Annotated in this window: 53 protein-coding genes and 2 pseudogenes (2 of these 55 running past the window's edge); 29 read left to right on the top strand and 26 right to left on the bottom strand. The window is 61.7% G+C overall.

Translation table 11 applies throughout. The annotated features are described in order from the left end of the window. Positions 1 to 800: the 3' portion of a TRAP transporter large permease gene (locus FF124_RS19360; RefSeq protein ID WP_138750121.1), read on the top strand. 487 nt of this gene lie to the left of the window's left edge; the window shows 800 of its 1,287 coding nt (coding positions 488-1,287); its start codon lies beyond the left edge, outside the window; it ends in the stop codon at positions 798 to 800. Between the two features lie 699 nt (positions 801 to 1,499). Here FF124_RS19360 and dgoD read toward each other — a convergent pair. The 4 genes from dgoD to FF124_RS19340 are packed head-to-tail and all read right to left on the bottom strand — an operon-like array spanning position 1,500 to position 5,554. Further along, positions 1,500 to 2,675, bottom strand: coding sequence for a galactonate dehydratase (gene dgoD, locus FF124_RS19355; protein WP_138750120.1), 1,176 nt, complete (start codon positions 2,673 to 2,675; stop codon positions 1,500 to 1,502). A gap of 18 nt (positions 2,676 to 2,693) precedes the next feature. Beyond that, on the bottom strand, positions 2,694 to 3,968 hold the full coding sequence (locus FF124_RS19350) for a TRAP transporter large permease (protein WP_138750119.1): 1,275 nt from the start codon (positions 3,966 to 3,968) through the stop codon (positions 2,694 to 2,696). After that, positions 3,965 to 4,474, bottom strand: coding sequence for a TRAP transporter small permease (locus tag FF124_RS19345; protein WP_210237510.1), 510 nt, complete (start codon positions 4,472 to 4,474; stop codon positions 3,965 to 3,967). Before FF124_RS19345 ends, FF124_RS19350 begins: the two co-directional genes overlap by 4 nt. A 57-nt stretch (positions 4,475 to 4,531) precedes the next feature. Further along, on the bottom strand, positions 4,532 to 5,554 hold the full coding sequence (locus FF124_RS19340; RefSeq protein WP_138750118.1) for a TRAP transporter substrate-binding protein: 1,023 nt from the start codon (positions 5,552 to 5,554) through the stop codon (positions 4,532 to 4,534). Positions 5,555 to 5,664: 110 nt separating this feature from the next. On the opposite strand from FF124_RS19340, the gene FF124_RS19335 reads away from it, so the two are divergent. Continuing rightward, the gene (locus FF124_RS19335; RefSeq protein WP_138750117.1) at positions 5,665 to 6,447 is read left to right on the top strand and encodes a FadR/GntR family transcriptional regulator; all 783 of its coding nucleotides are present in this window, start codon (positions 5,665 to 5,667) and stop codon (positions 6,445 to 6,447) included. A 208-nt stretch (positions 6,448 to 6,655) separates the two neighbouring features. Here FF124_RS19335 and FF124_RS19330 read toward each other — a convergent pair whose 3' ends face one another. The 6 genes from FF124_RS19330 to FF124_RS19305 form a co-directional block, all read right to left on the bottom strand. Further along, entirely contained in the window at positions 6,656 to 8,155 is a 1,500-nt protein-coding gene (locus tag FF124_RS19330) for a carboxypeptidase M32 (protein ID WP_138750116.1), read from the bottom strand. Continuing rightward, positions 8,152 to 9,183 carry an ABC transporter ATP-binding protein gene (locus FF124_RS19325; RefSeq protein WP_138750115.1) on the bottom strand — a complete coding sequence of 344 codons (1,032 nt, stop codon included), beginning with the start codon at positions 9,181 to 9,183 and terminating at the stop codon, positions 8,152 to 8,154. The genes FF124_RS19330 and FF124_RS19325 overlap by 4 nt, the downstream gene beginning before the upstream one ends. Further along, positions 9,180 to 10,145 carry an ABC transporter ATP-binding protein gene (locus tag FF124_RS19320; RefSeq protein ID WP_138750114.1) on the bottom strand — a complete coding sequence of 322 codons (966 nt, stop codon included), beginning with the start codon at positions 10,143 to 10,145 and terminating at the stop codon, positions 9,180 to 9,182. The genes FF124_RS19325 and FF124_RS19320 overlap by 4 nt, the downstream gene beginning before the upstream one ends. Beyond that, positions 10,142 to 11,047, bottom strand: a complete 906-nt coding sequence (locus FF124_RS19315) for an ABC transporter permease (protein WP_138750113.1) — start codon at positions 11,045 to 11,047, stop codon at positions 10,142 to 10,144. Before FF124_RS19315 ends, FF124_RS19320 begins: the two co-directional genes overlap by 4 nt. Then, positions 11,047 to 12,021, bottom strand: a complete 975-nt coding sequence (locus FF124_RS19310; RefSeq protein WP_138750112.1) for an ABC transporter permease — start codon at positions 12,019 to 12,021, stop codon at positions 11,047 to 11,049. Before FF124_RS19310 ends, FF124_RS19315 begins: the two co-directional genes overlap by 1 nt. Before the next feature lie 173 nt (positions 12,022 to 12,194). Then, the gene (locus FF124_RS19305; protein ID WP_138750111.1) at positions 12,195 to 13,766 is read right to left on the bottom strand and encodes an ABC transporter substrate-binding protein; all 1,572 of its coding nucleotides are present in this window, start codon (positions 13,764 to 13,766) and stop codon (positions 12,195 to 12,197) included. Positions 13,767 to 13,918: 152 nt separating this feature from the next. Here FF124_RS19305 and FF124_RS19300 point away from each other — a divergent pair, with 152 nt between their 5' ends. The 8 genes from FF124_RS19300 (at position 13,919) to FF124_RS19265 (ending at position 20,587) form a co-directional block, all read left to right on the top strand. Continuing rightward, on the top strand, positions 13,919 to 14,944 hold the full coding sequence (locus tag FF124_RS19300) for a GntR family transcriptional regulator (RefSeq protein ID WP_138750110.1): 1,026 nt from the start codon (positions 13,919 to 13,921) through the stop codon (positions 14,942 to 14,944). Beyond that, positions 14,916 to 15,617, top strand: a complete 702-nt coding sequence (locus tag FF124_RS19295) for a creatininase family protein (RefSeq protein WP_138750109.1) — start codon at positions 14,916 to 14,918, stop codon at positions 15,615 to 15,617. The genes FF124_RS19300 and FF124_RS19295 overlap by 29 nt, the downstream gene beginning before the upstream one ends. Further along, positions 15,614 to 16,633 carry a ketopantoate reductase family protein gene (locus FF124_RS19290; protein ID WP_246072570.1) on the top strand — a complete coding sequence of 340 codons (1,020 nt, stop codon included), beginning with the start codon at positions 15,614 to 15,616 and terminating at the stop codon, positions 16,631 to 16,633. Before FF124_RS19295 ends, FF124_RS19290 begins: the two co-directional genes overlap by 4 nt. Then, positions 16,624 to 17,376 (top strand): SDR family NAD(P)-dependent oxidoreductase, encoded by a 753-nt coding sequence (locus FF124_RS19285; RefSeq protein ID WP_138750107.1) that lies wholly within the window; start codon positions 16,624 to 16,626, stop codon positions 17,374 to 17,376. Before FF124_RS19290 ends, FF124_RS19285 begins: the two co-directional genes overlap by 10 nt. After that, entirely contained in the window at positions 17,373 to 18,266 is an 894-nt protein-coding gene (locus FF124_RS19280; RefSeq protein WP_138750106.1) for a polysaccharide deacetylase family protein, read from the top strand. Before FF124_RS19285 ends, FF124_RS19280 begins: the two co-directional genes overlap by 4 nt. A gap of 3 nt (positions 18,267 to 18,269) precedes the next feature. Beyond that, positions 18,270 to 19,193, top strand: coding sequence for an isoaspartyl peptidase/L-asparaginase family protein (locus tag FF124_RS19275; RefSeq protein ID WP_138750105.1), 924 nt, complete (start codon positions 18,270 to 18,272; stop codon positions 19,191 to 19,193). Between the two features lie 732 nt (positions 19,194 to 19,925). Continuing rightward, complete coding sequence (locus FF124_RS19270) at positions 19,926 to 20,186, top strand: antitoxin (protein ID WP_138750104.1); 261 nt, start codon at positions 19,926 to 19,928, stop codon at positions 20,184 to 20,186. Further along, the gene (locus tag FF124_RS19265; protein ID WP_138750103.1) at positions 20,183 to 20,587 is read left to right on the top strand and encodes a type II toxin-antitoxin system VapC family toxin; all 405 of its coding nucleotides are present in this window, start codon (positions 20,183 to 20,185) and stop codon (positions 20,585 to 20,587) included. Before FF124_RS19270 ends, FF124_RS19265 begins: the two co-directional genes overlap by 4 nt. 93 nt (positions 20,588 to 20,680) lie before the next feature. On the opposite strand, the gene FF124_RS19260 is transcribed toward FF124_RS19265, so the two are convergent. From FF124_RS19260 to FF124_RS19250, 3 genes are read right to left on the bottom strand one after another with little or no spacing between them, the layout of a single operon-like run. Next, positions 20,681 to 22,009: a cytochrome c gene (locus FF124_RS19260; RefSeq protein ID WP_138750102.1), complete on the bottom strand. Its 1,329-nt coding sequence runs from the start codon at positions 22,007 to 22,009 to the stop codon at positions 20,681 to 20,683. Between the two features lie 10 nt (positions 22,010 to 22,019). Further along, positions 22,020 to 23,792, bottom strand: a complete 1,773-nt coding sequence (locus tag FF124_RS19255; RefSeq protein ID WP_138750101.1) for a GMC family oxidoreductase — start codon at positions 23,790 to 23,792, stop codon at positions 22,020 to 22,022. Between the two features lie 3 nt (positions 23,793 to 23,795). After that, on the bottom strand, positions 23,796 to 24,503 hold the full coding sequence (locus FF124_RS19250) for a gluconate 2-dehydrogenase subunit 3 family protein (RefSeq protein WP_187327010.1): 708 nt from the start codon (positions 24,501 to 24,503) through the stop codon (positions 23,796 to 23,798). A gap of 316 nt (positions 24,504 to 24,819) precedes the next feature. Here FF124_RS19250 and FF124_RS19245 point away from each other — a divergent pair, with 316 nt between their 5' ends. The 8 genes from FF124_RS19245 to FF124_RS19210 all read left to right on the top strand — a co-directional run bounded on the left by FF124_RS19245 (position 24,820) and on the right by FF124_RS19210 (position 34,072). After that, the gene (locus FF124_RS19245; protein WP_138750099.1) at positions 24,820 to 25,836 is read left to right on the top strand and encodes an ABC transporter substrate-binding protein; all 1,017 of its coding nucleotides are present in this window, start codon (positions 24,820 to 24,822) and stop codon (positions 25,834 to 25,836) included. Next, positions 25,833 to 26,870: a FecCD family ABC transporter permease gene (locus FF124_RS19240; RefSeq protein ID WP_138750098.1), complete on the top strand. Its 1,038-nt coding sequence runs from the start codon at positions 25,833 to 25,835 to the stop codon at positions 26,868 to 26,870. Before FF124_RS19245 ends, FF124_RS19240 begins: the two co-directional genes overlap by 4 nt. Further along, positions 26,867 to 27,634 carry an ABC transporter ATP-binding protein gene (locus FF124_RS19235; protein ID WP_138750097.1) on the top strand — a complete coding sequence of 256 codons (768 nt, stop codon included), beginning with the start codon at positions 26,867 to 26,869 and terminating at the stop codon, positions 27,632 to 27,634. The genes FF124_RS19240 and FF124_RS19235 overlap by 4 nt, the downstream gene beginning before the upstream one ends. Positions 27,635 to 27,911: 277 nt before the next feature. Continuing rightward, the gene (locus tag FF124_RS19230) at positions 27,912 to 29,342 is read left to right on the top strand and encodes a GGDEF domain-containing protein (RefSeq protein ID WP_138750096.1); all 1,431 of its coding nucleotides are present in this window, start codon (positions 27,912 to 27,914) and stop codon (positions 29,340 to 29,342) included. Between the two features lie 177 nt (positions 29,343 to 29,519). Further along, complete coding sequence (gene nudI, locus FF124_RS19225) at positions 29,520 to 29,951, top strand: nucleoside triphosphatase NudI (protein ID WP_138750095.1); 432 nt, start codon at positions 29,520 to 29,522, stop codon at positions 29,949 to 29,951. 392 nt (positions 29,952 to 30,343) lie between these two features. After that, on the top strand, positions 30,344 to 31,930 hold the full coding sequence (locus FF124_RS19220; RefSeq protein ID WP_138750094.1) for an EAL domain-containing protein: 1,587 nt from the start codon (positions 30,344 to 30,346) through the stop codon (positions 31,928 to 31,930). A 199-nt stretch (positions 31,931 to 32,129) separates the two neighbouring features. Further along, the gene (locus tag FF124_RS19215; RefSeq protein ID WP_138750093.1) at positions 32,130 to 33,173 is read left to right on the top strand and encodes a P1 family peptidase; all 1,044 of its coding nucleotides are present in this window, start codon (positions 32,130 to 32,132) and stop codon (positions 33,171 to 33,173) included. Positions 33,174 to 33,205: 32 nt separating this feature from the next. Next, entirely contained in the window at positions 33,206 to 34,072 is an 867-nt protein-coding gene (locus FF124_RS19210; protein ID WP_138750092.1) for a D-amino-acid transaminase, read from the top strand. 21 nt (positions 34,073 to 34,093) lie between these two features. On the opposite strand, the gene FF124_RS19205 is transcribed toward FF124_RS19210, so the two are convergent. The 7 genes from FF124_RS19205 to FF124_RS19175 all read right to left on the bottom strand — a co-directional run bounded on the left by FF124_RS19205 (position 34,094) and on the right by FF124_RS19175 (position 41,757). Next, positions 34,094 to 34,987 (bottom strand): LysR family transcriptional regulator, encoded by an 894-nt coding sequence (locus tag FF124_RS19205; protein WP_138750091.1) that lies wholly within the window; start codon positions 34,985 to 34,987, stop codon positions 34,094 to 34,096. A gap of 95 nt (positions 34,988 to 35,082) precedes the next feature. Next, on the bottom strand, positions 35,083 to 36,597 hold the full coding sequence (locus FF124_RS19200) for a serine hydrolase domain-containing protein (protein WP_246072565.1): 1,515 nt from the start codon (positions 36,595 to 36,597) through the stop codon (positions 35,083 to 35,085). 61 nt (positions 36,598 to 36,658) lie between these two features. Beyond that, positions 36,659 to 37,417: an ABC transporter ATP-binding protein gene (locus tag FF124_RS19195; RefSeq protein WP_138750090.1), complete on the bottom strand. Its 759-nt coding sequence runs from the start codon at positions 37,415 to 37,417 to the stop codon at positions 36,659 to 36,661. Next, on the bottom strand, positions 37,414 to 38,247 hold the full coding sequence (locus FF124_RS19190; protein ID WP_138750089.1) for an ABC transporter ATP-binding protein: 834 nt from the start codon (positions 38,245 to 38,247) through the stop codon (positions 37,414 to 37,416). Before FF124_RS19190 ends, FF124_RS19195 begins: the two co-directional genes overlap by 4 nt. Before the next feature lie 3 nt (positions 38,248 to 38,250). Beyond that, positions 38,251 to 39,150, bottom strand: coding sequence for an ABC transporter permease (locus FF124_RS19185; protein ID WP_138750088.1), 900 nt, complete (start codon positions 39,148 to 39,150; stop codon positions 38,251 to 38,253). Position 39,151: 1 nt separating this feature from the next. Continuing rightward, positions 39,152 to 40,165 (bottom strand): ABC transporter permease, encoded by a 1,014-nt coding sequence (locus FF124_RS19180; protein ID WP_246072563.1) that lies wholly within the window; start codon positions 40,163 to 40,165, stop codon positions 39,152 to 39,154. After that, positions 40,162 to 41,757 (bottom strand): ABC transporter substrate-binding protein, encoded by a 1,596-nt coding sequence (locus tag FF124_RS19175; protein ID WP_138750087.1) that lies wholly within the window; start codon positions 41,755 to 41,757, stop codon positions 40,162 to 40,164. Before FF124_RS19175 ends, FF124_RS19180 begins: the two co-directional genes overlap by 4 nt. Before the next feature lie 246 nt (positions 41,758 to 42,003). Between FF124_RS19175 and FF124_RS19170 the strand changes: the two genes are divergently transcribed. Next, positions 42,004 to 43,044 (top strand): dipeptidase, encoded by a 1,041-nt coding sequence (locus FF124_RS19170; RefSeq protein ID WP_138750086.1) that lies wholly within the window; start codon positions 42,004 to 42,006, stop codon positions 43,042 to 43,044. A 482-nt stretch (positions 43,045 to 43,526) separates the two neighbouring features. Here the strand turns inward: FF124_RS19170 and FF124_RS19165 are convergent, their stop codons facing one another. Next, the gene (locus FF124_RS19165) at positions 43,527 to 43,952 is read right to left on the bottom strand and encodes a hypothetical protein (RefSeq protein WP_138750085.1); all 426 of its coding nucleotides are present in this window, start codon (positions 43,950 to 43,952) and stop codon (positions 43,527 to 43,529) included. 44 nt (positions 43,953 to 43,996) lie between these two features. Here FF124_RS19165 and FF124_RS19160 point away from each other — a divergent pair. The 4 genes and pseudogenes from FF124_RS19160 to FF124_RS19145 form a co-directional block, all read left to right on the top strand. Further along, positions 43,997 to 44,170: pseudogene (locus FF124_RS19160) on the top strand (Tn3 family transposase); the annotation flags it as partial. Positions 44,171 to 44,228: 58 nt separating this feature from the next. After that, entirely contained in the window at positions 44,229 to 44,645 is a 417-nt protein-coding gene (locus tag FF124_RS19155; RefSeq protein ID WP_246072562.1) for a recombinase family protein, read from the top strand. Positions 44,646 to 45,031: 386 nt separating this feature from the next. Beyond that, positions 45,032 to 45,280, top strand: coding sequence for a type II toxin-antitoxin system VapB family antitoxin (locus FF124_RS19150; protein ID WP_138750083.1), 249 nt, complete (start codon positions 45,032 to 45,034; stop codon positions 45,278 to 45,280). Next, positions 45,277 to 45,690, top strand: coding sequence for a type II toxin-antitoxin system VapC family toxin (locus FF124_RS19145; RefSeq protein WP_138750082.1), 414 nt, complete (start codon positions 45,277 to 45,279; stop codon positions 45,688 to 45,690). Before FF124_RS19150 ends, FF124_RS19145 begins: the two co-directional genes overlap by 4 nt. Positions 45,691 to 45,695: 5 nt before the next feature. Here FF124_RS19145 and FF124_RS20875 read toward each other — a convergent pair. Both FF124_RS20875 and FF124_RS19135 read right to left on the bottom strand, forming a co-directional pair. Continuing rightward, positions 45,696 to 45,842, bottom strand: a pseudogene (locus FF124_RS20875) (integrase); the annotation flags it as partial. Between the two features lie 14 nt (positions 45,843 to 45,856). Continuing rightward, on the bottom strand, positions 45,857 to 46,756 hold the full coding sequence (locus tag FF124_RS19135; RefSeq protein ID WP_138750081.1) for an HlyD family type I secretion periplasmic adaptor subunit: 900 nt from the start codon (positions 46,754 to 46,756) through the stop codon (positions 45,857 to 45,859). A gap of 297 nt (positions 46,757 to 47,053) precedes the next feature. Between FF124_RS19135 and FF124_RS19130 the strand changes: the two genes are divergently transcribed. Then, a complete protein-coding gene (locus tag FF124_RS19130; RefSeq protein WP_138750080.1) occupies positions 47,054 to 47,728 on the top strand; it encodes a hypothetical protein in 675 nt (224 codons plus the stop codon). Between the two features lie 180 nt (positions 47,729 to 47,908). Here the strand turns inward: FF124_RS19130 and FF124_RS19125 are convergent, their stop codons facing one another. Both FF124_RS19125 and FF124_RS19120 read right to left on the bottom strand, forming a co-directional pair. Further along, positions 47,909 to 48,265 (bottom strand): hypothetical protein, encoded by a 357-nt coding sequence (locus FF124_RS19125; protein ID WP_138750079.1) that lies wholly within the window; start codon positions 48,263 to 48,265, stop codon positions 47,909 to 47,911. Between the two features lie 258 nt (positions 48,266 to 48,523). Continuing rightward, on the bottom strand, positions 48,524 to 48,838 hold the full coding sequence (locus FF124_RS19120; RefSeq protein ID WP_138750078.1) for a hypothetical protein: 315 nt from the start codon (positions 48,836 to 48,838) through the stop codon (positions 48,524 to 48,526). Positions 48,839 to 49,554: 716 nt separating this feature from the next. Here FF124_RS19120 and FF124_RS19115 point away from each other — a divergent pair. The 5 genes from FF124_RS19115 to FF124_RS19095 are packed head-to-tail and all read left to right on the top strand — an operon-like array spanning position 49,555 to position 54,641. Further along, the gene (locus FF124_RS19115) at positions 49,555 to 51,426 is read left to right on the top strand and encodes an NAD(P)H-dependent oxidoreductase subunit E (RefSeq protein WP_138750077.1); all 1,872 of its coding nucleotides are present in this window, start codon (positions 49,555 to 49,557) and stop codon (positions 51,424 to 51,426) included. Continuing rightward, complete coding sequence (locus FF124_RS19110; RefSeq protein WP_138750076.1) at positions 51,423 to 52,142, top strand: 2Fe-2S iron-sulfur cluster-binding protein; 720 nt, start codon at positions 51,423 to 51,425, stop codon at positions 52,140 to 52,142. The genes FF124_RS19115 and FF124_RS19110 overlap by 4 nt, the downstream gene beginning before the upstream one ends. Next, entirely contained in the window at positions 52,135 to 52,704 is a 570-nt protein-coding gene (locus tag FF124_RS19105; protein ID WP_138750075.1) for an NADH-quinone oxidoreductase subunit B family protein, read from the top strand. The genes FF124_RS19110 and FF124_RS19105 overlap by 8 nt, the downstream gene beginning before the upstream one ends. A gap of 20 nt (positions 52,705 to 52,724) precedes the next feature. Next, a complete protein-coding gene (locus FF124_RS19100; RefSeq protein ID WP_138750074.1) occupies positions 52,725 to 54,167 on the top strand; it encodes a Ni/Fe hydrogenase subunit alpha in 1,443 nt (480 codons plus the stop codon). Positions 54,168 to 54,176: 9 nt separating this feature from the next. After that, a complete protein-coding gene (locus FF124_RS19095) occupies positions 54,177 to 54,641 on the top strand; it encodes a hydrogenase maturation protease (protein ID WP_138750073.1) in 465 nt (154 codons plus the stop codon). Between the two features lie 96 nt (positions 54,642 to 54,737). Here FF124_RS19095 and hypF read toward each other — a convergent pair whose 3' ends face one another. Further along, on the bottom strand, positions 54,738 to 56,464 hold the 3' portion of the coding sequence (gene hypF, locus FF124_RS19090) for a carbamoyltransferase HypF (RefSeq protein ID WP_138750072.1). 604 nt of this gene lie beyond the right edge of the window; 1,727 of the gene's 2,331 nt are visible here — the last part of the coding sequence; its start codon lies beyond the right edge, outside the window — the gene reads right to left on this strand; its stop codon occupies positions 54,738 to 54,740.

Below are 56,464 nucleotides of genomic sequence, written 5' to 3'. Positions count from 1 at the left end.
CGGGCAATGTCTCGATTGCGGCGCTTTTTCTCGCCGGCGTCGTGCCGGGCGTCCTGCTCGGGCTGTCGCTGATGATCGTGACCGCCGTTCTGGTTCGCAAGAAGGACTATCCGGTCTCCCGCCAGCGCTATGGCTTTGGTGATATTCTCAGGATCACGGGTCGCTTCATGATCGCGGCGATCCTGCCGCTGATCATGGTCGGCGGCGTTGTCGGCGGCATCGCGACCCCGACCGAGGCGGGCTGCATCGCGATCGTCTATGCGCTGTCGGTCGGCTTCTTCGTCACGCGCGAACTGAGCTTTGCGCAAGTGCACCGCGCGATGAAGCGAACCGTCAGCATCACGGCCGTGGTCATGATCATCATCGCCTTCGGAAATGTCTCGACGTGGTGGCTGACGATCGAGGGCGTGCCGCGCGGCATCAGCAATTTCCTCACGGACTTCACCAGCAGCCCGGTGGTGTTCATGGCGCTGATGCTGGTGATCTACCTCGTCATCGGCCTATTCATCGAACAGGCCGCGGCCATGGTCATGCTGGTGCCGATCTTTGCCCCGCTTGCCGCAAGCTACGGCATCGACCCCGTCCATTTCGGCCTCGTCACATGTCTGGCGCTCGCCCTTGGTCTGGTAACCCCGCCGGTAGGCCTTTGCCTCTATATCGCCGGCGGCATCGCCAACGTTCCGATCCATCGGGTCTTCGCCACGGCAATGCCCTATCTGGTCGCGATGGCCATGATCCTTCTGCTCGTCACCTTTGTACCCCAGATCTATCTCTGGCTGCCCAGGTTGATGGGGTTCTAGAGTGTCCGTCCTGATCAATGCCGTATATGAACATGGAGCGGCAGCGAGATCGCGATACTGCGTCAGCCGCCTGATCTCGGCTTCGAGTTTCACCGGATCGACGTCATCGGTGTTTTCGCTATCATCCTCGACAGCATCGGCCTCGGCGCCGGCGAGGCGCTTGTCTTCAAGACGGCGGTTCATCGTGTCGAGCGTCTGCGTGACGGCGAAGGACGACGAGCCCGGGATCTTGCACGGCATCAGCGTCACGAAATGTCGGCCGTTCTGTCCGAGCGCGATGGTATTGGGGTCCTGCAGATAGTCCGACACCTTGTCGTACAGGTCGGTCTCCATCTGGCCCGGCGTGAAATCGAACGTTCTGGGCAGGCGGTTGGTATAGTTGATCAGCCCCGACCGCTGGACCTGACGCCGCAATGTGCGTTTGCAGAGCGGCTCCAGCCGCTTTGCCAGAAGCGCCTGAGAGGCGCGCCCGTCACGCCCGCCGAATGAGCGAAGAATTTTGATTGATGCGCAGAGAATTGAAAGGTCAAGCCACCAGGCTCCATTCATGGCGACATTCATGGCGACGGGCCTCTGCGACCTCCAGCTCGTTTCTAACGATACGCTCAGTGCGAAGATCGCCGAGTTCACAGAGGCTGCCGTCTGCTGTTCGACCAAACCGCGCGGGACGCTGTGCAAACCATGTCTGCCCTGGTTGGATCACCAGTGCGCAACCGTTCCGTCCGGCAATGCTGCCTCCATGGCCGGGATGATTTCCTGTTCGAAGGGATATCGGGCCGCCGCCGCCTCGTCGATCTCGATGCCGAGGCCGGGCGCTTCGGGCGCGCGCCAGAAGCCGTCGACGAGATCGAGCGGATAGGCGCTGCAGATATCGCGGAACCATGGCACCAGACCGACCGCTTCCTCCTGAATGACGAAATTCGGGGTCGCCACATCGAATTGCAGGGCGACGGCGCCGGCGACCGGGCCCATGGGATTGTGCGGACAGACACCCATCCCGGCGGCCTCGGCAATTGCGGCAATCCGGCGACCGCCGGAAAAGCCGACGCAATGGGCAAGATCGGGCTGGATATAGGCGACGGCGCGGGTCTCGGCGACCTCGGCGAATTCGCGCGGGGTGAACAGCCTCTCGCCGGTGGCAAGCGGGCATTCGACGCGGCGGGCGAGATCGGCCATGGCCGGCGTGTTGCCGGGCTGGATCGGCTCCTCCACGAACAGCGGCCGGATGGGCGCGATCGCGTCGATATAGGCCTTGGCGGCGTCGATCGATTGCGGACGGCCGTGGAAATCGGTCATGATGTCGACGCCGTCCCCAACCCGCTCGCGCACGGCGGCGGCAAGCTTTTCCACATGACAGACGGTGGGCAGCGGCGCGTCGTAGCCGCTATAGGGCACGAAACCGAGCTTGACCGCCGCGTAGCCCATTTCCACGGTTTCCTGCACGGCGTCGCAGAAGGCGGAGATGTCCTCGGTTCCGACCTGCGCGCCGATCTTCGCGCGCCGCAGATGGGTGTAGACCCGCACCTTGTCGCGGACCCGGCCGCCGAGCAATTGCCAGACCGGCACGCCCAGCGCCTTGCCCTTGATGTCCCACAGCGCCTGCTCGATCCCGGAGACGGCCGACAGGCCGATGGCACCGAGCGGCCAGAAACTGAAATGGGTCATGCGGCGCACCAGATGCTCGATCCGGGCCGGGTCCTCGCCGATCAGGAAGGGTTTCAGGTCCTCCACAGTGGCGGTAACGGCGCGGGTCTTCCATTCGAGCGTCGCCTCGCCCCAGCCATGAAGCCCCGGCTGGTCCGTGACCACTTTGACGAAGATCCAGTTCCGGTGGATCGCATTGACGACGACGGTTTCGATGGCGGTGATTTTCACGGGAAGTGGCCTTCGGTATCAGGGATTGAGCTTTTCGGGGAGCCAGGTCGAGAATTCCGGCACCAGACATAGAAGCGCGACAGCGGCAAGTTCGGCAAGCAGGAACGGCATCAGCGCCCGCATCAGCGGATACATGCCGATGCGGCCGACCCGCATGACGACGAACAGGACGACGCCGACCGGCGGCGTCACCAGGCCGATCGCGAGCGTGATCATCACCACCATGCTGGCCTGCACCGGGGCGATGCCGAGTTCGCGCACCGCCGGCACCAGGAGCGGAACGAAGATCAGGATGGCCGCGCCGATATCGAGAAAGGTGCCGAGGATCAGCATCAGAAAGGCAACCGCGAACAGGAACAGCACGGGGCTGTCGGCAAACATTTCCGCAGCACTGCTGATCCAGGAAGCGATGCCGAGCAGGTTCAGCGCATAGGACAAAATGCTCGCGGCGGCGACCAGCAGATAGACGGAGGCCGAAATCCGCGCCGCCTTCATGATCGCGCGCCAGAGCCCGGTCATGTCGAGACCGCGGAACACGAACAGCGACAGGACCAGCGCATAGGCAACCGCGATGCCGCCGCCCTCGGTCGCGGTATAAGCGCCGACCACCATGCCGCCGACGATGATCAGCGGCAGGGTTGCGACGGCCACGCCTTCCATGATCATGCGCGCCGTGCCGTCGCCGGTATGCGCCGGCCGCGGCATCGGCACGCGTTTGCGCAGCGCATCGATGAAGACGATCCCGGCACAGGCGAGGCCGATCAGCAGACCGGGAATCACGCCGGCGAGAAACAGGTTGATGACCGACTGGCCGGACACGGCGGCAATCAGGATTGCAAGGCCGGAGGGCGGGATGATCGGGCCGATGATCGAGGAGGCGACCGTCACGGCCGCCGCATAGGGCCGTGTATAGCCCTCCTTCGGCATTTCGGAGATGAACACCCGGCCAAGCGCCGCGGCATCGGCGACCGCCGAGCCGGAAATACCGGAAAACAACACGGAGGCGCCGATATTGGCATAGGCCGTGCCGCCGCGCAGCCATCTGGTCGCTTGCTGGGCGATTGAGATCAGCCGCGTGGTGATGCCGCCCTGATTCATGATCTCGGCGGCGAGAATGTAGAAAGGGACGGCGAGGAAGACGAAACTGTCGACGCCGGTGAACATCCGGGTCGCCGCGATCGACAGCGGCACATCGGCGACGAGAATGCCGACAAGGCCGGCAAGGCCAATCGCGAAGGCGACGGGCACGCCGATGAACAGCAGGCCGAGGCCCGTGAGCGCAACCCAGATCATGCCGAGCCTCCGGTATCGGAAAGATCGTCATGTTCGGGCTCGAAACCGGCGACCCATGACAGGGCGATCTGCACCAACATCAACGCCGCGCCGACCGGCAGGGCAAGATAGGGATAGATCATCGGAATGCCGGAGGCAGGCGCCACCTGGCTCGCGTTTCTGAGCGCTTGTGGCCAGCTATAGACCAGAAGGATGACGCAGAATATCGCGGCGATGGAATAGAGCGCCGATTTGACGAGCGGTGCGAAGCGGGGCCCGGCGAGGTGCTCCAGCGCCTCTATGCCCATGTGTTCGGCGCGGAAGATGCAGGCGACCGAGCCGAGCATCATCAGCCAGATCATCAGATAGCGCATATATTCCTCGGTCCAGCTGAAACCGGTGTTGAAAAGATAGCGTCCGCCGACCTGGGTCAGGTTCAGCGCCGTCACGACGATCATGATCAGCGTCGCCAGGATTTCGGTGGTTCGGGCGAGCGCCCGGGCGATCATCAGGGCAATTGCGCGCATTGGAAAACTCCATTGCGCCACCCCTTTTCGGCAAGGGATGGCGCGTGTCCGGATGGATCAGTCGTAGAGTTTCACCTTGGCCTCTTCGACCGTTGCGAGCAGTTCGTCGACGAGCGCGTCACCCACCTTGGTGCGGATGAAGGCCTCGACCGGGGCCTGGGTGATTTCCTTGAAGGCCGCCTTTTCTTCCGGCGTGGAAACATGGATTTCCATGCCAAGCTCGTCCTTCAGCTTTTCCGAGAAGCGCCAGTCGCCCTCGGTCTTCTGCAGGTTTTCGGTCCAGGCCATCAGGTTCGCCGCGTCGATGACGATCTGCTGGTTGGACGGCGACAGGCCGGAGAACCATTTTTCATCGGCGATGATCACATGCAGGCCGAAGACGTGTTCGTCGAGCGTATAGTATTTCTGGACCTCGCCAAGGCCGCCGCCATAGACCACCGCCGGCGGGTTCTCCTGGCCGTCAACCACGCCCTGACGCAGCGACATCAGCACTTCGGCGCCCGAGATCGGCGTCGCCGTTGCGCCGAGCGCGTTTACCAGCTCCATGAACACCGGGCTTTCCATGGTGCGGATCTTCAGGCCGGACAGGTCTTCCGGATTGATGATCGGGCGCACATTGTTGGTGAAGGAGCGGAAGCCGTTCTGCGAGAAGGCAAGCGCGCGCATGCCGGTCTTGTCGAGAATGTCGTCGCGCATGGTGTCGGCGAAGTCGCTGTTCATCACCTGCCAGGCGATCGGCGCGCTTTCGAACAGATAGGGGATCGACCAGACCTGCATCGGCGGATAGAAGCCCGCCATGGCGCCATCGGCGGCAAAGGTCAGCTCAAGGCTGCCCTGCTGCACCTGTTCCAGCATCTCGCGTTCGCCGCCCAGCTGGTTGTTGGGAAACAGGCGGACCTCGATCTCGCCATTGGTCTTGAACTCGACATATTCCTTGAAGCGCACCAGCGCGTTATATTCCGGAAAATCGCCCTCGGCGATGCCGATGCCGAACTTGATGGTTTCGGCGGAAGCCGGAAGCGCGGCAAGCGCGCCCGTTGCCGCGACGCATGCCGTCGCAAGCCATTGTCTGATATTCATGATTTCCTCCCTCACACAGTCCCTTCGGGACTTGACGATGTCGGACACAGTCCGATTCAATGTCAGCGACGTGAGAGTGCCGTTTTCTAGATCATATGTAAAGACCCAGCATGACAAAAACCAATCGCCGGGGCGCGCTCGCCTTTCCGAACGACCTCAATTCTTCGCTGCCGACCGGGGCGGCCAAGGAGGCGGTAACGGTGCTCGGGAAGCGTATTACGAATGATGTCTACCGTCCCGGCGAGATCATGCCGACCGAACCGGAACTGGCGGATTCGCTGAATGTCAGCCGCGCGACGATCCGGGATGCGATCAAGGTGCTTTCCGGCAAGGGGCTGGTGCGCACGGCGCGGCGCTACGGCACGCGGGTGCGACCGCTCGAGGAGTGGAACCTCCTTGATTCAGACGTTGTGTCTTGGCACGAACCCTCTCATCCGCGTATCGGGCGGATGTTTGCCGAGACAACGGAGCTGCGCTGCATCATCGAGCCGGCCGCCGCCGCACTTGCCGCCGAGCGCGCGACCGAAGCGCAGGTCGCGCAGATCCTGGCAAGCGCTCATGCGATGCATCCCGGCGACGATGATCTGCAGGCGATGTTTTCCGCCGACTGCCTGTTCCATGCCACCGTGCTCGAGGCCACCGGCAACATGATGATGCGGCAGATGCAGAATATCATCCTGACCATGTTGCGCATCTCCTATGAGTTCGGCGTTCTCGTCGTCGATGGCGATCCGGTCTCGCGCGAGGGTCATATCCACGTCGCCGAGGCGATCCGCGACCGCAATGCCGCCGCAGCCGAAAAGGCAATGCAAACCATGCTGCAGTTCAACCGCCGCACCGCCATCGAATACTGGGCCCGCGCGACATCGGAGGTGGGGGAAGAGACGGCCTGAGACCGATGCTCGTTTTCCGAATGGTGCCGGGCGGAGACATGATGCGGCTTGGCAGATCGTTCTTGGCAGCGAAAACCCGCATCCGGGCGCGCCGGTTTGAGGGTTGCGCGCAAGCACACGCTGGAGGGAACAGCGGAGATCGCCTCTTCTTCATTCCTCCGTTCTCAGTGGACCGGACTCTAAACCACTCTGGATGAAATTACCCCGGTCAGGTCGAGGCGAACTTCCCGCGCAGGTAAGCAATATAGGGTTCGCAATCATCCGCATCGGTGCCTATCGCGGCCAACAATTCGTGGCGATGCTTCGAACGGCCATGGCGCCAGACCGTTTCTGCCAGCACCTCGCGCAGCGGTTTCAGATCGCCGGCATCGGCAGCGCGCCGCAGGTCCGGATGGATGGTGTCGAATCGAGCCATGAGTTGCGCGGCGGTGATGTTGCCGACCGTGTAGGTCGGGAACGATCCGATGTAACCGCTCGACCAGTGGATGTCCTGAAGGCAGCCCAGTCTGTCGTTCGGCACATCGATACCCAGATCGTCGCGCATCGCCGCGTTCCACGCTTGCGGCACGTCATCGACGGCGAGAGACCCATCCATCAGCGCCATCTCGATGCGCATCCGCAACATGATGTGCAGGTCATAGGTCAGTTCGTCCGCCTCGACACGGATCAGACCGGGCTCGACCCGATTGATCGCGGCCACGAAGTCCTCCTCGCTGACATCAGCGAGCTGTTCGGGGAAATGGTCCCTGAGCGTGCCGAAATGATTCGACCAGAAGGCAGGCGAGCGGCCGACATGATTTTCGAAAAGCCGCGACTGGCTTTCATGCATGCCGAAGCTGCAGCCGCCGACGGCATAAAGGCCAATCAGGTCGGTCGCGTGCGCCGAGCGGGTCAGCGCCGGATCGATGCCCTGTTCGTAAAGCGCGTGGCCGGTCTCGTGCATCGTGCCGAAGATCGACATCGGCAGATAGTTCGGGTTCCAGCGTGAGGTGATGCGCACATCCTGGCGGGTAAACGAGATCTCGAAAGGGTGGACGGCGGTATCCAGCCGGCTGCGCTCCATATCGAGTCCGAGCAGCGGGGCCAGCTCTGCGCAAAGTGCTTTTTGAGCCTCGATCGGATAATCGCGATAGAGAAAATCGCTGCGCGGCGCCGGCCGAGACAGTGCCCTTTCCAGTAACGGCTTGATGCCTGCACGGAGCTTGTCAAACAGCGCGGAAAGAGAAGCGGCCGTCTCGCCAGGCTCGTAAATCTGGACCATCGGGTCATAGGGATGGCCATCGTGGCCGAGCGCATCGGCCATCTGACGCGACAGCGTCACCACGTCTTCCAGATAGGGCTGGAACGTGGAAAAATCACCTTCGGCGCGGGCCCTCGCCCATGCCTGGCCGGCAATGACGGAGGTTTCCGCCTGCCGGCGAAGAAGCGTTTCGGATATCTTCAGGTGCCAGTCGCGCGCGCGAAGCACGGCCTCAGCGGCCGACCTAGCAATGTCATTTTCGGCTGCAGCGCGCGCCTCCTCGGCAGCGTCTGCCATGGCGGGATCGACCAGCATGTCGCGGGCGAGGCCCTGCAATGTCGCAATCTGATGGCCGCGCGAAGCCGCCCCGCCGGCGGGCATCATCACCCGGGCATCCCAGCGCAGCACGTTGACGGTGCACAAAATGTCGTTGAGGCGTGCAATGCGCTCGGAGAAGGACGTGGTCATGCGGCATGGCTCCCTTTCTCGATACCCGTTCCACCATCGTTGAGGTGGCAGGCAACCGTCGTTGCCGTTCCCGCAACGGGTTTCAGCGCCGGCAGCTCAACCCTGCAGCGCGGACCCGCCATCGGGCAGCGCGGGTGAAAGGCGCATCCTTTCGGCGGATCGAGCGGCGAGGGAATCTCGCCCTTGATCGGCTGGAACGCCGCGCGCCCGGTTCCAAGCGTCGGCACGGAGGCGAACAGCGCTTTTGTATAGGGATGCTGCGGCTTGTCGTAGAGTTCGCGCGCCGAGGCGAGTTCGACGATCCGGCCAAGATACATGATCGCCACCCGGTCGCAGACATGGCGCACGACGGAGAGGTCATGGCTGATGAACACCGCCGTGAGATCAAGCTTGCGACGCAACTCCATGAACAGGTTCAGGACCTGCGCCTGGATCGACACATCGAGCGAGGCGACCGCTTCATCCAGCACCAAAAGGTCGGGCTCCATTGCCAGCGCGCGGGCAATGGCGATGCGCTGACGCTGGCCGCCGGAGAACTGGTGCGGCAGCCGGTCGGCATAGGCGCCCTCAAGGCCCACCTGCTGCAGGAGATCGCGGACACGCCGGCGCACATCCGCGGCGCTGGCAAGCTTGTGAACGCGCGGCCCTTCGGCAATGGTCTCGCCGACCTTCATGCGCGGATTGAGGCTTGCGAAGGGATCCTGATGGATCATCTGCACGCGGGTGGTGAGCTTTTCGACATTGTTGCCCCGCTCCCGCGCCACCGGCTTGCCGTCGAGCAGCACGCGCCCGTCGCTCGGCGTGTAAATTCCGGAGATGATGCGACCGAGCGTGGACTTGCCGCAGCCCGACTCGCCCACCAGGCCCAGAACCTCGCCGGCCGCAACCGAAAGCGACACGTCGGACAGCGCATGCACCGTGAAGCCCGACTGCTTGCCCGAGAGCCAGTCTATCCCCCGCATAACGAGGCCAGGCTTGCGGGTGAAGCGCTTGTGAACGCCGTCGACGGTGAGAAGCGGCTCTGTCATGGGGCCTCCATCGGGTGGTGGCAGGAAACGGTATGATCGCCTTCGCCGACGGTCGGCGGCTCGCTGGTGCAGAGATCGCTCGCGCGCGGGCAACGCGGCCTGAACGGACAGCCGGAGGGCAGGTTGGAAAGCTGCGGCGTCGATCCCGGGATCTGCGGCAGCGGCGTGCCGGGTTCATGCAGGCTCGGAACCGAGCCGATCAGACCGACGGTATAGGGGTGGCGCGGCGCGGCGATCACATCCTCCGCCGGGCCGCGCTCGACGATCCGCCCGGCATACATGACGCAGATATCATCGGCGAGACTGGAGATGACGGCAAGGTCGTGGGTCACCCAGACGATCGCCGTTCCGGTCTCGTCGGCAAGGCGACGGACCTCGGCAAGGATCTGGCCCTGGATCGAGACGTCGAGTGCCGTCGTCGGCTCATCGGCGATGATGACCGAGGGGCGATGCAGCAGCGCGATCGCGATCGCCACGCGCTGGCGCATGCCGCCGGACAACTGATGCGGATAGGCCTTCAGCCGCTCGGCGGGGGACGGTATGCCGACGATCTCCAGCGTCTGCCGCGCCTTTTCCCAGGCAGCCCGCTTCGACATCTTCTCGTGCACCCGCACAGCCATCGCCATCTGGTCGCCGACGCGCAGAACAGGGTTCAGCGTCATCATCGGGTCCTGAAACACCATGGCCACCCGGGCGCCGCGCAGACGGCGCACGGCATCGGGCGAAAGTGCACGCAGGTCCTGGCCATCGACCAGCACCTCGCCAGCCGCCACCTTGCCCGGTTCGTCGATGAGGCCGAGGATGGAAAACCCGGTGACGCTCTTGCCGGAGCCGCTTTCGCCGACAAGGCCCATGATGCGGCCACGCTCGACGGAAAAGCTCACGCCGTTGACGGCGGTGACCATGCCGCTGCGGGTTTCGAAGCGGGTTGTCAGCCCGCGGACATCAAGCGCCTTGTTCATCGGTTCTGCCTCGGATCGAGCACGGTGCGGACCTGATCGCCGACCAGATTGATGGCGACCACGGTCACCATCAGGAAGATGCCGGGATAGATGGAAAGCCAGTAGCGGTCGGTATGGATATATTTGAAGCCATTGGCGATCAGCGAGCCGAGCGAGGGCTCGGTGAGCGGCAGGCCGACGCCGAGGAAGGACAGCGTCGCTTCGAGCGCGATGGCGCTTGCCACCTGCACCGTTGCCACCACGATCAGCGGCGGCAGCACGTTCGGCAGCAGATGGCGAAACAGCACCCGCACCGTGGGCAACGGCGTCGAGCGGGCAGCTTCGATATAATCCTTGCCGCGCTCCACGGTCGCCGCGCCATGGGTGGTGCGGGCGAAATAGGCATATTGCGCAACCACCAGCGCCAGAATGATCTGCCCGACGCCCTGGCCCAGCACGGCGACCAGAACCAGCGCCAGGAGGATCGCCGGCATCGAGAGCTGCAGATCGACGATGCGCATGATCAGCGCTTCGATCCGTCCGCCGAAATAGGCCGCGGCAAGGCCGAGACAGATGCCGATGACGAGCGCCAGAACGCCGGCCGAAAGCCCGATCACGAAACTGGTGCGCAGGCCATAGAAGATCGCCGAGAGCATGTCGCGGCCGGCATTGTCGGTGCCAAGAATATGGACATAGCCGCCCGAGCCGACGGTACCGGGCTTCAGGAAGGCATCAAGCCAGTCGAGCTTGGCCAGATCGTAAGGGTCCTGCGGCGAGACCAGCGGGGCGGCGAAAGACACGAACAGAAGACCGAAGATCAGGATCAGCGAGGCGACGGCGACCGGCGAGCGGGCGAAATCGGCGCAGAAATTGCGAAAGCGCGCCGGGCGGGCTTCCACGGGAGCGGAAACGGTATCGGCCATCACTTGCCTCCCTTCAGCCGCACGCGCGGATCGAGGCGGGCATAGACGATGTCGACGATCAGATTGATCAGCACGAAGAGGATCACCACCAGCACGAGATAGGTGACCATCACGGGACGGTCGAGCTGGAGAATGGAATCGATGATCAGCTTGCCGACGCCTGGCCAGTTGAACACGGATTCGGTGACGACGGCGAAGGCGAGCGTCGAGCCGACCTCAAGCCCGAACACGGTGACGATCGGGATCGAGATGTTGCGCATCACATGGCTGAAAACGATCTGCCTGTCCGGCAGCCCCTGGGCGCGGGCGAACTTGACATAATCTGCCTGCATTGCCTCCACCATGCCGGCACGGGTGAGGCGGATCAGGAGACCCATCATGAACAGCGACAGGTTGAAGGCGGGCATGATCACGTGGCGCCAGCCATCGGCGGTCGCAAGCGATGTGTGGATGCCGAAGATCTCGCCGACATCGCCGCGTCCTCCGGAGGGCAGCCATCCGAGATTGACGGCGAACGCCATGATCAAAAGCATGCCGATCCAAAAGGTCGGAACCGAAAAGCCGAGGACGGACAGCGCCATGATGGCGCGGGCGGCAAGGCTCTTCGGGCGATAGCCGGCGTAAAGTCCGGCGGGAATGCCGATCGCGGTTGCGAGAAACACGGCGACGGCCACCAGTTCCACGGTCGCCGGAAGGCGGGAAAAGACCAGGCTGGTCACGGAGATATTGTAGACCATCGACTTGCCGAGATCGCCATGGGCGACATTGCCGAGAAAGGTCAGGTATTGCTGCCAGAGTGGCTGGTCGAGACCATATTGCTCGATGAGCTGCTGCCGGATCGCCTGGGTGGCGCCCGGATCGATCAGCACATCGATCGGGTTTCCGATGGCGTAGACGCCGAGAAACACGATCAGCGACATCGCGAAAACCACGACGATGGCCTGCAGCAACCGTCTGATCAGGAATGCGAGCATGAAAGCCTCGTGAACTGATGGAGGCGGAAAGACGTGCAGCGTCTGCTGCCGCCGTCCTCACTATGCGGCAACGGGCAGGCCGGGAAAAGACGTCCCTGCCGTAAGCCCGCGACCGTCCATAAAAGGAGATGCCGCAACAGCGGTTGTCAGCGCTGTTGCGGCCTCGTCACGCCTTATTCGGCAGGCGTGATTTCATAGGCGCGGGTTTCCTGGTCGACGCGCGGCGTAATGTTGAGCTTGCCGGCATCGGCGGCCCAGACGGTCTGCAGGATGACGGTCGGGATCAAAGCCCGATCTTCCATGGCGATGTAGGAAGCCTCTTCATAGAGTTTCCTGCGTGCTTCGGGATCGAGCGTCTGGGTTCCTTCGTCAAACACCTTGTCGAATTCCGGATTGGAATAGCCGGTGCGGTTGAAGTTGCCGAAGCCCTTCTCCGCATCCTTGGTGTGTGTCAGCGCGCCGTAGGTATAGGCCGCCTCACCCGTGAGCGTGCCCCAGGCCGACATCGTCATCGTATATTCCTCGCGGGCTGCCGCCGGGAAGAACACCGTGCCGTTCAGCGCCTGGGCATTGACCTTCAGGCCAAGCCGGGCCCACATCTGCGCCAGCGCCTCGCAGACCACGGCATCGCCGGGAACGCGGTTGTTGGTGCAGGTGAAATCGATCTCGAATCCATCCGGATAGCCGGCTTCCGCCAGCAGCGCCTTGGCCTGCTCAAGATCGTATTCACGCGAGCCGAGTTCTTCGGAGTAGCCGAAAAAGCCTTCGGGCATGAGCTGGTTGGCGGGCTTGCCGAGGCCTTCAAGCACGACATTGACGAGAACGTCGCGGTTGATGGCGAGATCGAGCGCCTTGCGCACGCGCAGATCCTGCAGCGGATTGCCGTCGACCGGCTTGCCGTTGACGGTGATGGGCTGCGGTTCCTCATCCTTCACGCTTGGCGCGATGTTGAGGATGTAGATCGAGTCCGAGACGAAGGTTTCGAGATCGCTGTCGTTCTTGAACGCCAGATAGTCCGAGGCCGGAACATAGTTGATGAGATCGACCTCGCCGGAGCGAAGTGCTGCGACGCGGGCCGCATCATCCGGAATTTCGCGACGAATGACCTTGTCCCAGGCTGCCTCACCGTTCCAGTAGTCATCGAAGCGCTCGAGCACGAGATCGCCCTTCGGCTGCCACGAGACGAATTTGTAGGGGCCGGTTCCAATCGCCGCCTCGCCGGAGTTGAATTCCTCGTTGCGGGCTTCCATGCCGGTTTCGGACGGCACGACGAACAGGCGGGTGAAGTCGTTCGGCAGCGCCGGCGCCTTGCCCTTGGTATGAACACGCAGCGTGTAGTCGTCGACAACTTCGACGCTGTCGACATATTTGGTGTAGAGCGTCATCGGCATGGGGCCGGTCACTTCGGGAATACGCTCGATCGAAAATTTCACGTCTTCGGCGGTCAGGTCGGAGCCATCATGGAATTTCACGCCTTCGCGGATCTTGAAGTCCCAGGTGGTTTCGTCGACCGGCTCCCAGCTGACGGCAAGGCCGGGCTTAAGCTGCAGCTTGTCATCGACATCCACCAGCGTATCGTAGATGTGGCGGAGCGCTTCGGCCTGGCTGCCAAGCGTCGACCAGTGCGGATCGATCGAATCCGGACCGGCACGCAAGCCGATGATCAGATCGTCTGCATAGACGGCCGGCGCAGCGGCCATCAAGGCGAGCGCCGTCACGGCGGATCTCAGGAAAGATTTCGTCATTTTTGTTCCCCTTTGTTTCAACTGATTGATACACTAAGTCAGTAAAATTGATACGGTCAAGTCCAATTTGATACGCATTGGCGATTAAAATTCCACTTGAAACACGTCCGTGCGGGCTTGGCAGGCTTAGTGTTTTTGTTCATGATAACACTATGACAGGCATACAGACACAATTTGACCAGGCCATGGACCGCATTGTCGAAGCGATCGACAGAAGCTCTTCGGTCTCGGTTTCCGTGCAGTTGCGCGGCGCGCTCGAGTTCGGGATTGCGTCCGGCGACCTGCCGTCGGGAGGACGGCTGCCTTCGGTGCGGTCGCTCGCATCGCGGCTCGGGATTTCGCCGGTCACGGTCAGCACGGTGTACGCCGCCTTGCAGGATATCGGGCATCTTGAAGGGCGCGTCGGGTCCGGCACCTTCGTGAAAAGCATGTCGCTTGCCGCCAATGCCGCAAAACTGCGCGAACTCGACATGCGCATTGCCGATCTGGTCGACTTTGCCCGGGATTGCGGGCTATCCCCGGCGGAACTTGCCACCCGTGTCTCGATGACGTCGAGCCGGACCCTGGGCAATCTCCGCCTTCTCGTGCTCGGCAATTTCCCGGAGGCCACCGAAGCCTATGCGCGGGCCCTGAGGCCTTACATTGCCCACGGCGACACGCTCTCGATCGCGACCATGGATACGCTTGCCGCGCTCGACCCCGAAACGTTCGATCTGGTGATCTCGCCGCGCAGCCTTTTGAAACCCGCCCGCGAAATCCTGGCCGACACGCCGATCACCGGCGTGACGCTTATTCCCGATGAGGCGACGCGCGTGGCGCTGGCCGCGCTTCCGACCGATGCCGACGTCGTCGGCTATTCCTATTTCGATACCTTCGTCACCATCATGAAGGCGGGCATTCGCCGTTTCGGCCCGCACATCACCGAGCTCAGGATGGTGGTGCGCGGCGATGCCGATGCGGGCGAGGTGATCGCAAGCGCCGATGTGCTGGTGTATGCGACGGGCTCGGAATACCTGCTCGAGACGCTGCGACCGGAGCAGCGCGCCTTCGAATACCGTCACACGCCCGATATCCATTCCGTGCGGAAGGAACTGCTTCCCACGATCGAGGCCTACAGAACAAAAATCCTGAAAACACGGAGGGGCGACGTTGAAAATTTCCGAAAGCAACTGGTTTGAGATCGAGGACTATCTGAAGTCGGATGACCGCTGCGTGCTGCCTCTTGGCAGCACCGAGCAGCATGCCTGGCTCAGCCTGTCTGTCGATTCGATCCTGTCCGAAAAGGTTGCTGCCGACGCCGCGGCGCCGTTGGGCGTGCCGGTGTTTCCGGCGGTCGCCTATGGGCTGACCCCCTATTTCATGAGCTTTCCGGGTTCGGTGTCGCTGAAGCTGTCCACCTACGCAGCGCTGGTTTCCGACATTCTGGACAGCCTTTATGCGACCGGTTTCCGGCGGATCCTGGTCGTCAACGGTCATGGCGGCAACACGCCGGTGCTGCCGGTGACGATGGAGTGGATGGAGCGGCACGAGGGTGCGCGCTGCCGTTTCCACGATTGGTGGCGGGCGCCAAAAACCATGGCGACCGTGCGCGAGATCGATCCCGTGGCAAGCCATGCAAGCTGGATGGAAAACTTCCCCTGGACGCGGCTTCCCGGTCGCGCCATGCCCGATGTCCAGAAGCCCTATGTCGATTTCGACCGACTGCGCGACCGCAACTCCAAGGGTGTGCGCGAACTGATTGGCGACGGCAATTACGGCGGGCTTTACCAGCGGCCGGACGCGGATATGGAACGCGTCTGGGCCGTTGCCGTCGAGGAAACCCGCGCACTGATCGATGGCGAATGGGCATGAGCCATTCGCCGATCCTGATCTGGGGCGCCGGCGCCATCGGCGGCGTTCTCGGCGCCTATTTCGCCCGCGCCGGCCACAAGGTGCATATGGTCGACATCGTGGCGGACCATGTCGAAGCCATGAGAACGACAGGCCTGCGCATCGAAGGGCCGGTCGAGGCATTCACGCAGGTTCTGCCGGCAAGCACGCCCGACGAGCTTGAGGGCCGCTACGACCGGGTGTTTTTGGCCGTCAAGGCGCACCATACCGAGGATGCGCTTGAAATGCTCATTCCGCATCTGGCCCCCGGCGGCTACGTCGTCTCCGCCCAGAACGGGCTGAACGAGAAGGTGATCGCGGCCAGGATCGGCGTGGAAAAGACCGTCGGTTGTTTCGTCAATTTCGGCGCGGACTGGCTGGAGCCGGGCCGCATCCTTTATGGCAATCGCGCGGCGGTCGCCGTTGGCGAGCTCGACGGGCGGATGAGCCAGCGCGTGCGCGATGTTCACGCGCTCCTTTCGATCGTCGAGCCCGACGCGGTCGCGACCGACAATATCTGGGGCTATCTCTGGGGCAAGATGGGGTACGGCGCGCTGCTGTTTTGCACTGCGCTGACGCCGGATTCGATGTCGGATGCCATGGCCCGGCCGGAACATCGGGTGGTCTACGAGGCCCTCGGCCATGAGGTGATGACGCTTGCAAATGCCGAGGGCGTCAAACCGCTCGGCTTCAATGGTTTCGATCCCGACGCCTTTCTGCGTTCCGATCCCGACGGCATGAGGATGGCGCTTGAAACCATGGTCGCCCATAACCGCAAGACCGCCAAGACCCATTCCGGCATCTGGCGCGATCTTGCCGTGCGCAAACGGCGCACCGAGGTGGATGCGCAGATCGGCACGATGATCCCGCTTGCGGCCGCCCACGGCCTCGACGTGCCGGTGCTGGCGAAGCTCGTCGAATTGATCCATGCGATCGAGGATGGCGAGAAACCGCAATCCGCGGCTCGGGTCGACGAAATGGTGCCGCTGTGCAGATAGATCTTTCCGGAAAAGTCTTCGCCGTTACCGGAGCGGCCCAGGGCATCGGCGCGGCGATTGCGCTGAGGCTTGCGCGCTCCGGCGCCACCGTTGCCGCGATCGATATCGATGGTGACGGAATGGCCCGCCTTGCCGGAAATGGCATCAGCCTGCACCAGGCGGATCTCGGCTCCCGCGCTGGCGCGCATCGAGCGATCGAGGCCGTCCTTGCCCGCCATGACCGGATAGACGGCCTCGTGACGGCGGCGGGCGGTGTGCGCGGCCAGGCGGGACGACCGCTGGAAGAAATCAGCGAGAATGATTGGCGCGTGATCTTTCAGGCCAATGTCGATGCCGCGATGTGGTCGGCGCAGGCCGCGGCGCCCGGTATGAAGGAGCGTGGCAGCGGCCGGATCATCACGATCTCATCCGGCGCGGGTTTGCGCCCGAGCCTGACCGGCATTCAGGCCTATGCCAGCGCCAAGCATGCCCTCGTCGGGCTCACCAAACAATTAGCGCTCGAACTCGGGCCCTTCGGCATCGCCGTCAATTCCGTGGCGCCGGGCTTCATCCTCTCCAACCCTTCGACGGAGCGTCAGTGGGCGGCCTTCGGTCCGGAGCGACAGAAGGCGGTGATTAACGGCATCCACATGCGCCGGCTGGGCGCGGCCGAGGATATCGCCAACACCGTGACGTTTCTCGCTTCCGCCGAAGCCGGCTGGATCAGTGGACAGATCATTTCGGTCGATGGAGGCCATGCATGAGCGAACCTTTCGAATGGGACGAGGCGACCTGGCGGGGCCGGGTCAATCAGGTCCGCGCGGGCCGCAACCTGTTGCCCGCAAGCTGGCCGGGCGGCGCGCGCTGCGCCGTGGCGCTGAGCTTCGACAGCGATCACGAGACCAATGAGCTGCGCGATGGCGGGCTTTCGCCGGCGCGGCTGAGCTGGGGCGAATTCGGCGCCCGGCGCGGCATCCCGCGCCTCCGCAAGGTGCTCGACCGGTTTGGCGCGAAGGCGAGCTTCTTCGTCCCCGCCGTCTCCGCCCTTCTTCACCCGGATGAGCAGAAATCGCTTTCCGACGACGGCCACGAGATCGCCCTTCACGGCTGGATCCACGAGCGCAACACAGATGTGCCGCCGGAAAAGGAGCGCGAATTGATGTTGCGCGCCGCCGATACGCTGGAGGCGGTCACGGGCATCCGCCCCGTCGGCATGCGCACGCCCTCCTGGGATTATTCTGAGGTGACGCTGAAGATCGCGCGCGAACTCGGCCTTCTCTATGACAGCTCGTTGTTTGCCGATGACGACCCCTATGAAATCCTCGACAATGGCGCGCCAACGGGCATTGTCGAACTGCCGGTCGAATGGATCCGCGACGATGCGGTCTATTTCATGATGAACCGCTTCGGCGCCCAGCGCCCCTATACGCCGCCCACCGATGTGCTCGACATCTTCCGGCGCGAATTCGACGGCGCCCATGAAGAGGGCGGCCTGTTTCTTCTGACCATGCATCCGCATATCACCGGCTATCGCTCGCGCATCTTCATTCTCGAGACGCTGCTGGAGCATATCGCCGAAAGGGGCGATTGCTGGATTGCGACCCACGCCGAGATCGCCCGGTATTGCGCCGAACAGGCCGGCTTGAAAGGATAAGACATGCGATATTCCCTGGCCGTGCACGGTGGTGCCGGAACGATCCTCAAATCGAACATGACACCCGAGAAAGAAGCCGCCTATCACGCGGGACTTCGCCGCGCACTGGACGCCGGCGAAACGGTGTTGCGCGACGGCGGCTCCGCGCTTGATGCCGTGACGGCTGCGGTTTGCGCGCTGGAAGACGAGCCGCTCTTCAATGCCGGACGCGGCGCGGTGTTTACCGATCAGGGCGAGCAGGAAATGGATGCCGCCGTGATGGATGGCAGGGACCGCCGGGCGGGCAGCGTTGCCGGCATTTTCGGACCGAAAAACCCTGTTCTGGCCGCCCGCGCGGTCATGGAGCACACTGTCCATGTGACGATGACGGGACCGAATGCGCTTGCAATCGCCCGCAAGGCCGGCCTCGAATTTGCCGACAAGGACTATTTCTTTACGCAGGCGCGCTGGGATGCGCTGCAGGAAACGCTGCGGCTGAAGAAGGCCGGCGAGGATGACGGCGATCCGGCACGGCGTCATGGCACCGTCGGCGCCGTGGCGCGCGACCAGCACGGCAATCTTGCGGCCGCGACCTCCACCGGCGGCTGGACGGGCAAGGCCGCAGGCCGGATCGGCGACACGCCGGTGATCGGCGCCGGCACCTTTGCCGACAACGCGACCTGCGCCGTTTCCGGTACCGGCCATGGCGAAATCTTCATGCGCTGGACGGCAGCATCCGAGATCGCCGCCCGCATGCGTCATGCCGGCGAAAGCCTCGAACAGGCGGCCCGCCATGTGGTGATGGTCGACCTCAAGGAAAATGACGGCTCCGGCGGCGTGATCGCCATCGACCGCGACGGCAACATCACGCTGCCCTTCAATTCCGAAGGCATGTATCGCGGTTTGGTGCGCGCAGGCGAACAGCCGCAGACGGCAATCTACCGCTAGCGCATCGGCCCGAAAATCGGGCTCGATTTTCGGAAAGCACGATGCGTAGATTCAATAGGTTAGAGCGTCCTTTGTGCGTCCGAACGGACGCACGGCGCTCTAGAGCCCTTCAGGATCGCAAACCTACCCTGAAATTGCCCTCGGTCAGCTTCATCGTGGGGGCACAGACGTTCTGACGTTTCCCCGCATAACTGGTTTTTCAATAAGGTGGAGCAAACGGATGCCCGCGAGAATTGAGACGATTGAATAGAGCGACCTGGCTCTTCGGGTTTAACGTGTCCAACGCATGGCAATTCTCTCAGAGGATCAACTGAAACCGGCCTTCAGGATTCGGCCCCTTTGGTGTCGTCCCACCGGGCTAAGTTCTTGTTCGGGTAACCGAATTTTTACGCGGATGAGTATCATCACGACCGCGACGGCGGTTCATATCTCTTCAAGGCCCTGTCGGTATCCATTCATGCGGGCGGCTTTGCCACCGCCACTGCCTTTGTCAGCGAGATGACTGGGGCCCGTGGCCGGTTTTTACGCCGCCGTTGACCGGGCCCACAGGCCAACCACTTTATCGGCCCTTCCCGGCGCGCCAGGATCTTCAGCAGTAGCACCAGCCCGGAATCCTACATCCATGCGCGTCTGTGGGACGGAAAGCCGTGTTTCGCTTCGCATTATGCTTGAGATTTCACATTCAAGCGAGTATATACAAACGCATATACACTACCTTGACAGGAGGTTATCATGCGCCAGCCCCAGGCATCCGAAGCACGCGAAGCCAAGTTGTTTCGCAACAACAAAAGTCAGGCGGTTCGTATCCCGGCCGATTTCGAGCTGCCGGGCGACCGTGTGCTGATACATCGGGAGGGAAACCGGCTTGTGATCGAACCTGCCCCCAACAAAAATCTTCTGGACATTCTGGCGCGACTGAAACCGCTCGGCCCTGATGACCAGTTTCCCGATGTCGATGAGACCCTGCTGCCAGCAAGGGAAATCGACTTTTGAGCCGCCTATACATGCTCGACACAAATATCGTGTCGGACCTCGCGCGTAATCCGGCCGGTGCTGTCGTCGACCATATCGCCAATGTCGGTCAGGATACGATCTGCGTCAGCATCATCACTGCGGCTGAGCTGAGCTATGGCTGTGAACGCAAGGGGTCTGCCAAGCTGACGGCCCAGATCGAGGCCATTCTTGATGGCATGCAAATACTAGCATTGGATGCGCCATCACATATGCGGTACGGCCGTATCAGAGCAGAGCTCGAAGCTGCCGGCACGCCGATTGGTCCAAATGACCTGCTGATTGCGGCCCATGCCTTGGCTGTCGATGCTGTTCTGGTGACAGCCAATACGCGCGAGTTTTCACGAGTGCCCGGCCTCCAGCTTGAAAATTGGCTGGCATGAGCACAATCCCGGAAAATGCCAGATCGTTGCTGCGAAAACCCGGCGAGCCTCTTGGTCGCCCGCCGCCTCGTCGAAGCGGCGGGCTGATGGGCCTCACTGGCGCACGGCCTTGACGTCGTCCGCGCTTACGGCCGGGGCGTCGTTGCCCCAGGCGCTGCGCAGGAAGGTCGCAAGCGTGGCGATATCGGCATCCGAAAGCCGGTCGCCGAAGGCCGGCATTGCGAGCCGTTCCGGTCGTTCGGCCGTCGAGGGCAACGTCGCGCCGTGGAGAATGACCTCCGTCAGGCCCTTCGTCGTCGGCGCCGTCACCAGCGAGTTGCCCTTCAGCGCCGGGAACACGCCGGGCGCGCCGCGGCCGTCCGGCATATGGCAGGCATTGCAGTTGTTGAGATAGAGCAACTCGCCGTCCGGCAGGTTTTCGGCCGATTTCAGCTTCGCCGTCGTCGGATCGTCGGCGGCATCGAGCCGGTCCGTCGTCCGCTCGTCCGGCACGGGCTGCGGGTCGGGCGTGACATCCGAGATCGCCCGGAGATAGCCGACCATCGCATCGGCATCCTCGTCCTTCATGTATTGAAGGGATTCGCCGACAACGAGCTGCATCTCGCCGACCACCGCGGAATGGGCGTTGCGGCCGGTGGTGAGATAGTCCTTCAGGTCCGCGTCGGTCCATGTCTGCAGGGCGGATGCGGCCGTGCGCAGGTCGGGCGCCGTCCAGCCGCCGATCTCGCCGCCCGTCAGGAAGGCCGGATTGTCGGCATTGGTGCCATCCTGCGCCATGATCATGTTGCGCGGGCTGTGGCAGGCCGCGCAATGGCCGAGCGCCTGCACAAGATAGGCACCGCGATCAAGCTGGTCACTTTCGCTCGCCGCGTCATCCGGCCGGAAGCCGGGCTTTCCGAGAGCGGCCCAGTTCCACAGACGAATGCCCCAGCGCTGGTTGAACGGAAAGTCGAGCGCTGTCTCCTTCACCGGGTTGTCGACCGCCGCGACATCGGTGTGGATGTAGCTCCAGATCGCCCGGATGTCCTCCTCCTTCATATGCCGGTAGTTCTCGTAGGGCATGGCCGGATAGAGGTGCACGCCGCCCGGCGCGATGCCGTCGACGAGGGCTGCGTGGAACTGGTCGTAGGTCCAGCCGCCGATGCCGGTTTCCGCGTCGGGGGTGATGTTGCTCGACCAGATCGTGCCCATCGGGCTTTCGATCGCCCGCCCGCCGGCAAAGGGTTCGCCGCCTTCCGCCGTGTGACAGGCCTGACAGTCGGCCATCTGGGTGACGTACTGGCCCTCGCCGGGCGCCGGCTCCCAGTCGGCCGCCAGATTGTCATCCGGCTTTGTGAGAGACGGCGGCACGAAGATGATCGCCGCCAGAGCAACGACACCGATGACGATGAGCGCGAGTATGATGCGAAGAAAGGTTTTCATGATCCGCTCCTCACATCAATGGCCGGGGGTTGGGCAGGTAGTCATTGCGCAGCGCTTCCAGCGCCCAGTAGGCAAGGCCGCCGACCGCACCGGTGGGGTTGTACTGGATGTTCTGCGGGAAGGCTGAAGCGCCCATGACCCAGACATTGTGACAGTCCCAGCTCTGGAGATAGCGGTTGATCGCCGAGGTTTTCGGGTCGGTGCCCATGATCGCGCCGCCGACATTGTGGGTCGACTGGTAGGGGCGCACGTCATATTCCGCGCCGTCGCCCTTGTAGCCCGATGCCATGGTATCCGGGTTCATGCTCTTTGCGACTTCCTCGATCCTGGCCTTCATGAACTGGGTCATCTTGATGTCGTTGTCCTTCCAGTCGAAGGTCATGCGCATCAGCGGACGGCCGTGGCGGTCCTTGTAGGTGGGATCGAGATCGAGACAGGTGTCGCGATAGGCCATGTTCGAGCCATGCGAGCCGATCGACAGATTGTGACCGTACCACTCGCCGACGGCTTCCTTCCAGCCCGCGCCCCAGGCCGGCGTGCCCGGTGGCAGCGACATCTGCCCGATCGGGCGTCCGCCGCTGTGGCCGCACGTGATATAGCTGCCGCCGATAAAGCCTTCCTTGGCGAAATCGATCTGCGACATCGAGAAGTCGTCGATCGACATGCCGCCGGAACCGGTGCCCACAAATGGATTGAACACCTTGTCCCTGAACCACATGCTTGTGCCGCCGGTCATCTGATAGGAATAGTTCCGCCCGACGACGCCCTCGCCGGTGTCGGGATTGTAGGGCTCGCCGATTTCAGACAGCAGCAGAAGATGGACATTGTGCAGAGAATAGGCGCAGACCAGCACGAGGTCGGCCGGCTGGAACACCTCCTCGCCGGTGTTGTCGTCGAAATAGGTGACGCCCGTGGCGGTCTTGCCATCGGCGGCCTTTTCGATCTTCAGCACCTCCGAGCGGGTCCTGTAGCTGAAATTCGGCTTGCGTTTCAGCGCATCGAGAATGCACACCTGCGGCGACGATTTGGAATAGTTGTTGCAGCCGAAACGCTCGCAGAAGCCGCAGTAATTGCAGGGCCCGAGCTGCATGCCGTAATCGTTGACATATTCGATCGAGGCATTGGCCGCCGGCCGCGGGAACGGGTGGTAACCCATATTGCGAGCGGCATTTGCGAAAAGCTCCGAATCCCAGGTGTTTTTCAGTGGCGGCATCGGATAATCCGCCGAGCGCGGGGCTTCGAACGGATTGCCGCCCTCCTGGATCTCGCCGTTGATATTGCCGGCCTTGCCGGCGATACCCGCAACGCTTTCGAACTTGGTGAGGTGCGGTTCCAGCTCCTCGGCCGTCACGCCCCAGTCCTGTAGCTGCATGTTTTCTGGAATGATGTCGGCGCCGAAGGTCTCCTCGACATAGGAGCGCAGCCGGTATTCGACCGCCTGCGGCCGCCATGTCTGGCCGTTCCAGTGAACGCCGGCGCCGCCGACGCCGTCGCCCGGCAGGAACGAGCCGAGGTGGCGGTAGGGAAGCGCCGTTTCGCCGGTGTTGTGGCGCACGGTCAGCGTGGAGTTGACCGGCTTTTGCATCAGGCCGTAACGAACGGCGTATTTCAGTTCGTCGAAAATGTCGGGGTACTGGAAATCGGGCACCGTGCTGCGATCGTCGCCGCGCTCGAGCGCGAGGACCTCGAGCCCTTCATTGGCGAGCTCCATGCCCATGATCGCCCCGGTCCAGCCGAGGCCGATGATGACGACGTCTTTCTTGGGATCTGTTCTCGTTGCCATGATTTACGCCCTCTCCCCACTGATCGACACGGGACCGAGCGGATATTGCGCGTTCTCGCGGCCCGGCCAGGAGGTGAAGGCGCCGCGCGCGCCAGGAAAGCCGATATAGACCCAGGCCTGCATATCCTGATTGCCGCCATAGGATGGATCGGCGAAATAGCCCTCCTTGGTGTTGGCGAGCAGGAACTGGAAGAAATCGCGCAGCTCGGGAGCCAGCCCCACCTCGCCCTTCTGCAGCGATGTCAGCGCGGCATCCTGTTTTGCCGCCTCGAGATTTTCGAAACGGTCGCCATGCGTTTGGCTGCACCAGTCCTGAAAGACGGGAATCGCCTGGCGGTAGATTTCCGCCGGCGTCAGCGGGCTCTGGAAGCCGAGCGTGGGGTTGGCGGCAGGATCGAACGGACCCTGCATGTACCAGTCCGCGGCCTTGCCGAAATCGCCTGCGAGCTGCCGGTCGATAAAGACCGGCACCCGACAGTCGATCGCCCCCGGGCCATTGCCGTCGGATGGAATGAGGCGGTCGCAGGCGGCCATCACGAAGGCCCATTCCGCTTCGTTGAAATAGACCCGCTCATACTGGTCGAGCGGCGGCGGGGGTTCCTTTTCGGGCGCTTGCGCCTTTACCGTTCCGGCAAACGAAGCGATCGCCATACCGGCAGCGCTTCCCTTGAGGAACCCGCGCCGGGATGGACGTCCTGGCATATCTCTCATGATGTCTCCCTCTCGCCGGCTGGCGCCGGCCTGATTTCCCCGCCGGTGCATGCGATAAGCGATCTTGCAGGCGGCAGCGGCTTCATGATGCCCGGCCTGAGCCGGACACGCGCGTCTGTCGTTAACGACAGACGGATAACGCCGAAGTCTCAGATTTGGTTCCATGTGCAAAGGCAGAGCGGTTTGATGACTCGGATTCCGGCCGGTCGACGCAGTTGCAGGGGCCACCACGACAAAACATGAGTTTTATTGTCTTGATTTGCGCGTTTCGGACTTCTAGAAGTCGGCCCAAAGTTTTGAACAAACCGGAATCGCCATGAACACGACGAAGACGCTTGGCCTTGCAGGCTGCCTGATCACCGCACTGACCGCCGCCCCGGCCCTTGCCGCCCCGACATCCTATCCGCTCGAGATCGAGAATTGCGGCGAAACGGTTGTCTTCGAAAAGGCGCCGGAGCGTGCCGTGGCGCTCGGCCAGAACAGCGCCGAGATCATGTTGCTGCTCGGCCTGGAAGACCGGATGGCCGCCACCGCGTTTTGGCCCAATGATGTTCTGCCCGAACTCGCCGATGCGAACGATCAGGTGAAGCTTCTCACCGTCGAGTTTCCGACGCTGGAATCCGTGCTGCAACAAAAGCCGGATTTCGTGGCGGCGATGCTGACGACGCTGATGGGCCCCGACAGCAAGGTTGCCAAACGCGGCGACTTCGAAGATCTCGGCATCCCGACCTATCTCTCCCCCAGCGCCTGCTCGACGAAGCTCGACGCGGGCGATGCCTATGGCAGCCGCGACCAGCTCTGGAACATGGACCTCCTTTACAAGGAGATCGACGATCTCGCCCGCATCTTCGACGTGCAGGATCGCGGCGATGCGGTGATCGCCGATTTCAGGGCGCGCGAGGCGGCGCTGCGCGAAAGATTTCCAAAAGATGACGACCTGACCTTCCTGTTCTGGTTTTCCAGCGCATCAGCGGCCGACGATGCCTATCTCGGCGGCGGCAACGGTCCCTCCGGTTTCATTGCCGATCTTCTGGGCGGCCGCAACGCGCTCGACACCAAGGCCGAATGGCCGACCTTGAACTGGGAAGGCATCATGGCCGCCGATCCGACCGTCATCGTCGCCACCCAGGTCGACCGCAATCGCTGGGATCTCGACAAGGCCGAAAACAAGATCGCCTTCCTGGAATCCGACCCGACGGTGAGCCAGATGGACGCCGTTCAAAACGGCCGGATCGTGGTAATGAGCGGTGCGGCCATGAACCCCAGCATCCGCACGCTCTACGGCGCGGAGGAAATCGCAAGACAGCTTGAGGCGATCGACCGCGCGCAATGAAGACAGCCACGCAAATGAGCGCCGGACTGAGGCTTGTCCTGCTTGTGGTGGTCGCGGCGCTGGTTCTTTTGGGCGCGGTGGCCGTGGCCACCGCCATCGGCGAGTATAATATCCCCGTCAGAACCGTTTTTCTGACGGTGACCAACCATCTCGGACTGACGGCGGCCGATGTGCCGAAGATCGAGGCCAGCGTGGTCTGGAACCTCCGGCTGAGCCGCAGCCTCGTCGCTGCCCTCTGCGGGGCGGGTCTTGCGATCTGCGGCGCGATCCTGCAGGCACTTCTGCGCAACCCGCTGGCCGAACCCTTCGTGCTCGGCGTCTCCGCCGGCGCTTCGACCGGCGCTGTCTCCGTCCTGGTTCTGGGGCTCGGGGCGGGCGCCGTTTCACTGTCGTTCGGCGCATTCGTCGGCGCCTTCGCAGCCTTCGCCCTGGTGGCGCTGCTTTCGAACGGCGCAACAAGCGGCCCCAATCACACCATTCTGGCGGGCGTTGCAGCCTCGCAGCTCTTCAACGCGTTGACGGCCTATATCGTGACCACGTCGGCCAGCGCGCAGCAGGCCCGCAGCGTCATGTTCTGGCTGCTCGGCAGTTTCGGCGGCGTGCGCTGGCCGCAGTTTCACCTTCTGGCCATCGTCCTTGTCGTGTCGCTGGCAATCTGCATCCTGATGGCGCGCGCGCTCGATGCTTTCACCTTCGGCGATGAGGATGCCGCCGCGCTCGGCATTCCGGTCGCCCGCACGCGGCTGATCCTGTTCGCCGTCACCGCGCTGATGACGGCGACCATCGTCAGCCAGGTCGGCGCCATCGGGTTCGTCGGTCTCGTCGTGCCGCATGCCGCACGCTATGTCGTCGGCCCGCTGCATATGCGGCTGTTGCCGGCCTCGGCCCTTCTCGGCGCCGTGTTCATGGTGATCGCCGACATCGCCTCGCGCGTGCTCGTTTCGCAGCAGACGATACCGATCGGCGTCGTCACCGCACTGGTCGGCGTGCCGTTCTTCGCCATCATTCTCTACCGCGCGAGGCCGCAATCATGAGCGTCGTTGCAGATCACCTTTCATGGGGCGTGAAGCGCAAGGCGATTGTCAAGGATGTCTCGCTTCGGGTCACGGACGGCGAAACGCTCGGTCTGATCGGGCCCAACGGTTCGGGGAAATCCTCGCTGCTCAGGCTGCTTGCCGGGCTGAAACGGCCGGATCAAGGCCGTGTCACGATCCACGGCAAGGACATTGCCGCGATCCAGCGCCGCGCACTGGCGCAAAGCGTCGCCTTTGTCCAGCAGAACGCGGCGACCGAGACCAGTGTCAGCGTCCGCGATGTCGTGCGGCTGGGCCGCACGCCGCACCGCTCGGCGCTCTCCGGCTGGCGCGCCGCCGACCAGGCCGCCGTCGACGGCGCCCTTGCGCGGGTCGGCATGACGCACCTTCAGGACCAGTCCTGGCTCACACTTTCGGGCGGCGAACGACAGCGCGTTCACATTGCCCGCGCACTGGCGCAAAGCCCGACTGTGCTGTTCCTCGACGAGCCGACCAACCATCTCGACATTCATCATCAGATCGAAATCCTGCAGACCGTGCGGCAGCTGAATGTCACCAGCATCGTGGCGCTCCACGACCTCAATCTTGCGGCGATGTTCTGCGACAGGATTGTCGTCTTGAAGGATGGCGCGCTCGTCGCATCCGGCACGCCGGAGACGGTGTTGACAGAGGATCTGATCGCCAACGTGTTCCGCGTCGCCGCTGCCGTCAGCCCCTCGCCCCATCACGGCCGCCCGCAGATTCATTTCCACACCGGCGTTTAGGTTACCCCCTCCGCGCGCGCTGCGGAGCCGGCCGTGTCGACGCCGGTCCGCTCGGGCGCATTTCCTTTGGCAGTTCGGCCACGACACCGGTGAAGCCGGAACTGCTGACCTCAGCTTGCCGATGGTCGCTATGCCTGCTCCCCTTGCGCTGCCATCAATTCTAAGCTTGGCGAAAGGGGTATTCGCTGTCATTCTGAAATATCAAAGTTCAAATAATCCCCGGACAGGGGAAGGCCGAGGAACGCTTTGAAAGCCCAGGGAGCACTGGAAGCATGACGTGAACGATCGCGGATATCTACGCGCAACATTTCTCGTGCTCTCCTTCTTCATCCTTGTGCTTTTGGCAGCATGGATCAGTATCAATTCGCGCTCTTTTGGCGGGTTTGCGATTTTCTGGGCGCCCAACGCGCTTCTTCTCGGCATATGGCTGCGGTTTCCGCGCACCGTCGCAATCTATTCCGTCCTTGGCGCCGCGATGGGATATCTCGCCGCCGACATCTTCGTCAAAACAGACCTGATCGTCACGGCCACCTTTGCTTGCGGCAATATCCTCAGCGTCGGGTCCGGCTATCTTCTGCTGAACCGTCTGAGCGAAGGCGACCGCAAGCTTCTCGGCCTGACCTCGGTCTTGAAACTGTTTCTGGTCACTCTTGTTGCCAGCGCCGCAGGCGGCCTGTTCGGCGGGCTGGCCGTGATTTCCTTCTTTTCACTTCCCTTTTTCGCGGGCTGGTCGCGCTGGTTTGTCACCGATGTCGTGAATTATCTGACGATCCTGCCCGCTCTTTTGACGCTTCCCGCAAACTTCAAGCCGTCTGTGTGGTTGAACACCCCCGCAGATGACAAAAGCACCCCGCACCGGCAGGTAAAGGTCGCGCCGGTCGGCTTTCTCATTGCCATGAGCGCCGCCGCATTCGTGATCGGCGGTCCGGGAGCCGTCGCTGTTCCGCTGCCCGCACTGCTGTGGTGCGCCGTCTTGTACAGGCCTTTCACGGTTGCCTGCCTGACATTTGCCTACGGCATTGTCTCGCAGCTCGGCATCGCAACCGGCGTGTTCCTGCCGAAACCAGAGGACTTCGCGCAGGAGAGCCTGCAGCTCTCCCTTCATCTGGGCATCGCATTCATTGCGGTCTGTCCGAATATTCTCGCTGCGGTCATGACGTCGCGCAATGCATTGCTGGAAGAGTTCAAGCGGCTGGCCTCGCAAGATTCGCTGTGCGACCTGATGAACCGCCGCGCGTTTTTCGAAGAGGCATCGGTTCTCCTGGAGGATGCGAAGACCAACGCCGAGGCGCTGTCGCTGCTGATCATCGATATCGACAACTTCAAATCGATCAACGACAGCCATGGCCATCAGGTGGGGGACGAGGTCATTCGCCGCACCGCCGCCGTCCTGAAGGGCAGAATCCGGCAAGGTGACATACTGGCGCGCATCGGCGGCGAGGAATTTGCGATTCTCGCACCCGGTCTGCCGCAGACGGCGCTTGCAGACTATGCCGAGAGGCTTCGCCGTGCCTGCGAGAACACCGTTATCCGCAAGAACGGGCGTTCTATCAGCATCACGATCAGCATCGGGGCGGTTTTCACGCCCCATTCCGACGCCGGCATCGACGTTATGATCCTGCACGCCGACGAGGCGCTCTATCGAGCCAAGGATGCGGGCCGCAATCGGGTCGAGCTTCATGCCGCGTCGCGCCTGCAGGATTCCTAGTTGCGGCCCGACGAACCATGTGCAGTCGGTCAGCAAGGGGCATGCCGTCATCATCGCTGAACCGGCGGTCGACGCTCCTGTCCCCGGCTGAACGCACCTGGCTTTATCGAAGGCGGTCGTCGCATTGCACCCACAAGAGGGATAGATTATCGAGGAAACAAATCGATCGGCAGAATCATGCGTCAGAGAATTATTGTTTGTCCCTTGATCGAGAATCAGGGCGCCTATCTCCTCTGCAAAATGCCAAGTGACCGAGGGGTGTTCCCGGGGCAATGGGCTCTCTCCGGTGGCGGTCTTGAGCAGGGCGAGCGCATCGAAGAGGGGCTGCTTCGGGAGATCGCGGAGGAATTGGGACCCGACCTCAAGATCGAGACGGTGCAGCCCTGGACCTTCCGCGACGATATCAGGACGAAGACCTATCCCGATGGCACGACCGAGCAGATTTATATGATCTATCTCATTTTCGATTGCAGAGCCGCCAACCGCAACGTTGCCGTCAACGAGGAATTCGAGGATTTTGCATGGGTCCCCCCCGGCGATCTCTGGCAATATGATCTGAACGCGGCCACGCGTACCACGTTCGCGGCCAAGGGTTTGCTTGAACATTGAGGGTGCGTCCGCTCCGTCGGAGAAGGCTGCCGCCATGCGTTGCGACGGACGCCACAACGCATTCGCCGTGCTTTTCTCACCGGCCCGAGACAATCCGGTGGTCCCGCTTTGTAAACAGCCTCCAGATCCAATGTTATTCTGCAGGCGCTTGTCCCGCTGACCAGAATAGCGAAGCTGGACGGCACCCGTTATAAAGCCCGGCCCAGTCGTAAAGCACGTCCGAAAGAATTTCCTCAAGAAGACCGTACTAAACACGCGATTTTTGCTAGCATGATGCGCTGGCGCTTACATTGAACGTTGTATTTGTCGCCTCGGTTCGATTGGACGTTTGATTGTCCGGACAATTTTCGTTCCACAAAGATAGGCTGCGCTTTTTGGGATAAGGGGGCGCTATGGAGGCCGGTAGACGAAAGATCCGGTTTATCCCTTTCATCTGGATGTTTCTGGGCGGGATATGCGCATGGGTCGTTGCCGAATGCATCAGCAACAATAGCGCTGACGAATACGTCGATTATTACGGCTCGGACGTCTTCAAGAACGCTGTTTCCGTTGCCGAAACCAGCGTGGCGGTCCTGCATGCGCTCGACCAGTCGCCCCATGTCTCGTGTTCTCCGGAAGACCTGGAGGCGATGCGTCGTATTGTTTTTGTCGTGCCGTTGCTGGCTGATGTCGGGCGTTTGCGGGAGGGGGAGCTGGCCTGCACGGGCGTCTGGGGGACATTCGCAACGCCGGTGGCGATGCCGCCGATTTCAAGGGTCATCGGCGTCAACGCCGCCACCCTCTGGAGAGGAGCCAGCGGCGTGGTTCGGGGTGATCTCGCAGCCGACATGGCCTCTTTCGGAGACAGTGTCGTGATGACCGAAGCATCGGCCTTCGCACGCTATCGCGACCCCGCCGAGCGGCTGGCCGCCCTCGTGCTGACGAGCGATGGCAGCTATGTCTATCAGGCTTTCGGTGAAACCTATGGCCTTTCCGGCATCCTTGGTCAATCGAGCCGATGGTATCACTTTGCACGACGAAGGGTCTTTTCGCATTGCGACGACAATATCGATGTCTGTGTGGTTGCCACCTATGCCGCGCCCACGCCGTTGGAAACGGCGCCGCTCGATTTCTTGCTCGTCCTGGCTGGCGGCATGACCGCCGGCGGCTGCATCGGGCTCTGGCATGCGCGGCTCTACGGTGAAAGTCGATCCTGGCGACAGAAGTTGCAGCGTGCGCTCGATAACAATCGGCTCACGGTCCATTATCAGCCGATCATCCGGTTGTCCGACAGCACGCTTTGCGGGGCAGAAGCGCTTGTGCGGCTGGTCGATTTCGATGGCACGCTGATCCCGCCGGACCAGTTCATTCCGGCCGCCGAAGCCAGCGGTGTCGTCGAACAGATCACCCGGCGCGTGGTCAAGCGCGCATTTTCGGATATGGGCCCGCGTCTTTCAGCCGATCGCGATTTCTACCTCAGTATCAACGTCTCTTCCGACGACATTTTGAACCGGGATTTTCTGGGTTTCCTCGACAACGAGACCAAGGCGCGCGGGGTTTCCCCCGGACAGGTCGCGCTGGAATTGACCGAACGGTCGACGGCCAGCCCGGAGCGTCTGACAAGGGCTATGGAGGAGTTCAGCAGGAACGGCTATCAATTCCTGATTGATGATTTCGGAACGGGCTACTCGAGCCTCTCCTATATCGCGCGCATGCCGATATCCGGGATCAAGATCGACCGGATGTTTACCCAGGCCCTCGATCAGCCATCGGTTGGCGCCGTGATCGTCTCCAAGGTGTGCGAGCTCGCCGCGGCGCTCAAGGTGACGTTGATCTGCGAAGGTGTCGAGACGAAAGCGCAGGCAACCATTCTTGCAAACATCTATCCCGACATCTGCGCGCAGGGCTTCCTGATCGGCCGGCCGATGCCCGTCGAGCGGTTTTCGCGCACCTTCCCCGTCGCGAGCCGCTTCCGCTGGCACCAGGACGGTGCGGCTTGATGCCTCTTTGCTTTGCCGCCAAGTAAGCTTCCACTTGGATTCAGCGCTCCCGGTCCGGCTTGTCGCGCTGCGCACCGTTTGAACGGGCTTTCGAAAGCGGTCTTGCACAGGCGGTCTGAAACTATTCGAACATTGCGTTATCCTCGGCGCGCGCGGCCCGATAATGTCCCCGGCAAAAGCGCAAGGACGAGGGAAAACGATGCAAAAACCGGACCGTATCCGACCGCGCGCGCTCGGAATCGCATTCGGGCGGCACGAGCCAGGGCCGCTCAATGCCATCACCGATGTCGATGGCGTGCTGGTCGGCCATGCGACGCTGATCGAGGGCGAGCGCACCCGGACCGGCGCCACGGCGATCCTGCCGCATGGCGACAATCTGTTCCAGAACAAGGTTCCGGCCGGCCTCAAGGTGCTCAACGGCTACGGCAAGTTTGCCGGCAGCACGCAGGTCGCCGAGCTCGGCGAAATCGAGACGCCGATCCTTTTGACCAACACGCTCGCCGTCGGCCGGGCGATCGAAGCCATCAACGGCTGGACGCTGGAGCAGCCGGGCAACGAACGGGTCACCTCCCTCAATGCGGTGGTCGGCGAGACCAATGATTCCCGGCTGAACGACATTCGCGCCTTGCGGCCGAGCGTCAGCGAGATGGTCTGCGCCATCAAGATCGCCCGCGCCGGGGCTGTGGAGGAAGGCGCCGTGGGCGCCGGAACAGGAACGGTGGCCTTTGGGCTTAAAGGCGGCATCGGAACCGCGTCGCGGCGGCTTGCGGTCGCCGGCGAAACCTACACGCTTGGCGTTCTGGTCCAGGCCAATTTCGGCGGCAGCCTGCGGATCGACGGCCGGGCCCACGATAACAGCGCGGTTGCCGACAAGGATGGCTCCATCGTCATGGTGCTTGCCACCGATGCGCCGCTGCAATCGCGCAATCTGACGCGCTTGGCCGAACGCTGCTTCGGCGGCCTCGCCCGAACGGGGGCGGCCCTTTCCAACGGGTCCGGCGACTATGCCCTGGCCTTTTCCACGCATCCGGCGCTGCGGCGCACGCCCGCGCGGCGCAGCGAAGTTTGCGAGACGCCGGAGCTTCCCAACGAAAAGATGTCACCGCTTTTCGAAGCGGCCATCGAGGCGAGCGAGGAAGCCATCATCAACGCGCTTGCGATGGCCGTCCCGATGGAAGGCTATGACACCGCCAAGGCCCGCCCCTCCTTCTACGATGCCCTCAGGCTTTCCGCCGACAGCTGACCCCCCTTCAACCTCTACCGAAAGGAACTCCCATGTCCGGTGAACGGACCCGTATTGTCTATCTCAATGGCGCCTTTCTGCCTGAAAACGAAGCCCATATCTCGATTTTCGACCGCGGTTTCCTGTTTGGCGACGGGATTTACGAGGTTACCGCCGTTCTTGACGGCAAGCTTGTCGACAGCGATTTGCATATGGCCCGCCTCGAGCGCAGCGTCCGTGAGATCGGCGGCCGGCTGCCGGTCTCGACCGATGCGATCGTGGCGATCGAAAAGCGGCTGATCGCCGAGAATGCGCTGACCGAGGGGGTCGTTTACCTTCAGTATACGCGTGGCGCCGAGGATCGCGATTTTCTCTATTCCGAGGATCTGCCGCCCACACTTCTGCTGTTTACCCAGCAAAAAACCATCGAGCATGCCGCAAGCGCGGAAAAGGGCATCCGAGTGAAGACGGTTCCCGATCAGCGCTGGGCTCGCCGCGACATCAAGAGCATTTGCCTGCTGCCGCAGGTCATCGCCAAGCGCGCGGCCAAGGACGAAGGCTGCGGCGAAGCCTGGATGCTGGACGGCGACTATGTCACCGAAGGCGCCTCGTCGACTGCCTATCTGATCACCCGCGATGGGAAAATCATCACCCGCGCCAACAGCGAGGTGACGCTGCCCGGCTGCACGCGTCTGGCGGTTCTCGCCCTGGCGCAGGAGGCGGAGCTGACGATCGAGGAACGTCCGTTCACGCTGGCCGAGGCGATGGACGCGGAAGAGATTTGCCTGACCAGCGCTTCCAATTTCATTGCCCCGATTGTCGCAATCGACGGCAAGGCGATCGGCGCGGGTACGCCCGGACCGATCTATCGGCGGCTGCGCGCGCTTTATATCGAGCACGCCCGCAAGACCGCGATCTGACTGAGCTGAGAGCGGGCGTCTTCAGGCATCCGGCCGCTCGAGGTCGTCCCAGATCCTGTCGATGATGGGACGGCGATTCTGGCGGGCGCGGTAAAGCCGGATCGCCACGTCGATGCGCCAATCGCCGCCGCCGGTTTCCACCAGTGTTCCGGCGGCGATCTCGTCTCTGACCAGGCTTTCGGGCACCCAGACGACACCCCAGCCCGCGGCCGCCATGGCTTTCAGGCCGACCGACATGCTACCGACATGGACACGGTTTTCCTCCGGCAGCCGGTCGGCGAGTGCCCCCGATACCAGTTGGCCGAAGAACGAGACCTTCTGATAGGCCACCGAGTGGAACCCGTCCTCGATGGCGTGCAGCGGCATTCCATCCCTGCCGGGAGCGCTGACGGGCAGAATGGTCTCGCTGCCGAGCTGGCGGTATTCGAACTCCTGCGGGTCGAGCAGCATCGGCACGACCGGGTGCTGATAGGTCAGCAGGAAATCGGAACGGCCATCGACCAGCGAGATGACATTTTCCTCAAGCGAGCCCGAATCCGGCACCACCTGAGAGGTCAGCGGCCCGATCCTCCGGTTCAGCGCGCTGAGCCAGGCCGGAAGGAAGGTAAAGGACAGCGTATGCAGAGCCGTCAGGGTCACCTGCCGGGCGGCCGCCACCTCTTCGGCCTGGAAACTTTTGCGGACATCGTAGATCTGCTGCAGCATGGCGGTTGCCACGGGCAGGAAACGGTCCCCGGCTTCGGTCAGTCGGGAGGGATAGGTGGCGCGGTCGATCAGCGTCGCACCAAGCCAGGTTTCCAGCTGCCGGATGCGCCGGCTGAAGGCCGATTGCGTGACATGCCGCTCTTCCGCAGCGCGCGAGAAGTTGAGCGTCGTCGCCAGCGCGACGAAATCCTCAAGCCATTTCACTTCCATGATGCGTATCCTGGGCGGTCGCCCGCTTTGGGGCCGGAGACGATCTTCTCTATGACCCCTGACGCAGTTTGGCAATGGAAGGCGGCTGACAGCGATCAGGCGAGGCGCCGATATTCCATCATCCGGGCGCGGCTCAGCGCCAGTTCCAGTCGGTCATCGCTGAGGCGATGCAGCATGATGCGCTTGGTCCAGGGGCCATCGACCAGCGTAAAGAGAAAACGGCTGTTTCCCAGCGATGTCAAAGGCATACGGTGACGGACGGGTCCGACCCCCATAATCACCGCGTCGCCGTCCACCTCCAGCATCGCGCCTTCCGGCGACAGCCAGCGACCGGAAAGGTCGGCCGGGACGGCTTCCGTGATTGCCGGGCGGAAACGGCGTTCTGCATGGCCGATACGGCCGACAATGTCGTCACCATCGCGCTTCAGAAAGGCCGGCGACGTTGGCGAGCGTGACGAAAGGACCGCGCCGTCATGTTCATAGAGCGTGTCTTCGTTGTCGAGATAGTTGAGCGTCGACCCATTGATCTCGATCCACCATGGCCCGGTTTCGGTCACATAAAGACCGTCGGGCAAGGCGCTGCTTGCCACCGGCAGCGGCTCGCCGGTCAGCGCAGCCATGGTCTCCAGCGCAATCTTGTAGGCGTTGACGTCTTCGCGGTTGGCCACGACGACGATGCCGGTTTCGCTGTCGCGGTCGACAAGGAAGTGGCTCTTGTAGCCGGGATGGGAGCCGCCATGGCCATAAAGCCTGCGCGCGCCGAGCGCCACCTGCCGGATACCAAGGCCGTAGCCGCTCTCCGTCCCGTCGGCGAAGGTTCGCGACCGGGCAAGCCGGTCAAAAATACCTGCAAGGCTCCCCTCCCCTTTCAGCAGCGCGCCGACCCAGCGGGCAAGCGCCGCGGCGCTGCCGGTCATACTGCCGGAGGCGGAAATGTGCAGGCCGGCGGCCGAAAGCTGCCAGCCCTTGCCATCATGCCAATAGCCGGGCGCAAGCCCCGCGACCGGATCGTTCCAGACATCCGGCGCATCGAGCGCGATGGCGAGCGCCTGCCCCTCGGCGCGGATAAAATCGCGAAAGAACAGGCCCTTGCGTTCCAGCGCCGCCTCGACCAGCCGATAGCCGGTGTTGGAATAGGAAATCTCCGCGCCGGCGGCGAAATTCAGCCGGGTCATGCGGAACAGGAAGTCGAGCAAGGGCCCAGATTTGGTTTCGGTAAAGACCGACAGCCCGAGCAGGGTCAGGCATTCGCGCACATCCGGCAGGCCGCCGGTCATGTCGAGCGCCTGGCCCACCGTCACATCGGCAAGCGGCGTCTGCAGTTCCGGCAGATGACGCGACAGCGGGTCGTCGAGCGCCATCACATCGCTGCTGGAAAGCACCATGGCCGCAAAGGCGTGCTTGGTCACGGAGGCATAGCGGACAACGCTGTCCTCGGTGAAGGGCGTATGCGTGGCGAGGTTTTCCACACCGCCGGATGTCACGACCCGCGTGCCGGAGGCATCGAAGACGACGATCGCGCCGCCCGGCGCCTCATGCGCCCAGTCTGCGGAAAATCCTTGAGCCTTTTCTTCTGCCGCCCGCCAGTTCAACGCTGCCATTCTGTTCATTCCGTCACTCGTTCAACCCTTACAGCATCGTGCTTTGTGCATCCGAATGGATGCACGGCGCTCAAATGGGCAATTCTTCTGGCTCTTCCAGTTCGACGCTGAGGGCGCGCAGTTCCCGCGTGTGCGGATGCGAAACCTCGCCGAGACGGAGTTTATCTGTGCTGACCTGCTCCACCATCTCGCCGTTCTGCATGACGCCGACGTCGGCGCACATATGGGAGACCACCGCCAGATCGTGGCTGACCATGATATAGGTGAGGTTATGCTCGCGCCGGAGCGCCACGAGAAGATTGAGGATTTCCGCCTGCACGGAAACATCGAGCGCCGAGGTCGGTTCATCGAGCAGAAGCACCTGCGGTTCGGCGATCAGGGCGCGGGCAATGGCCACGCGCTGCCGCTGGCCGCCGGAAAGCTGGTGCGGAAAGCGGAATCGCACCGACTGCGGCAAGGCCACATCGTCGAGCGCGTGGGCGATCCGGTCATCGATCCGGTCCATGCCGTGCACAAGCGGCAGTTCGCTCAAAATGCGGTCGACCGTCTGCCTTGGGTGCAGCGAGCCGTAGGGGTCCTGGAACACCATCTGCGCCTGGCGGAAAAAGGCGCGGTCGCGCTTTGCCCCGACAGGCTTTCCGCCGAAGGAAATCCGCCCTTCCCAGTGCTGGTTGAGACCGGCGAGCGCCCGCAGAACGGTCGATTTGCCCGAGCCGGATTCGCCGACAATGCCGAAACTGCCGCCGGCTGGAACGTGGAAGGAAACGGCCTTCACCGCCTCGCGGCCGGAAAAGGCAATGCGCAGATTTTCAACATCGATATCGATCATGATTTCAGCCACTCCGGATCGCGCTTGAGGACGGGCAGTTCGTCGCGCGGATGGATGAGCGACGGCATGCAGTTCAAAAGCCCGCGCGTATAGGGGTGACGGGCGCGGGCGAGTTCGGAAGCCTGAAGCTCCTCGACGATATGGCCGGCATACATCACCGCCACCCGATCGCAGAAGTGGGACACCAGCGGCAGATCGTGACTGATCATGATCAGACCCATGCCGCGTTCGGAGACAAGCTCATCGATGAGCCGCATGATCTCGGCCTGAACGGTGGCGTCGAGCGCGGAAGTCGGCTCGTCGGCAATCAGCAGTTCCGGATCGGGCGCCAGCATCATCGCGATCATTACACGCTGGCCCATACCACCGGAAACCTCGTGCGGATAGGATTTGGCAACCTCGCGCGGATTGCGGATCTGCACCTTGTCGAGCAGATCGATTGCGGCCTCGCGCGCTTCATGCCGGCTTCCGCCCTTGTGAAAGCGCCAGCTTTCGGCCACCTGCGAGCCGATGGTCTTCACCGGATTGAGCGAGTATTTCGGGTCCTGCAGAATGAAGCCGGCCCGCTTGCCGCGGATCTGCCGCATGCCGCGTTCGGAGGCCTTGAGGATGTCGATCCCGTCGAAACTGATCGCATCGGCCGTAACCTTCGCCTGCGGCGGCAAAAGCTTCAGAAGCGCGCGCGCCGTCAGGCTCTTGCCGGATCCGGATTCCCCGACAATGCCGAGTTTTTCCTGTCCAAGGTGCAGGGATACGCCCTTGACCGCCTCGGACATGCCGCCCGAACGGGTCGGAAAACCGATCCTCAGATTTTCGATATTCACCAGCATGGGTCAGTCCCCCTTCGGATCAAGAACGTCGTGAAGGGCGTCGCCGAGGAAGTTGAAGGCGAGCGAGACGATGAAGATGGCAGCACCCGGTGCTGCGGCAACCCACCACTGGTCGAAGATGAAGCGCTTGGCCGTGGCGATCATCGCGCCCCATTCGGGAGACGGCGGCTGCGCGCCCATGCCGAGAAAGCCGAGGCTGGCCGCTGTGATGATGATGGAGCTCATATCGAGCGTCACGCGTACGATCATGTTCGGCATGCACAGCGGCGCGATGTGGCGGAAGACGATGCGCCAGTTCGAGCCGCCAGTCAGTCGGTAGGCGGCGATGAAATCCGAATTGCGCACGGTCAGCGTATCGGCGCGGGCAAGCCGCGCATAGGGCGGCCACGCCGTGAGCGCAATGGCGAGAATGGCGCTCTCGACGCCCGGCGTCAGCGCAGCGACGAAGGCGAGCGCCAGAATAAGCCGCGGAAAGGCGAGGAAGACATCCGTGATCCGCATCAGCGCCTTGTCGACGATCCCGCCGAAAAAGCCGGCGATGGCGCCGATGGCGAGCCCGATCGGCGCGACGATGATGACCACCGAGACCACCATGCCCAGCGTGACGCGGCTGCCATAGATGATGCGCGAATAGATATCGCGGCCGAGTTCGTCCGTCCCCAGCCAGTATTCGGCCGATGGCGGCGCCAGGCGCAGATCAAGGTTTTGGGCGGCCGGATTGTGGGTCGCCAGAAGCGGCGCTGCCACGGCCATGAAGACGAACAGAAGTACAATCACGAGGCCCATCATGCCGAGCGGATTATGCTTCAGCGCCAGCCAGATACGATAGCGATTGGCCCAGTTCGCCTGTCGTCGCGACGACGGCGCTTCGTCGAGCAACCAGTTTGAAAGTTTAGCAAACATGTCAGCGGACCCGTGGATCGAGCAGGCGATAGAGGAGATCGGCCAGAAGGTTCAGACCAACATAGATGACGCCGATCAGAAGCGTCGCGCCGACGACCGGGTTCATGTCGGCGTTCAAAAGTGCCGTGGTCAGATACTGGCCGAGGCCGGGCCAGGCAAACACCGTTTCGGTGACGACCGCGCCTTCCAGAAGGCCGGCATAGGTGAGCGCCAGAACGGTGACGAGCTGCACGGCAACGGTCGGGAAGGCGTGCGACCAGATCACCGAGCGCAGCGGCAGCCCCTTGGCGCGGGCGGTGATGACGAATTCGCCCTTCAGCGCATCGATCATGAAAGCGCGGGTCATGCGGGCGACATAGGCCATCGAGAAATAGGCGAGAATGCAGACCGGCTGCGTCAGATGCGCGACCGCGTCCCAGAAGGCGCCGGTATCGCCGGCAAGAAGGCTGTCGATCGTCAGAAGGCCGGTTTGCACCGGTACCATGCCGTCATAGATAATGCCCTGGCGACCCGGGCCCGGCGCGATGCCCAGCGCCTTGTAGAAGACGATCAGCGAGATCAGCGCCAAAAGAAATACGGGGATCGAGTGGCCGGCAAAGCAGACGATGCGGATCACCTGATCGGTGACGGAGCCCTGGCGCACAGCCGCCCAGACACCGAGCGGAACGCCGATGAGCATCGACAGGATCAGCGCATAGGTTGCCAGCTCGAAGGTTGCCGGAAAATAGTGGGCAATGTCATGCGTGACCGGGTTCTTGGTCAGGATCGACATGCCGAGATTGCCATGCAGCAGCTGCCACAGATAGTCGGCGAACTGCACAGGCAGGGGCTTGTCCAGCCCCATGGCGATCCGGGTTTGCTCGACCACGGATTGCGGTGCGTTGTCGCCAACGGCGGCAATGACCGGATCGACCGGCATGACCCGGCCGATCAGGAAGGTAACGACCGTCAGTCCGAACAGCGTCACGAGGACGCTGCCCAGAGTGCCGGAAAAGCCCTTCAGAAAACCTCTCACGACTTGGTGGTCTCCTGGTAGGTGTTCGACGAGGAGAAGACCTGCAGGCGGAAACCGTGGACGTCCGTGCGGCAAACGGCCGTATCGGTTTTCTGGAACATGAAGGCGAAGGGGCTGTTCTGCATGTAATCCCTCTGCAGGGATTCATACATTTCCAGTCGCGTTGCCGGGTCCTTCTCGTCGCGGGCGGCCTTGGCCCGGGCGGCGAAATCGGCGTTCTGGAAATGCGAGCGCCAGATGAAGGGCCGGTCCTTGGCATCGTCGGAATTGTCTTCGTTGATGCAGAAGACCTCGGCATTCGCGTTCGGATCGAAATAGTCCGTGCCCCAGGACGACATCGCCATCTGGTGCTGGCGGGCGCGCATCTTGGTCAGAACCTGACGGTTTTCCCCGGCAAGCAGGTTGACCTTGATGCCGATCTGGCCAAGGCTTGCCTGAACCGCCTGGGCGATATCCGGATAGGGCTGGTTGGAATAGTGGTCCATGGTGATCTCGAAACCGTCGGCGAGCCCGGCCTTTTCCATCAGCGCCTTGGCCTTGTCGATATCCTGGTGGAACGGATTTTCGCTGACCGCGCCCGGAATGCCCGACGGCTCGAAGCTCTGGTGAACGGCATAGGTCATCGGAACGATGTTCTTCTGCATGCCTTCGTAATCGAGCGCCCATTTGATCGCCTGCCAGACCTCCGGCTTCGACAGGTACTCATTGTCCTGGTTGAGCGAGATCAGCATCAGCGCGGCGACTTCCTGACGGATCATGTTGAAGCCGTCGACGCCCTCGACCTGGGTCAGCTGTTCGCTCGTCAGGTTGCGGGCAATATCGACATCGCCCTTCTGCAGCATCAGGAGCTGCGACGACGGGTCGGCGACATGGCGCACCAGAATGCGCTTGATATCGCCCGTATAGGGGCCATGCGCGTTGACCGTGAGCGAAATCGCTTCGCTCGGCTTCCAGACCTGCAGGACAAACGGGCCGGAACCGGCACTGTTCTTGTTCAGCCAGCCCTTGCCCATGTCATCGCCTTCGACATGCGCTTCGACGACCGCCTTTTCGACGATCGCGCCGACGCTGGCCGACAGGCAGTAGAGCAGGAAGGAAATCGCGGTCGGCTCGGCCGTCGTCAGGGTCACGGTCTTGTCGTCGACGGCAACGATGGTCTGGTCGACATTGTCCGGCGTGAAGCCGAACTGGCCGATGATGAAGGCCGCGCCGCCATTGATCTTGATGGCGCGCTGCAGCGAATAGGCAACGTCTTCGGCCGTGACGGGATTGCCGGTCGAAAACGTCTGGTCGGCCAGCTTGAAGGTGAAAACCTTGCCGCTGTCGTCAACGCTCCAGCTTTCCGCGATGACGGGCTGGATGTTCGAAGCATCTTCCGGGTCCGGAACGACGAGGTTCTGATAAAGATTGGTGCAGATTTCACCGGCCAGAGCCTCGTAATTGGCATGGGGGTCGAGCGTGGTGATGTTGTCGAGCTGCTGGGCGACAACCAGAATGTCCTTCGGCGTGTCGGCAAAGGCCTGGGTCAGGTCGAGGTAGGACAGGACGGGTACGACGGCGCTGCCGATCAGGAGTTGTCGTCTGGAAATCATCTGGATTGTTCCCTTTCAATGTGGTGCAAGCGAGTGAGATGTCGCGGAAGCCATTGGTTGCTTATTTTTTTAGCAAACAGCCAGCTTTGCTGTTATCAGGGCATTGCGGGGCTGACCAATTCCGTTTTTTGCAGGGGTTATGCAGGCTTTGCATTTGTTCTGTCGTTGCGCTGCGTCATAAAATACCGGTTCTCCACTGGAAACCTTTTTTCCGATCCTTTCGACCGTTCTCCCAGGACAAGGTTCATGCCGCCCTTTTCAGACACGCCTGTATTCGACGGGCACAATGATGTGCTTTTGCGGCTGCGCCGCTCCAACAAGGAGGATCCGGTCGCGGCCTTTCTGAACGGGGATACCGAAGGGCATATCGACCTGCCGCGGGCGCGTGAGGCTGGCTTCGCCGGTGGCCTCTGCGCGCTCTATGTCCCCTCCCCCAGCCGACAAAAGGACGCCGACGGAAACTTTCCGACCCCGGCGCAGCCCGAGGCGCTCAATGAAACCATGGCCATGGCGCGCCTGCTGTTCGACATCGAGCGCCGGTCCGGCGGGGGTGTGACCGTCTGTCGCACGGCAGCCGATATTCGCCGCGCCTTTGCAGACGGTTCGTTCGCGGCCGTCTTTCATATCGAGGGCGCGGAAGCGATCGACACCGATCTCGATGCGCTTCACGTGTTCCATCAGGCCGGCTTGCGCACGCTAGGGCCGGTCTGGAGCCGTCAAAATGCCTTCGCCTTCGGCGTTCCCTTCGCGTTTCCCTCCAGTCCGGATATCGGCCCCGGACTGACAGATGCCGGCAAGGCGCTCATTCGCGCCTGCAATGAACTGAAGATCATGGTCGATCTTTCGCATATGAACGAAAAGGGTTTCTGGGAGATCGCCGCCATTTCCGATGCGCCGCTGGTCGCCTCCCATTCGAACGTGCATGCACTGTGCCCGCACTCGCGCAACGCCACGGATCGCCAGCTCGACGCCATCGGCGATACGGGCGGGCTCATCGGCATCAATTTCGGCGCGCTGTTCCTGGGCCGGGATGGTAGTAGGGACACGTCGATCGGCATCGAACCCCTGCTCGATCATATCGATTACGTCGCCAACCGCATCGGCATCGACCACATCGCCCTCGGCTCCGATTTCGACGGAACCATGATCCCCGCCGTGATGAAGGACTGCCGCGGTGTTCGCCTGATCATCGAGGGGCTGAAGTCCCGCGGCTATGACGCGGAGGCCCTTGCGAAGGTCACCCACGAAAACTGGATCCGGGTTCTCGAGACGACCTGGGGCGCGTAGGCCTTGAAAAGAACGGGCGCCCGCGCGTCGAACGATCATGTCGGTTCCGCGCCATACGACAGAACCGAGCGCCCGCTTTTAAGCGGGCGTATGACGGTTTGGCCCAGTCGGCCCGAAGCCGTGATTTTGGCCAAGTGAAGAACAGAGGCGGAACACGGATTTACGCTGGTCAGCTTTCCGCGTCTGATTGCTCATCGACGCTCACGAGTGCTCGGCAAGGTGTGTGCAGCCCCTTCTAAGCCTTGCGCAAGGGGGCTGCAGTGGGCTTCGAAAGGAAAATAGAGAAGAAGCATCGGAGAGGGTAGCATTGCTACATTCTCTAGCTCTTTAGAGCGCCGTGCGTCCTTTAGGACGCACAAAGGACGCTCTAACTTATTGAATCTACGCATCGTTCTTTTCGAAAATCGATTCCGGTTTTCGAAAAGAACGATGCGCTAGTCCCGCGATGGCGGGATTGTCCGAATTAACTGATCCATGAGTGATTACACAGAGAATGATCCCTTTTTTTTCCTGCGAAAATTGCCAGTCACTGGATCGATATCCGGCGTGACAATCAAGGAGACGGGCAGCTTGAAATCCTGCCGGCATACGGGGACAGCGGGCATTAAATATTCATCGAGCCGGAAGGGCAGGAAATCCTCTGGCCCAGGATCGATGACTTTCTGAGGAGCCAGGGATTGCCGGACTGGCAGGATACCAAGTTCGATGGACAGCGTGGTGCCCTGGGACCAAACCAGCGCAAACGGCTGGACGACTTTCTCGCCCATGGCCTTGCGATAAAGACCTTCGCGGTCCCGATCGAGGGGAGGACAAAAAGCAACTGGATCACAAACGCATATTCTCTGGATGGCGCTCGGGCCGAAGTCATCGGGCTTTGCCAGCAAGAAAGCGGTCAGGAAGGGGAACACGGCCTATGCATTCGAAAACAAGCTTCTCAAGCTCTTTCAGGCGGCATGCCCGTTACGGCGGGCGTGATATCATAATCTACTGGCATGTCGAGAAACGCGCGACCTGCGTCTACTCGCAACTCAAGCGGTGCTCGTCCTCGGAGGTCGCTTCCATGATCAAAGGCGTCCTTCGCCATTGTACCGGCATGGAAATCCAGCGCCAGCATGTCGACAGTCATCCGCTCGGAAACCGGCTCGGGCGCATCAAGGAAGGGGCGGTCCGAACTGGAAACCATCATGCAGTTTCTCCACGTAGGCGACGAACTGGTGGTGCTGCGGCTTGATCGGATCGGTCGCTCTACCCGCGACGTTCTCAATCTCGTTCATGAGCTTGACGAAAAAGGCGCAACACTGCGCGTCCTCGAAGCGGAAGTGACGACGGCTGGGAGCATGGGTAGAATGGTCATAACGAACCTCGGCATGGTCGCCGACATGGAACTGAAGTTCATCAAGGACAGACAACGAGCGGGCATTGACGCGGCAAAAGCTCATGGCATCTACAAGGGCAGGAGAAAGAATGTCGATGACGCGGAAATCCGCAGACGGGTCGCGACTGGCGCAACGAAAGCTGCCGTTGCTCGTGCGCTGAACATTTCCAGGATGACCGTTTACCGCGCCTTGGAAGATCAAGGTTCGCAGTCAGCTTCAACGTGACTGCACGTTCTTTATCCGTTCTTCAAGTTGGCCAAAATCGCAGCTTCGGGCCGACTGGGCCGTTTTGCATGGACCGGGACGGTTCGGCAAACCCGGCTCAGAAACTGACCGTGCGGCGCAGACGTTTCCGTGTTGATCAACAGTCTCCGATGAGGACCAGATAAATTCTCTCTCGAGGCAGCGGAAAATCCGTCAGACTTCGTGCGATCTTCCTCTTCATCATCGACGATATAGGCGGGACTGTCGCGCGGTTTGCGAGCCGCGATATTGGTTTTTCGAACGGCGCAACGCACCGTTCGCAGGCTTGTCTGAGTCGACTTGCTGTCATCTGCCATCTTGATGGCAGAAGTTTCTGCAACTATATTGACAGGATAAGGAGACAGGTTATGGCAGAACCGCAACTTTCCGTGAGAAGTTCGAAAGCGCGAGACTTGGCGCATCGTCTTGCTCGTAGAGAAAACCGTTCGATCGCCGATATCGTCGAGCGTGCTCTCGAGTGGTATGAGGTTCGTGAAGCGGGGCGAGAGCCGGCGTCGGCGTTCTACGCGCGGCTTGCGGCGCAAGCCGGAACGGACATCGATCTCGAGGCGGTCATTCAGGAAAGCCGTCAGCCTCACAGGGGTATCGAGCTTTGATTTTTCTCGATACCAATGTCGTTTCAGAGACCTTTCGGAGGGCTCCGGCCGAGGCTGTTGTCGCGTGGCTCGTCCGACATGATGCCGAGTTGGCCTTGCCCTCCGTCACGATCGCCGAGATAGCCTTCGGTATTCAGAAGATAAAGCCAGACCAGCGCGCCGCCCGTTTGGAACAAGGGCTGCAGGACTGGCGCCGCCGGTTTTCTGACCGGATATTTGGCCTGACGGAGGAGGCGGCTTTGGCCTATGGTGAAATCATGGGCCATGCGTCCCGCCAGGGGCGAGCAATGTCGGCGCCGGACGGCATGGTCGCGGCTATCGCTCATGTGAACGGTGGCCGTTTGGCGACACGCAATTTGAAGGATTTTGAAACGACGGGCCTCGATTTGATTTCGCCGTGGGATTTTTGAGCGATTTACAGCCCCGCCGTTTTGGTAAGATTGACGCGGAAGTGATTTCGTCTGCGCTTACAGCGCCGCGTCATTTCGGCCGGTGCATGGCCGAACGGTTTCGGGATGTCGCGCGCGTCGACTTCGGCTGATGAGGCGAGCCCGGCGCTCAGGTCACATAGCCACTTCACTCCTCCCTGAAAGCCTGATCGAGATAGTCGGTGAACGGTTTCAGCAGGTATGATGCGGGGCTTCTGGCAGCGGTCTGGATGAAGGCTTCGACCGGCATGCCGGGCATGATGCCGTGCTGTTTCGCCGCTTCGAGCGACGGCTTGTCGAGGGCGATTTCGACGCGGTAGAAGCGTTGGCTGCCGTCCTCGCCTGCAAGGGCATCGGCGGAGATGGTGCGCACATGGCCGTCGAATTCCGGGGTTGTGCGGGCGTTGAAATTCGGAAACTTGATCACCGCCGCCTGCCCGGTGCTGACCCGGTCGATCTGCACCGGATCGACATGTACGGCCAGAACCACCGGCATATCCGCCGGAACGATCGCCGCAACCTCCGTTCCCGCCTGGATGACGCCGCCGATGGTGAACACATTCATCCCGTAGATGACGCCATCCATCGGCGCGCGCAGGGCAAGCCGGTCATATTGCCGGTCGGCGACGGCGAGGCGCTCGGCCAGTTCCGCCGCCTGCGGCTGGGTTTCGCGATATTCCGTCTGCGCCGCCTCGCGCCGATCGGCGACGGTTTTCAGCATCTCGACCTCATAGCCAGCCAGCGAGCCACGCGCTTCGGCAATCGAGGCTTCAAGTCCGGCGATGTCACCTTCAAGCTCGGCGGCCTGCTGCTTCAGCGTCGAGACCGGGCTTGCCTGCGAAAGCCCGCGCTTCAAGAGCCCATCATAGCGGGTCACTTCTTCATCGAGGATATCATACTGTTTGTTAAGCGCGACAAGCTGCTGCTCCTTGCTCTCGATCACCGCCTCGGTGTGGATCTTCCGCTTTTCAAGCTGCTGCCGGGTCAGCGCCAACGCGTCGCGCCGCGCATCAAACAGGGCCTGTTCATCGGCATGACGGTTATGCATTTCCCTGTGGTCGAACCAACCGCTGCCTGTACTGTCATAATCGACACTCCAAATATCGCCTCCGGCGTTTTTGGTGAGGACCTTTCGGCTCGCAAGAGTACTGGAACCAAGGTTGGATCCAACCCGATTTTCGACAGTTTCGACAAGGCTACCATCAGCAAGCTCCTGACGAACCGTTACCTGAAGACGGTCAACAAAACCGTCACCGTCGTCGTCGAAATGAATTGTCTTATAGGCGCCGTCAGATGACGTCACGGAGGTCGTTACAAAGACCTGGCGGCCATCTTGTGTGTAGCCATGAACGACAACGATACGGTTGCCATTGCCATCAAGCGAGACCTCCTCTGTTACACGGTAGCTTCGCGCGTCGCCGGCAAGAACAACATTGCCAGCAATCCCGGTCGTTCCATCGCTTTTTGCGAATTCGACCTGCCCGAGAATGGCCGATCCGTCTTCGAAGAAAGTGCGGTTTGTATCGGCGGCAAGATTTATTGCTTCGATCCCGAGCTCGGCCAGCGTCTTCACGTCAGACGAGCCGTCCTGGTTGGTCACCATGACTTTGAAATGGGCGAAGGCAGCATCGCCAGCGTCGAGGACACCATCCCCGTTCTCGTCGAACACCGACTTGAGTGCGGCCAAATCATCGCTTGCTGTCGGATCCCATTCCGTGAACACGAATTGCCGCGTCTCGATGATGGTGTTCAGATCGTCGGGATCATAAAACAATACGCCATCGCCTGCTCCGGCCCAGGCCAGTCTATTCTTCAAACCGTCATTATTGGCGTCCACGAAAAACACAGACTGACCGAGTTCGGTTATCGAAATCCCATCTCCGTCCAGATCAAGCAAAATCGGAAACAATGTATTCCCAGGTTCATTTTTTCCACCATTGCGGCTTACATCCCTCTCAGGATCGCTTCCGACATAAGCCATCTGGTTTCCATTGTCGTCCCACATAGTCGTCCCACATAGTCGTCCCACATTGTCGTCACGCCATTTTTAATGGTGACCTGACTCCTGGCTGCTCTGCCTGTAGTATAGGTGGTTGCATATTTGTTTTATTGCTCTGCAATATACTAAGCGCGCAATTTCTCAGCCAACTCAGCTTCTAGTGCCAGCCGCTCTTCGTTCGCAGGACCCTCAACCAAGCGGTCATTTGCGGTTTGCCGCGCCTGCTGAACCGCCGTAAACTTGCGCCATACCGACTGCGGCGGCCAAACTTCCAACTACGTATCCACCCGCCGTACTGAGACCAACTGCTGCGCCATCGGCAGTGGTAAAGCCACCTGCATCATTCCCTCTGATAATGGCGTCAATACCTGCACCACCCAACAGGCCAAGAGCTTTGCCACCAATAGCTATTCCTGGATGACTTGACTGCTCAAAAATGGCTCCGCCGATGGAGAATGCAGCCGGAAGACTTTTCTCAATCGCATTGTCATACTTGCCAAAATCATATTTCGGGTCGCCCGAATTTCTTGATGTACTGCGTGTCGCCCTCGGATCCATATCCCACCTCAACCCTATTTACGTTTATAAGTGCAATTAATTTGACCTAAATTCATGTAAAAAATCTTTAATAATTATAAATATTAAGTAAAATACGTAAAAAAACATAAACAAATTAACTCCAAAATAATACTGATCGAGAGGATCCATTTTTATCAAAATGAGCCTCATTAATATAAAAAATAAAAAATATAGTAATTTCTTTAATATTCACAAAAATAGATTTTTGCAAACAAAAAAATAAATTCTTATTATTGATCATTTATCGACACCATTACTCAATTTGTAGGTTATAACACTACAAGAAATAACATAATTCCCGCTCATCACCTCATACCCTATTTTCCGCATCAGCCTCTCCGTCCGCGCCGTCTCCACGCCGGACGTCACATGAAACAGCAATTCCCGCGCGCCCTTGGCCCGCGACCAGGCCTCGGCTCGTTTCATCAGGCCAAGCGTCACCCGGCTGCCGGCAAGCGTGGCGCGCAGGGATTTTGGGACGTTGAGATTGTGGATGGTCGAAAGAAGGATGTCGCTGCCGATGTGGTATTCGCTGACACAGCGCCACAGCATGCCGGCAAGGTCATCGCCGCGCGCGCCAGATCGATCACCGGCGCAATATCCGTTCCCGGCCCGAGCAACGAAAACACAAACCGTCCCGCAGCCTGCCGCTCCCCTGACTGCACATCCGCGCCCGCCGGACCGGCGCATGCCGCAACGGCACCCCGACAACCAACTCACGCCCCCCCCCGACGCAGCATTTCATTCTGGCCTTACTCTCAACCGAGCTCGACCGAAGGTCAACAATAGATGCGCGTTTTCCGTGTGATATTCTGTCTTGCGGAAAGCACGCCGAAGCGCGCGACCGGCGGCAGGAACGCGTTCAGGCCGTCCGGATCGTAAAACAGAACCCCGTCGCCGGTTCCCGCCGTCCGGTTCTCAAACCCGTCATCATCCGCATCGACAAAGACATCCGAACGCCCAGGCTCCGATATCGAAACTCCCGTCCTCGTCTAAAGCTACTCCAGGTGAAGTGGACACCGGTTCACCGTCCGGAATTTGCACGAGCTTGACGGACGTGACCGACTGGCCGGCGCGGGAGCGAGGATTCGACGCCGACTCGTTTGCGGAACTGACGGCGCTCATCCGTGATGCGGATGCAGGCAGTTCAGCAATCAATGCGCGAGTCGCGGCTTCAAAAATCAATCGACAGCTTAGCCCGTACTTCGTATCATTGCCACACATCCGCCGGATAGCGGGTCTAGCGCGGATGGAGGGAGGAACCGACGATGGCCCAGGATCCAGCCAAGGCTGATGCGCTGATCTGCGAGATGCCCCGGATCGACAACGCCGATATTGTCGCGGTCTGCGCGGCATATGGCGACGACCACCACAGATTGTTGGACATTCTCCGGACGCTGCAGAACCGGTACCGGTGGATCTCGCCGCAGATGTTGAGTGTGGTCGCCGCCCAGACCGGGCAGACCCGCGTTGCCGTCGAGGGCGTCGCCTCATTCTATTCCTTCTTGTCGCTGACCCCGAAGGGACGGATCACCATTCGTCTCTGCGACGACATTATTGATCGCTTCGCGGGCCTCAAGGCGGTGGCGGCCGCTTTTGAGGCGGCGCTCGGCATCGCGATGGGGGAAACATCCGACGACGGCGCCTTCTCCCTTGAATACACGCCTTGCATCGGCCTGTGCGATCAGGCGCCGGCGGCGATGATCAATGATGTCGTCATGACCAATCTGACGGCAGACCGCGCCCATGAAATCGTCGCGGCACTGCGCTCCGGTCAGTCGCCGCAGGACCTGATCAGCCCACGCTTTTCCGCGCTGACGCCTTACGAACAGGCATCGCGCATGGTCGAAAGCAATATCCGTCATGCCGGTTCGGTGCTTCTCGGCCCCGTGCCCGACAATGCCGGGCTGGCGGCGGCGCTCGACATGACGCCAGAGGGCATCATCGAGGCGGTGGAGGCCAGCGGGCTGCGCGGCTGCGGCGGGGCCGGGTTTTCCGCCGGAAAGAAATGGCGGCTGGCGGGGGCGACGCCAGCCGGACGCCGCTACATCATCTGTGACGCCGACGAAGGCGAGCCGGGCACATTCAAGGATCGGGTTCTCCTGACGGAGCGGCCTCACCTTCTCGTCGAAGGCATGACGATTGCCGCCAAAGCTGTCGGCGCCAGTGAAGGGATCATCTATCTCAGGGGCGAATACGCCTATCTCGAAGGCTTGCTTGCCGCCGTTCTGGAAGAAAGGCGCATTGAAGGCCTGCTCGGTCGCGCGGTCATGGGCCAGGAGGGGTTCGATTTCGACATCAGGATCCAGATGGGCGCGGGCGCCTATGTCTGCGGGGCGGAAAGCGCGCTGATCAGCTCTTGCGAGGGTCGGCCCGGCGAACCCATGACCCGGCCGCCCTTTCCTGTCGAGAAAGGCTATTTCGGCTGTCCGACAGTGGTCAACAATGTCGAAACCCTCTGTCATGCCGCCCGCATACTCGACCGGGGCGCGCAGTGGTTCTTCGATATGGGCCAGGCCGGAAGCCACGGAACAAAGCTGTTCAGCGTTTCGGGTGACTGCCTCAATCCCGGGGTTTATGAACTGCCCTATGGCATGACGGTGCATGCGCTCCTTGAAATGGCAGGCGGAGAAGATGCGGCCGCTGTTCTCGTCGGCGGGCCGAGCGGAACGATGATCGGCCGGGACAGTTTCGAGCGCCGGCTTTCCTTCGATGATCTGGCGACCGGCGGCGCTGTTGTCATCTTTGGCCGCGAACGCAATATTCTGGAGATCGTCGATTATTACATGTCGTTTTTTGTTGACGAGAGTTGCGGCTATTGCACGCCATGCCGGGTGGGAAATGTCTTCCTGCAGCAGGCGATCGCCAAATTCCGCAAGGGCCTGGCCGGTCCCGAGGACATCGACTATCTGAAGGATTTGTCGGCCACGATCATGGAAACCAGTCGCTGCGGTCTCGGAATGACGTCGCCGCGCCCGATCCTGACGACGCTCGAGAATTTTCCGCTCGTCTATTCGGCGCTGGTCAAGCCCTCCGAAGACCGGCTGCGACCGACCTTTGACATCCAGTCAGCCATTGATGACGCCCGCAAGCTCGCGCGGCGCCGATCCTATATCTATGACAGGGATTTTGGCCAATGACCCAGGAGGATTTCACCTTCACCATCGATGGCGTCGAGATTGCCGCCAGTCCCGGACAGACGATCATGGAAGCGGCGGATGCGGCCGGCGTCTACATCCCGCGCCTGTGCGACCATCAAGGGCTGCGCCATCAGGGCAGCTGCCGCGTCTGCACGGTCAAGGCGAACGGGCACAGCACATCCGCCTGTACGCAGCCGGCCGAGCCGGGCATGAAGGTCGACAACGAAACGCCGCATATCTCCAAGCTCAGGCGCGATCTGGTGGAGATGCTGTTTCACGAGGGCAATCATCTGTGTCCGATCTGCGAGGAGAGCGGAAACTGCGAGTTGCAGGCCATGGCCTACCGGCTGGGCATGACCGAGCCGACGAAATTCCCCTATCTCGAGCCATCGCGCGGGCTTGACGCCTCACATCCCGACATCGCGCTCGACACCAATCGCTGCATCAGTTGCGGGCGTTGTATCCGTGCTTCGCAGGATGTCGATCACAAGGGAATTTTCGGCTATGTCGGCCGCGGCATTCACCGTCGTGTGGCCGTGAACGGGCCTGACCTCGCCCAGACGGATGCGGCTATCACCGACCATGCCATTTCGAAAGACGTCTGTCCCGTCGGCTGCATCATCCGCAAGGGTGAGGGCTTTGCCACGCCGATCGGCGAGCGCGAATTCGACCGGGGGCTGATCGGCAGCGAGATCGAGGGGAAGCGCCATGAGTGAGCCCAGAAAAGCACGGATCGCCACCGTTTCCCTGGCCGGGTGCTTCGGTTGTCACATGGCCCTTCTCGACATTGACGAGCGGCTGGTAGAACTGATGAAACTGGTCGACGTAGACCGCTCGCCCCTCACCGATATCAAACATTTCACCAGGCGTTGCGACATCGGCATCGTCGAAGGCGGTTGCTGCAACGAGGAAAACGTGCATGTGCTGTGGGATTTCAGGCGCAATTGCGATGTGCTGATCGCCATCGGTCAATGCGCGATCATGGGCGGGCTGCCGGCCATGCGCAACGCCATCATGCATTCCGATGCACCGCTGCGCGAATGCCTGGACGAGGCCTATATCACCGGAAAATATATCCGCAACACGACCCATGGCATCCCCAATGATCCGGCGCTGCCCTTGCTGCTTGATCGGGTCTACCCCTGCGGCGAGGTGGTTGAGATCGACTATCAGATCCCCGGCTGCGCTCCCTCCGGCGACATTATTTTCAACACGCTGAGCGGCCTGCTTGCCGGAAGGTTCAGGGGCTTTGAACGCGACAAGATCAGATTCGACTGAACTGAACGGAGGGACGTGACATGGCTGAACCAAGGCTAATCGAAATTGCCCCCGTCACCAGGGTCGAAGGACATGGAAAGGTGACGATCCACCTGAACCGCGAAAATGCCGTCGAAGAGGCTCGATTGCATATCGTCGAGTTTCGCGGATTCGAGCGCTTTATCCGGGGACGGCTGCTTTGGGAAGTTCCGGTCATCGTCCAGCGGCTGTGCGGCATATGCCCGGTCAGCCATCATCTCGCCGCCGCCAAGGCCATGGACATGATTTCCGGGGTTGATTGCCTGCCGCCGACTGCGGAGAAAATGCGCCGCCTCATGCATTATGGCCAGGTGATGCAGAGCCATGTGCTGCATTTCTTTCACCTCGCCGCGCCCGACCTTCTGTTTGGCTTCGACGCGCCGGCGGAAAAGCGCAATATCTTCGAAATCTTGCGTGCGCAGCCGGAGCTTGGGCGACGGGCGATCATGATGCGCAAGTTCGGCCAGGAGATCATTGAGGCGACGGCGGGCAAGAAAGTGCATGGCACGGGCGCCATTCCCGGCGGGATCAATCGAAATTTGTCGGTCGAGAAACGCGATGCGCTGCTGAAGGAAATCGACGATATGACGCAGTGGGCGCGGGACGCGCTGGCATTGGCGCGCGGTTACACGCTCGAGCATGCAGGTCTGGTCAGCGAATTCGCCGCCTTCCCCTCGAACCACATGTCGCTGGCGCGCTCCGGCGACGGCGCTCTTGACCTCTATCACGGGGGCCTGCGCGCAATTGATGCTGCGGGACAGACAATTTTCGATGATGTCGAATATTCGCGGTATCACGAATTGCTCGTCGAGGATGTCCGCTCCTGGTCCTATATGAAATTCCCCTTCATCAAGACCCTCGGGCCGGAGCAGGGCTGGTACCGCGTCGGTCCGACGGCACGGATGAATACGGCGCGCTTTATCGACACGCCCGACGCGGATGCGGCGCTGAGAGAATTCAAAGCCTTCACCGGCGGCGCGCCCAACGAAACCTCGCTCGCAAGTCACTGGGCGCGGATGATCGAGGTGCTGCATTGCGTAGAGAAAATTCACGCGCTGCTGCTCGACCCCGACCTTCAGGGCACCGAACTTCGTGCCACCGGAGCCAGGCGGGAGGAAGGCGTTGGCGTTATCGAAGCGCCGCGCGGCAACCTGATCCATCACTACCGGGTCGATGAAAACGACCAGGTGACCTATTGCAATCTCATCGTCTCCACCACTCACAACAATGAGGGGATGAACAGGGCGGTGAAGGATGTCGCAACGCGCTATCTGTCGAAGCAGGCTGAGATTACCGAGGGCATGCTCAATCACATCGAGGTTGCTATCCGCGCCTATGACCCCTGCTTGTCCTGTGCCACCCACGCCATCGGCCAGATGCCGCTTGTCGTCGAACTCTTCGATGCAGACGACAGGATGCTCGCCAGCCGCACGCGGTCTTTCTGAGGCGATCACATGCTGCTGATTGGATACGGCAATCAGGGCCGGGGCGATGACGGGTTGGGGCCGGCGCTGGCCTTTCGTCTCGAAAACCGGCGCCTGCCGGGCCTTGCCATTGATATCGACTACCAGTTGACGGTCGATCACGCGCTTGCCGTTTCAAAAGCCGGCTGCGTGGTGTTCGCCGACGCATCGGTGGCCTGCGCGAACCCTTTCACCTTCGCGACGGCGAAAGCGGCGGAAGCCGCCGATATCGCAAGCCACAGCCTCTCCCCGGAGGCCATCCTGGCGCTTTCGCAAACGCTCTACGGCCGCGCGCCGCACGCCTTTGTCCTCGGTATCGCCGGCACGGTCTTCGGCGATATCAGGGAAGGTCTGAGCGCAACGGCGCGATACAATCTCGATTGCGCCGAAGCGTTTTTTGTTTCGTGGTATCGGGATTTCGCCGGGCGCGAAGCCGGCCATCTGGCATCAGAGTAAATCAGGAATTTTGCCGAGAAGACCAGGGTCGACAGGGTACGCAGCCTCTTTGCTTCGCGCGCTTGAGCGCGCAAACCGCCCCCTCCCCCGATTGCCCTACAAAACGGCACAGGCGGCGATAGCGGCCTGCCCCAGCGCCAGCCCGCCGTCATTGGCCGGAAGCTGCCTATGCAGGACCGGCGTAAGGCCCGCAGCCACCAGCGCATCGGCAAGGCCGTCAGACACGATCGCGTTGTTCATCACGCCACCGGTAAGCGCCACCTGCCGGATGCCGTGCTCGCCTGCCAGTTTGACCGTCTCGCGGGCCAGCGCCGCGATCAGTCCGCCATGAAAACGCGCCGCGATTTCCGCCGTGTCGCGACCCGCAACGACGTCGTCCAGCAGCGCGGTCCAGAGCGATTTCCAGGACATTACCGTCACGTCGCCCCTTTCGGCCAGGTCGACCGGATAAGGCGTCACATCGGCAACGCGGGAGGCGGCCAGCGCCTCCAGCGCCATGGCGGCCTGTCCTTCATAATCCTGCCGCTCGGCAAAGATGCCAAGGGCGGCAGCAACGGCGTCGAACAGGCGGCCAGCAGAGGAAGCAGGCGGGGCGTTGATGCCCCGCGCCGTCATCTGCCCGGCGATCCGCAGTCGGGCCGGATCGATTGCCGGCAGCGCCCCGCTTTGCGGAAGCCGCGCGATCCCGCTGCGCCCGAAGGCGGCCCACATATGCGCAACCAGGTTCCGCCAAGGCTCGCGTGAGGCGGCATTGCCCCCCGGCATGGCAACGGGAGCAAAATGGGCAAGCCGGACAAAGCGGCGGCAGTTGCCGAGCAGGATTTCGCCGCCCCAGAACGGGCCGTCCGTTCCCAGCCCCAGACCGTCAAGCACGACAGCCAGGATATTATGATCTGGCGCCAGCCCGTTTTCGGACAGACAGGATGCAAGATGGGCGTGGTGATGCTGGACCGGTATCACCGGGATGCCGTGCGCCGCTCCCAGCCGCCGTCCGTGCTGTGTTGAAAGGTAGTCCGGGTGGCAATCGACGGCAATCGCATCCGGGTGGAAGTCGAAAAGCCTTAGATACAGCTCGATTTTTTTTCGGTAGTCGGCAAAGGTGTCGGCGTCCTCGAGATCGCCGATATGCTGCGAGACAATGGCCTGGCGGCCGGTTGCGAGACAGAACGCCGATTTCATTTCTCCACCCATTGCAAGGATGCGTTTTGCAAAAGGGACTTCGACGGTGATCGGCGCCGGGGCAAAGCCCCTCGCCCGCCGGATGATCTGCACCGCATGTCTGTCGGCCCGGACAACGGAATCGTCCAGCCTGTTGACGATTTCGCGATCATGCATGAGAAAGCCATCGGCAATGCCGGAAAGCCGGCTCCTCGCCGCGTCATTGCCGGTTGCCAGCGGCGCGCCCGACCTGTTTGCGGATGTCATGACCAGTGGTCGGCCGATTTTCTCCATCAACAGCACATGAAGGGGAGAATAGGCCAGCATAACCCCCACCCGGGTCTGGCCCGGCGCGATTGTGGCCGCAAGCGGTGTATCCGCCCGACTTCGCGCAAGCAGGATGGGGGCTGCCGGCGAGGCCATCAGCGCCTGTTCCCGCGCATCAAGTTCGGCAAGTGCCCCGGCCATTTTCAGGTCGCGAACCATGACGGCGAGAGGCCTTGTCGGGCGGTGCTTGCGGGAGCGAAGCCGTGTGATGGCCGCCGCGTTGGTCGCATCGCAGGCAAGGTGAAATCCGCCGATGCCCTTGATCGCGACGATGGCGCCGCGCCGAAGCCAGTCAGCTGCCGTTTCAAGCGGATCGCCGTCCTCGCCTTCGCTGCCTT

Origin of the sequence: Martelella lutilitoris (assembly GCF_005924265.1) — a bacterium.
Taxonomy (GTDB): domain Bacteria; phylum Pseudomonadota; class Alphaproteobacteria; order Rhizobiales; family Rhizobiaceae; genus Martelella; species Martelella lutilitoris.
This window is presented reverse-complemented; position numbering and strand designations above follow the sequence as displayed.

Excerpts from the sequence above, each read along its gene's own strand:
- FF124_RS19340 (WP_138750118.1), bottom strand. The coding sequence starts at position 5,554 with ATGAATATCAGACAATGGCTTGCGACGGCATGCGTCGCGGCAACGGGC.
- nudI (WP_138750095.1), top strand. The coding sequence starts at position 29,520 with ATGCGTCAGAGAATTATTGTTTGTCCCTTGATCGAGAATCAGGGCGCC.
- FF124_RS19325 (WP_138750115.1), bottom strand. The coding sequence starts at position 9,183 with ATGACAGAGCCGCTTCTCACCGTCGACGGCGTTCACAAGCGCTTCACC.
- FF124_RS19170 (WP_138750086.1), top strand. The coding sequence starts at position 42,004 with ATGCCGCCCTTTTCAGACACGCCTGTATTCGACGGGCACAATGATGTG.
- FF124_RS19260 (WP_138750102.1), bottom strand. The coding sequence starts at position 22,009 with ATGAAAACCTTTCTTCGCATCATACTCGCGCTCATCGTCATCGGTGTC.
- FF124_RS19275 (WP_138750105.1), top strand. The coding sequence starts at position 18,270 with ATGCGATATTCCCTGGCCGTGCACGGTGGTGCCGGAACGATCCTCAAA.
- FF124_RS19320 (WP_138750114.1), bottom strand. The coding sequence starts at position 10,145 with ATGAACAAGGCGCTTGATGTCCGCGGGCTGACAACCCGCTTCGAAACC.
- FF124_RS19255 (WP_138750101.1), bottom strand. The coding sequence starts at position 23,792 with ATGGCAACGAGAACAGATCCCAAGAAAGACGTCGTCATCATCGGCCTC.
- FF124_RS19125 (WP_138750079.1), bottom strand. The coding sequence starts at position 48,265 with ATGGATCCGAGGGCGACACGCAGTACATCAAGAAATTCGGGCGACCCG.
- FF124_RS19330 (WP_138750116.1), bottom strand. The coding sequence starts at position 8,155 with ATGACCACGTCCTTCTCCGAGCGCATTGCACGCCTCAACGACATTTTG.
- FF124_RS19300 (WP_138750110.1), top strand. The coding sequence starts at position 13,919 with ATGACAGGCATACAGACACAATTTGACCAGGCCATGGACCGCATTGTC.
- FF124_RS19305 (WP_138750111.1), bottom strand. The coding sequence starts at position 13,766 with ATGACGAAATCTTTCCTGAGATCCGCCGTGACGGCGCTCGCCTTGATG.
- FF124_RS19350 (WP_138750119.1), bottom strand. The coding sequence starts at position 3,968 with ATGATCTGGGTTGCGCTCACGGGCCTCGGCCTGCTGTTCATCGGCGTG.
- FF124_RS19175 (WP_138750087.1), bottom strand. The coding sequence starts at position 41,757 with ATGATTTCCAGACGACAACTCCTGATCGGCAGCGCCGTCGTACCCGTC.
- FF124_RS19310 (WP_138750112.1), bottom strand. The coding sequence starts at position 12,021 with ATGCTCGCATTCCTGATCAGACGGTTGCTGCAGGCCATCGTCGTGGTT.
- FF124_RS19135 (WP_138750081.1), bottom strand. The coding sequence starts at position 46,756 with ATGCATAACCGTCATGCCGATGAACAGGCCCTGTTTGATGCGCGGCGC.
- FF124_RS19150 (WP_138750083.1), top strand. The coding sequence starts at position 45,032 with ATGGCAGAACCGCAACTTTCCGTGAGAAGTTCGAAAGCGCGAGACTTG.
- FF124_RS19250 (WP_187327010.1), bottom strand. The coding sequence starts at position 24,503 with ATGAGAGATATGCCAGGACGTCCATCCCGGCGCGGGTTCCTCAAGGGA.
- FF124_RS19270 (WP_138750104.1), top strand. The coding sequence starts at position 19,926 with ATGCGCCAGCCCCAGGCATCCGAAGCACGCGAAGCCAAGTTGTTTCGC.
- FF124_RS19215 (WP_138750093.1), top strand. The coding sequence starts at position 32,130 with ATGCAAAAACCGGACCGTATCCGACCGCGCGCGCTCGGAATCGCATTC.
- FF124_RS19155 (WP_246072562.1), top strand. The coding sequence starts at position 44,229 with ATGCAGTTTCTCCACGTAGGCGACGAACTGGTGGTGCTGCGGCTTGAT.
- FF124_RS19280 (WP_138750106.1), top strand. The coding sequence starts at position 17,373 with ATGAGCGAACCTTTCGAATGGGACGAGGCGACCTGGCGGGGCCGGGTC.
- FF124_RS19200 (WP_246072565.1), bottom strand. The coding sequence starts at position 36,597 with ATGAACAGAATGGCAGCGTTGAACTGGCGGGCGGCAGAAGAAAAGGCT.
- FF124_RS19130 (WP_138750080.1), top strand. The coding sequence starts at position 47,054 with ATGAACGACAACGATACGGTTGCCATTGCCATCAAGCGAGACCTCCTC.
- FF124_RS19220 (WP_138750094.1), top strand. The coding sequence starts at position 30,344 with ATGGAGGCCGGTAGACGAAAGATCCGGTTTATCCCTTTCATCTGGATG.
- FF124_RS19190 (WP_138750089.1), bottom strand. The coding sequence starts at position 38,247 with ATGCTGGTGAATATCGAAAATCTGAGGATCGGTTTTCCGACCCGTTCG.
- FF124_RS19315 (WP_138750113.1), bottom strand. The coding sequence starts at position 11,047 with ATGGCCGATACCGTTTCCGCTCCCGTGGAAGCCCGCCCGGCGCGCTTT.
- FF124_RS19195 (WP_138750090.1), bottom strand. The coding sequence starts at position 37,417 with ATGATCGATATCGATGTTGAAAATCTGCGCATTGCCTTTTCCGGCCGC.
- FF124_RS19335 (WP_138750117.1), top strand. The coding sequence starts at position 5,665 with ATGACAAAAACCAATCGCCGGGGCGCGCTCGCCTTTCCGAACGACCTC.
- FF124_RS19115 (WP_138750077.1), top strand. The coding sequence starts at position 49,555 with ATGGCCCAGGATCCAGCCAAGGCTGATGCGCTGATCTGCGAGATGCCC.
- FF124_RS19205 (WP_138750091.1), bottom strand. The coding sequence starts at position 34,987 with ATGGAAGTGAAATGGCTTGAGGATTTCGTCGCGCTGGCGACGACGCTC.
- FF124_RS19345 (WP_210237510.1), bottom strand. The coding sequence starts at position 4,474 with ATGCGCGCAATTGCCCTGATGATCGCCCGGGCGCTCGCCCGAACCACC.
- FF124_RS19185 (WP_138750088.1), bottom strand. The coding sequence starts at position 39,150 with ATGTTTGCTAAACTTTCAAACTGGTTGCTCGACGAAGCGCCGTCGTCG.
- FF124_RS19095 (WP_138750073.1), top strand. The coding sequence starts at position 54,177 with ATGCTGCTGATTGGATACGGCAATCAGGGCCGGGGCGATGACGGGTTG.
- FF124_RS19105 (WP_138750075.1), top strand. The coding sequence starts at position 52,135 with ATGAGTGAGCCCAGAAAAGCACGGATCGCCACCGTTTCCCTGGCCGGG.
- FF124_RS19240 (WP_138750098.1), top strand. The coding sequence starts at position 25,833 with ATGAAGACAGCCACGCAAATGAGCGCCGGACTGAGGCTTGTCCTGCTT.
- FF124_RS19100 (WP_138750074.1), top strand. The coding sequence starts at position 52,725 with ATGGCTGAACCAAGGCTAATCGAAATTGCCCCCGTCACCAGGGTCGAA.
- FF124_RS19290 (WP_246072570.1), top strand. The coding sequence starts at position 15,614 with ATGAGCCATTCGCCGATCCTGATCTGGGGCGCCGGCGCCATCGGCGGC.
- FF124_RS19120 (WP_138750078.1), bottom strand. The coding sequence starts at position 48,838 with ATGCTGTGGCGCTGTGTCAGCGAATACCACATCGGCAGCGACATCCTT.
- FF124_RS19110 (WP_138750076.1), top strand. The coding sequence starts at position 51,423 with ATGACCCAGGAGGATTTCACCTTCACCATCGATGGCGTCGAGATTGCC.
- FF124_RS19245 (WP_138750099.1), top strand. The coding sequence starts at position 24,820 with ATGAACACGACGAAGACGCTTGGCCTTGCAGGCTGCCTGATCACCGCA.
- FF124_RS19235 (WP_138750097.1), top strand. The coding sequence starts at position 26,867 with ATGAGCGTCGTTGCAGATCACCTTTCATGGGGCGTGAAGCGCAAGGCG.
- FF124_RS19210 (WP_138750092.1), top strand. The coding sequence starts at position 33,206 with ATGTCCGGTGAACGGACCCGTATTGTCTATCTCAATGGCGCCTTTCTG.